This is a genomic window from Sinorhizobium fredii USDA 205 (assembly GCF_001461695.1).
In the GTDB taxonomy this organism is placed as follows: Bacteria; Pseudomonadota; Alphaproteobacteria; order Rhizobiales; family Rhizobiaceae; genus Sinorhizobium; species Sinorhizobium fredii.
Map to the genome: position 1 here is coordinate 114,162 of NZ_AUTC01000146.1, position 56,329 is coordinate 170,490.

Here is a 56,329-nt window from a genome sequence, read left to right on the forward strand (position 1 = left end):
AGATAGGCGACCACGTAGCACAGCATCAGGAACGGGATAATTCTCCAAAACACCTTGCCATAGGCGCGATCTTCCACCGACCGGTCTGAATAGACGCCGTCGATCGGCGCCGGGGTTTCCAGGGTCATGATTTCCTCCTCCAGTAATTTTCGTCGGGGCCTCCTTGCAAATTCCTCCGACGGAGCGGCGCAAAATGGCAGCGCTGCCACTTTCTGTAAGCCACTTTGGCAGCGCTGCCAAGTCGAAATTGGTAGCGCTGCCAAAAAAAATGAGGTATCTGGATTCGATGGCGATGCGCCGGCGGGGAGCGATGCGGCCGGCAGCCAGAGAGTCAGGTCGAACGTGGATTTCGATTTCAAGCAGCAGAGCGCGGTGACGCTTGCGGAGGTCGCCGAAGCCGCCGGTGTTGGCGAGAGCACGGTATCGCGCGTGCTCAGAAACGAGGGGTCGTTTTCGCGCAAGGCGAGGGAGCGGGTGCTGGAGGCGGTCGAGCGGCTCGGCTATGTGCCGAACCGGATCGCGGGAACGCTCGCTTCCGCCGGATCGCGCCTCGTCGCCTTCGTGATCCCTTCGCTCTCCAACATCGTCTTCCCCGACGTGCTGCGTGGGGCAAGCGGGGTTTTGGAGAAGAACAAGCATCAGGCCGTCTTTTCCGTGACCGATTATGATCCGCAGCGCGAGGAGGCGCTTGTCGCCGCGATGCTCGCCTGGCGGCCGACGGCGGTCATGCTTGCCGGCTTCGAACATACGGAAGGCACCCTGAAGATGTTGCGTGCCAGCGGTTGCCGGGTCGTGGAAGTGCTCGATGTCGATGGAGCAGCGGTCGATCTGGCCGTCGGCTTTTCCAATCGTGCGGCCGGGCGCGCAAGTGCCGAATTCCTCCTGAAGCGCGGCTATCGCCGGATCGGCTATGTCGGGCACGATCTCGATCGCGATACCCGCGCCGGCAAGCGCTTTGCCGGATTCCGCGAAACGCTCGCCGCTTCCGGCTATCCACTTCTCGATCGGGAGATCTGCTCCGGCGCGTCGTCGGTGGAGAGTGGGCGACTGGGCCTGGAGCGACTGCTCGCCAGATATGCCGATCTCGACGCGGTCTATTTTTCGAACGACGACATGGCGCTCGGGGGTTACTTTCACTGCCTGTCACGCGGGATTTCGATCACCGCGCAACTGGCGATCTTCGGTTACAACGGCCTCGATATCGGCCGGGTAACGCCGCAGCCGCTGTCGACCATTCGCACCCCTCGCGTTGCGACGGGGCAATTGGCGGCGGAGCTTGTCGTCACCAACGCGCCGCCCCAGGTGGTCGATCTCGGCTTCGAACTGGTCGAAGGCGCAACCGCCTGAACTGAAAGGATTTGCCAATGTCCGAGAGTGGCCTGCGCGAGGAAATCTGTCGCTACGGACGATCGCTGTTCGAGCGCGGGCTGACGCCGGGCTCCTCCGGCAACATCTCGCTCAGGCTCGACGACGGCGGCTGGCTGGTGACGCCCACCAACGCATCGCTCGGCTTTCTCGACCCCGCCCGCATCTCGCGGCTCGACTCCGCGGGCAGGCTCGTCTCCGGCGACAAGCCGACGAAGGAGATCCCGCTGCACGCCGCCCTCTACGAGTCGCGCGGCAGCGCCCGTGCCATCGTCCATCTCCATTCGACCCACGCGGTGGCGCTCACCATGCTGCCCGAGATCGATCCGCGCGCCGCGCTGCCGCCGATGACGCCCTACTACCTCATGCGGGCCGGCGAGACCGCACTGGTGCCCTACTACCGCCCCGGCGATCCGGCGGTCGCCGATGCGATCCGCGGCCTCGCCGGCAAATATTCCTCCGTGCTGCTTGCCAATCATGGGCCGGTCGTCGCCGGCGACAGCCTCGAAGCGGCTGTCTTCGCCACGGAGGAACTGGAGGAGACGGCCAGGCTCTACCTGCTCCTGCGCAACCTCAATCCGCGCTATCTCACCCCGGACCAGGTGAGCGATCTCGTCCAAACCTTTGGCCTCGATCTGCCGTCGCACCACGACCATGATGGGCACGACCACGGCTGAGCCCGCTATTTCGCGACAGCTGGATTCTTGAAATTCGTTTTTTGGAACATCCCCTTACACCTGGATGGGGCGCGCTTCTTCTGCCCCACATCCGCGACTTTTAGTGCGCCGCACAAACCCTGCGTGCATTTTTGATGCGGTGCGGCGACGATGTGGGCTTGACCAGACGCTCTCTCAAGGCCTCTATTCGTATGACTGATCTGCTGGACCAACCAGTAGATCAGTGGAGGGGTGGCGCCGATGACTGGCAGTCCGATACTCACGCAGATGCCGAAGGTGGGGCGCAGCCTCGACCGCCGGACGGCGCGCGAGGTGATTGCCGACAAATTGATGGTACTGGTGGCGACGAATATGCTCCGGCCAGGTGACGAACTCCCCGGCGAAAGGGAACTCGCCAACGTCCTCCATGTCAGCCGCGAGACGGTGCGCGGTGCCATTCAGACGCTTGCGGCGCGCGGCATCATCGAGGTGTCGCAGGGAAGCCGAAGCCGTGTTGCGGATGTCGATCTAAGCGACGTCACGGTGACGATCGCCTCGCCGAATGCCATCGACAGCTATGATCTCGAGGACGTTCACGCCGCACGACTGCACATCGAGCTGAAAGTGGTGGGCGATGCCGCCGATAAGATCGACACGGATGCGCTTAAGAAGCTCGAAAGCCTGCTCGAGGCGCAGAAGCTCTGCGGTGACGACGCGATGCGCTTCCTGATCTGCGACCGCGAATTCCACGTGGCGATCTACCGGGCCTGCGGCAATCCGCTGCTCTCGGACTTCGTCACGGACCTCTATACTTACATGATGGACTACCGGCGCAGCGCCATGTCGCGCGCCGGTGCGATCGAGGCGAGCTACAGGGACCACAGCGAGATCGTCGAGGCGCTGCGGCGCCACGACCGTGAAGCGGTCGTCGCGGCTTTTCACCAGCACCTGATGCGCATCTATCGGACAACGAAGGAATTGCTCGTCGACGGGAGCGGCAGGAAACAGAAACAGAAGGGCACGCGCAACCCGGAATGATCCGGGTGGGGCCGAACGGAGGAGGTTCGCCGCGAATGCATGTTATGATCATCGGTGCGGCCGGCATGATCGGCCGGAAACTCGTCGACAAACTGGCGGCCGAGCCGGACGCCCTTGCCTACGAGATCGCCAAGCTGACATTGGTGGACGTCATCGAGCCGCCGGTGCCTGCGGCGCTTTCGGCGATAAGCACTCTGGCGCTCGATCTCTCGTCGGAGGGCAGCGCGGAGCGGCTCGTCTCGTCGCGTCCGGACGTCATCTACCATCTCGCGGCGATCGTGTCGGGCGAGGCGGAGGCCGACTTCGACAAGGGCTACAGCGTCAATCTCGACGGCACACGGGCGCTCTTCGAGGCGATCCGTCGCGAGGGGCAGCGCGAGCGCTATGCCCCGCGCCTCATCTTCGCCTCCTCGATCGCCGTCTTCGGCCAGCCGTTCCCGGAAAAGATCGGTGACGAGTTCTTTGCGACGCCGCTGACGAGCTACGGCACGCAGAAAGCCATCTGCGAACTACTGCTTGCCGACTATTCGCGGCGCGGCTTCTTCGACGGCATCGGCATCCGCCTGCCGACCATCTGCATCCGACCGGGCAAGCCGAACAAGGCGGCGTCCGGCTTCTTCTCCAACATCCTGCGCGAGCCGCTGGCCGGCCAGGAGGCCATTCTGCCGGTCGATGAAAACGTCCGGCACTGGTTCGCAAGCCCGCGATCGGCCGTTGGCTTTTTCATCCACGCCGCGCGAATGGACACAGGCCGGATCGGCCCGCGGCGCAATCTGACCATGCCGGGATTGTCGGCGCTGGTCGGCGAAGAGGTCGAGGCGCTGAAGCGCATTGCTGGCCCGAAGGCCGTGGGCCTCATCCGCCGCGAACCGGACCCGGTGATCGGCGCGATCGTCGCCGGCTGGCCGACGAATTTCGACGCGCGCCGTGCTCGTGAACTGGGCTTCACGGCCGAAAGCAGCTTCGACGAGATCATCCGGATCCATATCGAGGACGAACTCGGAGGAAAAATCTGACATGGCGCAAGACAGAAGATCGGGCGAGGGAAAGATCGCGCTGGTGACGGGCGGAGGCTCCGGCATCGGCCGCGGGATCGCCAGGGCATTGAGTGCCGAGGGCTACGTCCTTGTCGTCACCGGCCGCCGTCCGGACGTGTTGCAGAGAGCGGCGGCGGAAATTTCCGCCGATACTGGCGGAGTCGTCAGGGCGATTGCCTGCGACGTCGGCGATCCGGGCCAGGTGGCCACGCTTTTCGATGCGATCCGGGCTGAGTTCGGGCGGCTCGACCTGCTTGTCAACAATGCTGGCTCCAACGTGCCCGCCGTGCCGCTCGAAGAGGTGACGTTCGAGCAGTGGAGCGGTATCCTGGCCGCGAACCTGACGGGCGCCTTCCTCTGCACCCAGCAGGCGTTCCGCTTGATGAAGGCGCAGGAACCGCGCGGCGGACGGATCGTCAACAATGGTTCGATCTCGGCAACGACGCCGCGGCCCAATTCCGCGCCCTACACGGCGACCAAGCACGCCATCAGCGGGCTGACGAAATCGACGGCGCTCGACGGACGGCCCTTCGATATTGCCTGCGGACAGATCGATATCGGTAATGCGGCAACCGATATGACGCAGAAGATGAGCAGCGGCGTGCTGCAGGCCAACGGCGAGACTGCGTCGGAGCCGACCATTCCGGTCGAGCATGTCGCCGGGGCCGTCGTCTACATGGCGAGCTTGCCGCTGGCAGCCAACGTGCTGACGATGACGGTGATGGCGACGAAAATGCCGCTGGTCGGCCGCGGATAGGATCGCAGCCTTTGCCCGTCCCCTAGAGGGATGGGGGCGGAGGCAGGAAGCAGTTCTGGGAGGAACGTAAATGGCAGGCGTGGATTTTGTCGATGTCCGGAAATCCTTCGGGGCTATTCCCATCATAAAGGGCGTGAACATCGAAATTGACGACGGCGAGTTCGTCATTCTCGTCGGTCCGTCCGGCTGCGGAAAATCGACCTTGCTCCGAATGCTGGCGGGTCTCGAGAACATTACCGCCGGAGAAATCCGCATCGGCGATCGCGTCGTCAACCGGCTGCCTCCGAAAGACCGTGATATCGCCATGGTGTTCCAGAACTATGCGCTCTATCCGCATATGACGGTCGCCGACAACATGGCCTTCTCGCTGATGCTCGCAAGCAGGCCGAAGGCGGACATCGACAAACGGGTCGGCGTGGCGGCGGATATCCTTGGCCTCTCGAAATTGCTCGATCGCTATCCGCGCCAGCTTTCCGGCGGCCAGCGCCAGCGCGTCGCGATGGGCCGGGCGATCGTGCGCGACCCGCAGGTGTTCCTGTTCGACGAACCGCTCTCGAACCTCGACGCCAAGCTGCGTGTCGCCATGCGCGCCGAGATCAAGGAGCTGCACCAGCGGTTGAAGACGACGACGGTCTATGTCACCCATGACCAGATCGAGGCGATGACGATGGCCGACAAGATCGTCGTCATGCATGACGGCATCGTCGAGCAGCTCGGCGCGCCGCTCGACCTCTACGACCATCCGGCCAATCTCTTCGTCGCCGGCTTCATAGGTTCGCCGGCCATGAACATGATCCGCGGGCGGCTTCACCCCGAAGACCCGACGGCCTTCATGACCGCGGACGGCACGGCGCTTCCCGTCGCCCGGCCTGCTGCGGCCGCCCGAGGCCGCGATCTCGTTTACGGTCTCAGGCCCGAATACATGTCGCTGGACCCGAACGGTCTGCCCGCCGAGGTCGTGGTGATCGAGCCGACCGGCTACGAAACGCAGATGATTGCCAGGCTCGGCGGCCACGACGTGACCTGTGTCTTTCGCGAGCGGGTGACTGCCAAGCCCGGCGAGACGATCCGCCTGGCGATCGACGGCGCGCATGTTCACCTGTTCGACGCCGAAACCGGGCGGCGATTGTTCGACTGATGCCCGAGCGGGCGGGGAAGGGGAGGAGCCTTCCTCGATATCGCGCGGGTGATGCCAGGCAATCGCCGGCATCGGGTCGCGGCATTCGCCAAGCGGGACGGCGAATGGCGGAAGAAATGCTCCCGCTGTTTCAAGGAGGAGTACCAATGCCGATAAAGAGACGTGATTTTCTCGCAGGTTCCGCGGCGCTCGCCGGTGTGGCTGGTCTTTCGCCGCTCGGAATCCGCCCATCCTTCGCGCAAGCCGCCGAGCCGAGCTACAAGCCGGAAGAAGGCGCAAGCCTCAGGCTGCTGAGATGGACGCCTTTTGTGAAAGGGGACGAGGACGCCTGGCTTGCCAATACCAAGAAGTTCACCGAGGCAACCGGCGTCGAGGTCCGCATCGACAAGGAAAGCTGGGAAGACATTCGCCCGAAGGCGGCTGTCGCCGCGAATGTCGGCTCCGGTCCGGACATGGTGATGTGCTGGTTCGATGATGCGCATCAATACCCGGACAAGCTCGTCGACGTCACCGAGCTCGCCAATTATCTCGGCAACAAATATGGCGGCTGGTACGACGGCGTGAAGGGCTACGCGACCCGCGACGACAAGTTCATCGCCATGCCGCTGACGGCGATCGGCAACGCCGTTTGCTACCGCGACAGCCACATGAAGGCGGCCGGCTTCAGCGAATTCCCCAAGGACACGGCGGGCTTCCTCGAGCTCTGCAAGGCGATGAAGGCCAAGGGCACGCCGGCCGGCTTCCCGCACGGCAAGGCGGTCGGCGACGGCAACAACTACGCGCACTGGCTGCTCTGGAGCCACGGCGGCAAGATGGTTGACGAAGGCGGCAAGGTTACCATCAACAGCCCCGAAACGCTGGCGGCGATCAACTACGCCAAGCAGCTCTATGAGACCTTCATTCCGGGCACGGAAAGCTGGCTCGACATCAACAACAACCGCGCCTTCCTCGCGGGTCAGGTTTCGCTGACGGCGAACGGCGTCTCGCTCTATTACGCGGCCAAGAAGGATGCGGCGCTCGCCGAACTGGCGGCGGATATCCGTACCACCAACTTCCCGATCGGCCCGGTCGGCCAGAGCGTCGAGCTTCACCAGACAAGCTCGATCCTGCTCTTCAGCCACAGCAAATATCCGGAAGCGGCCAAGGCCTACATCAAGTTCATGATGGAAGCCGACCAGATGAATGCCTGGATCCAGGGATCGAGCGCCTATTGCTGCCAGCCGCTGAAGGCCTTCGCCAACAACCCGGTCTGGACCGCCGACCCGATCCATGCGCCCTATGCCAAGGCTTCGGAGACCCTGCGGCCAAACGGCTATGCCGGTCCGCTCGGCTACGCTTCGGCAGGGGTCATGGCCGACTACGTGCTGGTCGACATGTTCGCGGCCGCAGTGACCGGCCAGATGACGCCCGAGGACGCCGTTGTCGAGGCTGAACGGCGGGCTAACCGCTACTACCGCGTCTGATTCCCCATGGCGGCCGATCGGCCGCCATGACCATCGACGAGGCCGGCGGTGAGGCCGCCGGCTCAACATCTGAACCCATTCCAGGCCGGAGAAATTCGATGTCGATCACGTCGTCCGGAAAGCCGCCATCTGCCATGGCATCGCTGATGCAGAACAACAATGTGCTCGGCCTGCTGTTCATGCTCCCGGCCGCTATTTTTCTCATCTGCTTCCTTACCTATCCGCTGGGGCTCGGCGTCTGGCTCGGCTTCACCGACACCCGCATCGGCCGCGACGGCATCTTCATCGGGCTTGAGAACTACGAGTTCCTGGCGCGCGACTCGGTCTTCTGGCTCTCGGTCTTCAACACGCTGCTCTATACCTTCGTGGCGTCGATCCTGAAATTCGCGCTCGGCCTGTGGCTGGCCCTGCTGCTCAACGAGAACCTGCCGTTCAAATCCTTCTTCCGCGCCATCGTGCTTCTGCCTTGGGTGGTGCCGACGGTGCTTTCGGCGCTCGCCTTCTGGTGGATCTACGATTCGCAGTTCTCAATCATTTCCTGGTCGCTGATGGAGCTAGGGGTCATCGACGGACCGATCAATTTCCTCGGTGACCCGACCAACGCGCGCGCCTCGGTGATTGCCGCCAATGTCTGGCGCGGCATTCCCTTCGTGGCGATTTCGCTGCTCGCCGGCCTGCAGACGATCCCGGCGTCGCTGCAGGAGGCTGCCTCGCTCGACGGCGCCACCAGCTGGCAGCGCTTCCGCTATGTCACGCTGCCGATGCTGACGCCGATCATTGCCGTCGTAATGACCTTCTCGGTGCTCTTCACCTTCACCGACTTCCAGCTCATCTACGTACTGACCAAGGGTGGGCCGGTGAACGCCACCCATCTGATGGCGACGCTTTCCTTTCAGCGCGGCATTCCGGGCGGCCAGCTCGGCGAGGGAGCGGCGATCGCCGTCGCCATGGTGCCCTTCCTGCTCGCCGCCATCATGTTCAGCTTCTTCGGTCTGCAGCGCCGTAAATGGCAGCAGGGCGGGCAGGACTGAGATCGGGAGGATAAGATGAACACGACCACAAAAATGCAAGACGAGGTCCTCACCGATACCGCCGAGGGCATGAGCTATCTCAACCGCCTGCCGCGCCGGATCGTCACCCTTTACCTGCCGATGGCGGTCTTCGTCTTCGTGCTGCTCTTTCCGTTCTACTGGATGGCGATCACGGCCGTGAAGCCGAATTCGCAGCTCACCGACTATAACAATTACAGCCCCTTCTGGGTGGTCGGCCCGACGCTCGATCACATCAAATATCTGCTCTTCGAGACCTCCTATCCGGGCTGGCTGTGGAACACGATGCTCGTCGCCCTCGGTTCGACGATCCTTTCGCTGGGGGCGTCGATCTTCGCGGCCTATGCGATCGAGCGGGTGCGCTTCACCGGCTCGCGGCCTGTCGGGCTGATGATCTTCCTTGCCTATCTGGTGCCGCCGTCGATCCTGTTCATCCCGCTCGCCTTCATCGTCTTCAAGTTCGGCATCTACGATTCCAAGCTGGCGCTGATCTTCACCTATCCGACCTTCCTCATTCCCTTCTGCACCTGGTTGCTGATGGGCTACTTTCGCTCCATCCCGTTCGAGCTGGAGGAAAGCGCGCTGGTCGACGGGGCGACGCGCTGGCAGATCCTCGTCAGGATCATTTTGCCGCTCGCCGTGCCGGGACTGATATCGGCCGGCATCTTCGCCTTCACGCTGTCCTGGAACGAGTTCATCTATGCGCTGACATTCATCCAGTCGTCGGAGAACAAGACGGTGCCGGTCGGCGTGCTGACGGAGCTGGTGCGCGGCGACGTGTTCGAATGGGGCGCGCTGATGGCCGGCGCGCTGTTCGGCTCGCTACCGGTGGTCATCCTCTATTCGTTTTTCGTCGACTACTACGTCTCTTCGATGACCGGTGCGGTCAAGGAGTGATGCTCATCGTCTCCCCGCGATCACAACCACGAGGAAGGCGGCAAGTACGCCGAGCGGTCCCAAGGCAGCTGGCTCTCGCATCGCCCAAAGGGTCAGGCCGCTGTAGAGGGACCAGGCTACCGGAATCGGCATAAGCAGCCACAGTCTCCTCTGCCCCAGCAGCAGCATGGCGCCGAATGTCGTCGCAACCGTGGGATCGGGCATCATGCCGAAGGTTTCGGCCGAGACAGGGGAACGGCCTGCGAGCCAGGCAATAAACGGGTAGGCGAGCAGACCGAACATCGAAAGGCCAATACCGCCATAGTGGCGCAGGCTGCCTGCAGGCGCGGGATCGCCTGCCATTGGGCCGACGAGAACCAGCAATGCCGCCTGGATCCAGAAGGCCGCCGCCGCGTAAGGCATCGCCCAGTTGATCCCGGCATAGCGCATCCACAGGAACTGCCAGGCGCAGAGGACCCATGCCAGGGCGAGTATCGGGGGGACTGCGAGCCGGAGGCGGTCGACCCGTACGGCTGCCGGAACGAGCACGGCAAGCGCGACGGCGATGAGCACGATCTGAAGGGGCCAGAAGTCCTGGTTGTACCGTTCGATCAGCCGGAAATAGACGCGCGGTGAGAACAACAGCAGATCTTGAAGCGTATAGGTCGCCCAGTCGGACATCAGATGCAGTCCGCATCAGATTGAGGCGCACTCACAGCGCTTCCACATAGTCGACCATGCGCCGACGTGTTGACTCGTCGGGCATAACGCCCCTTGCCGCGCCGAGGTTCTCCCGGACATGCTCAACGCGGGTGGTGGCGGGGATCGCACAGGTCACTTCCGGATGCGAGATGATGAATTTCAGCAGGAACTGCGCCCAGTTGCTGGCGCCCGTCTCGGCAAGCCAGTCCGGCAACGGCGCATCCTCGAACTGTCGGATGAGGTCGCCCTGCCGGAACGGGCGGTTGGCGATGACCGCGATGCCCTTCTCCCGCGCCAGCGGCAGGATGCGGTCCTCAGCCTCTCGATCGAGGATATTGTAGGTGAGCTGCACGAAATCGATCGGTTGCTCCGCCATGACGCGCTCGATCTCGCGATGACGGCGCCCTTCGGAGGTGGTGATGCCGACATAGCGCAACTGTCCGGCCGCCTTCATGTCGAGGAGAGCGGGCAAATGCTCCTCCCAGGAGACGAGATTGTGGACCTGCATGAGATCGAATTTACCGACGCCCCAATGGTCACGCGAGGCTTTGATCTGGGCGGCTCCACTTGCGGGGTCAGAGATCCAGACTTTCTCCGCCGAAAACAGTCGTTCGGGATAGCCGAGCTTGCGAAGGCCGTAGCCGATCGTCGGCTGGGAGGAGCCGTACATCGGCGAGGAGTCGATCATGCGGCCGCCGCCTTCGAAGAAGGTGGCGATCACGGCGGCGCATTCGTCCTTCAGGAGGGGATCGTCCCCGACGTTGAAGGTGATCCAGGTGCCGAGGCCGATCGCAGGCAAGGGCTCTCCGGTTTTCGGAATGGTCTTGGTGATCATGTCGCCAGCCTGCCCCGCCGCCGGCCGCAGCATGAGCGGCAGCGATAGGCCAAGGCCAAGCGTCTGAACGACTGTGCGCCGCGTGATGGTCATCGGTCGCTCCCTTCCGCTCGAAGCTTCCTTGTTTCCGGCAGCGACATAATACCCCCCGCGGGGCCGCTCTGCAGCCCCGAAGCGGTGAATGTGCGGGATCGAACCGCGGTCAGCCCGCACCGTCGAAGGCGCGTTCAAGCGTCGCAATGTCGAGCTTCACCATTTTGAGCATGGCTTCTGCTGCCCGCTTGGCCCGGTCGCGGTCGGGACTTGAGATCATCTCGCCCAGGACGCGCGGCGCGATCTGCCACGAGAGACCCCAGCGGTCCTTCAACCAGCCGCATTGTTCCGCTTCGCCGCCATTGGCGAGGAACGCGTCCCATATGCGGTCGATCTCCTCCTGGCTGCCGCATTGCACCTGAATCGAGAAGGCGTGGTTGAAGGGATCAAGAGGCCCGGCCTCCAGCGCGATGAAATTCTGGTCGTCCAGAGTGAATTCGATGACCTTGACGCTGCCCGGCGGGCCGCTCGGTGTTTCCGCGGGCACGGTTGTCTCGCCGGCCACCGCCGAGTTCGGAATAACCGAGACGTAGAAGTCGACGGCTCGGCGCGCCTGCTCTGCGAACCAGAGATGAGAGACGATCTTGGGCATTGCACGAACTCCTCTGACATGTCCAATGTCATGAAGACGTGCCGCACCGCTCCGATCCGACAGGTCGGCTCGAAAAAACCGCGCTTGGAGATGAAGTCGCTGCTCGCGAACTGCCGACCATGCACCGGGCTCTGGAGGACGGTCCCGTCACCAGGGCCGCCAGCCGCTCGACCAGTAGCGTTCCTTCAATTCGCTCAAACGATCCTCGATGTCGGAGATGACATCCTCGGTGCGCGAAGAGCGCCGCGTGGACCAGTATGGACGGCTGGTGCTTGCCAGGATCAGGCCGACGAGACCGACCAGGGCGAGGGCCGTCCAGGCGGGATGTTCGCGCGCCATTTCTCCGGCGCGGCGCCCGGTGTCCTTGACAGAAGAGACGACGGCCCTGCCCGAGGGAACGCCGAGGTCGGCGAGCGTGTCTTTCAGCGCATTGACCTGATCACGAAGCCACCGGACTTCCTCCTCCATCGTCTTCTGGTTCGGAACGCCGACCGTGCCTGTCTTGGTGTCGACGACGCCGCGCGGGATAGCGGAACCGATTGATTTTTCCTGTGCCATTGCTGATCCTCCATTTCTGAACCGGTGAGGTGGTCCCCGGGAGGAAAACGGCGGTGGGCCGTTGGAGTTCCTTCGTTTTGAGCAGGCGGCATGATGCCGGAGCTTGGTGGTGCCGACAGTTCAATGTTGATATCGCCGGTTGCGAAGTGATCTTTTGCCAGATAGTTCTCGCGTTAAGCAATTTGCCTTGTGAAATGTGCCACCCGGTTTACGCTTGATCTATCGGAGGCGTGGATGCGGGATATTGGAGTGGATGGTGGATCGACCATGAAAAACCGACAGGCTGTGGAAGAGGCAGAAGCGCATCCGACCGGCTCCGCAAAAGGAACGCGGCAGCGCCGGCGCTCATTGGCCATGGGTTTGCTGCGCGCCCGCGAGGCGGTGATGAGCCATTTCCGGCCGATCCTCGCCGCTCACGACGTCACAGAGCAGCAATGGCGGGTCATCCGCGTTCTCGCCGAGGAGGGGATGCTCGACGCGACCGAGGTGGCGGACAAGGCCTCCATCCTGGCCCCGAGCCTCACGCGCATGATCCGCTCGCTCGAGGAGCGCGGCTTCATCACCAAGCACAAGGACAAGGCGGATGGCCGGCGGGTGCTGCTGCAGGTGACGCCGGCGGGCCAGGCGGTGATCGAGGACGTCATGCCCGAGAGCCTCAGGGCCTATGGCGACATCGACGCCCGCTTCGGGGCGGAACGGGTCGAGCAACTCATCGACATGCTCGAGGAGCTGGCGAGCCTCAAACTCGAAGGCGGTTCAGGCGGCGAGGAGTAAGGCCCTCAATAGACCCTGCCACTCGCTGCGCCGCTGGCGGGGCCTGCCTTCTCGAAGTCACGGAGCAATTGGCTCGTCGCATTGGCGAGCAGGGTCACGTCGTTGCCGATCGCCACGAAGGTCGCGCCGAGTTCGAGATAGCGCTTGGCGAGCGCCAAGTCGCCGGTCAGGATGCCGGCCGCCTTGCCGTGGGATCGGATGCGGAGCAGCGCCGCCTCCACCGCCGCCTGCACCTCCGGCGCACCGGGCTTTCCGAGGAAACCCATGTCGGCGGCAAGATCGGCCGGGCCGATGAAGACGCCGTCGACGCCTTCGGTGGAGGCGATAGCGTCGAGAGCGGCGAGCCCCGCCCGACTTTCGACCTGCAGCAACAGGCAGATCTCGTCATTGGCGGTCTGCAGATAGTCGGGAATGCGGTTGAACTTGGAGGCGCGGGCAAGTGCGGCGCCGACGCCGCGCACACCGTGCGGCGGATAGCGCACGGCTTTCACCATGGCTTCGGCCAGCTCTCGGCTGTCGACCATCGGTACCAGAAGCGTCTGGGCGCCGATATCGAGCAATTGCTTGACGATATAGGTTTCACCGATTGGCGGACGGATGACGGCATGGCTCGCCGTGCCCTTCATCGCCTGCAGCTGCGCAACCAGGAGCGGGATGTCGTTCGGCGCGTGCTCGGCATCGATCAGCAGCCAGTCGTAGCCGGCTTCCGCGCAGATCTCGACCGTGTAGGGATTGGCGAGCGCCTGCCAAAGGCCGATCTGGGCGCGGCCATCCTTGAGGGCCTGTTTGAAGAGGTTTCTGGGAGCTGGCATGAGAACGTCCTCAGGCAAAATAGAGGCTGACCGAACCGTAGGGTCCGAAGTCGGCGACGATCGTGTCGCCATGCCGCGCCTCGATCGGCCGGATGAAGGAACCGGCAAGCACGATCTGGCCGGCCTCGATGCCGTCGCCATACTGCGCAAGCCGATTGGCGAGCCAGGCGACGCCGCGCGCCGGCTGGTTCAATACGCCGGCGCCAAGACCGGTTTCCTCGACCTCGGCATTGCGGCTGACGATCGCGCCCATCCAGCGCATGTCGATCTGATCGGGCCGAACGGCACGACCACCGGTGACAAGGCCGGCATTGGCGGCATTGTCGGAAATCGTGTCGAAGACGTTGCGCGCCTTCTTCGTCTCGGGATCGACGCGAAGGATGCGCGTGTCGACGATTTCCAGCGCCGGGGTGACGTAGTCGGTGGCGTTCAGCACGTCGAAGACGGTGGCGCCCGGTCCTTTCAACGGCGCCTTCATCACGAAGGCGATCTCCGCCTCGATGCGCGGCTGAATGAATCGGTCGGCCGGGACCGTCGCGCCGTCCTCGAAGACCATGTCGTCGAACAGCACCCCGGAATCGGGAATGTCGATGTTCAATGCATATTGCATCGCCTTGGAGGTGAGGCCGATCTTCCAGCCGATCACCTTGCGGCCGGAAGCGATCTTCTTCTTCACCCAGGCGCCCTGGATCGCATAGGCGTCGTCCATGTCGATCTCGGGGTACGTCAGCGACAGGAGCCCGGTCTGGATACGGGTGCGCTCGGCCTCGTCGAGGCTTTCGGCCGCCGTTTCGATCTGGTCTCTGGTCAGCATATTCACGCCTCGTCCGCGATGGTGTTTCTCAAAGTGCCGATGCCGTCCGCCTCGACCTCGACGACGTCGCCGGGTTTGAGCCAGATAGGCGGGTCGAACCGGGCGCCGGCGCCGGTCGGCGTGCCGGTGACGATGACATCGCCCGGAACCAGCGTGGTGAAGGTGGAGATGTAGTTGATGATCTTGCGAAGCGGGAAGATCATCCGGCTGGTTCGGTCGCTCTGGCGCACTTCGCCGTTGACCCGGGTTTCGAGCCTGATGTCGGCGAGTTGGGCCTCATCCGTGTAGGGAACAAGCCATGGGCCGATCGAGCCGGTCCGGTCGAAGTTCTTGCCCTGGGTGACGTTGAACTTGGCGTGGCGCACCCAGTCGCGGATCGTCCCCTCGTTCGAGAGCGACAGCGCCGCGATATGGTTCAGCGCCTGCGCCTCCGGAATGCGGCGGCCACCCTTGCCGATGACGATGACGATCTCGCCCTCGTAGTCGAGCTGCGGGCTCTCCGGCGGACGAATGAGCGGCTCATTGTGGCCGGTGAAGGAACGCGGGAAGCGGATGAACAGCGAGGGGTTGGACGGCGCGGCCTGTCCGTCCTTGTACTCCTCGTTGCGGTCGGGGAAGTTGACGCCGACGCAGATGATCTTTTCCGGCGTCGGGATCGGAATTTCGAAGCGGATCTCTTCGACCGGGAAGTCCGGTGACAACGACCCCCTCTCCGCTGCGAGCGCGGAAAGCGCGCCGGCTTCTATGACTTCTCTGAGCGACGGCCAGCGCGCACCGTGGCGGGCCGAAAGGTCGACCACGCCTTCTACCGTCAGAAGGCCGTAGCCTTGACGGTTCTTGTGGGAAAAGCTGACAAATTGCGGACGGGACATGGGGTCTACCTTCGGGCGGCGCCAAGGCTCTTGGCGATTTCGGTGATGACCTCGAAGGCCGTGTCGGCGTCCGGCTTGGTCATATCGAACTGCCCGGCCTGGAAACGGATCGCCACCCGCCCGTCGACACGGGTCTGGGTCAGGTAGATCCGTCCGTCGTCGTTGATGGCGTTGACGAGGGCGAGATTGTGGTCGTCGAGGTCGCCGCTGCCCATGTGACGGAATGAGAACAGCGAGAAGATCGGCTGTGTGACGATCTCGAACCCGTCCGCCTGGCCGAGCCGCTCGGCAAGCGTCTCCGCCCAGGCGACGTGGTTGCGGATCATGCCCTGCAGCCCTTCCAGTCCATGAAAGCGCAAAAGGAACCAAAGTTTCAGGGCGCGGAAACGTCGGCCAAGCGGCACCGTCCATTCGGAATAGTTGATGATGCCGTCCTTGCCGTGCGTCTTCAAGTATTCTGGCTTGATTGCCAGCGTGCGGACCAGATCGTCGGGACTCCGGATGAAATGCGCCGAGCAGTCGAACTGGGCGCCGAGCCACTTGTGCGGGTTAAAGACGACGGAATCGGCCTTCTCGACGCCGGCCCAGAGAGGACGGAACTCCTCGCAGATCATCGCCGAGCCGGCCCAGGCCGCATCCACATGCACGTAAAGACCATGGGCGTGGGCGACCCGCACGACGTCGGCGATATTGTCGCAGGCGCCGGTGCTCGTGCCGCCTGTGCAGGCGATGACGCCGGCCGGCACATAGCCGGCCGCCTTGTCGCGGAGGATTGCCGCTTCCAGCGCCGCACAGTCCATCGAACGGTATTCACCCTGGACCGGAATGCGCACCAGATTGTCTTCGCCGATGCCGGAGACCCAGATGGCGCGATCGATCGACGTGTGAACCTGGTCCGAGGAATAGACGCGCAGTCTCGGATTGGCGCTGAGCCCCGCCTTGTTGCCGTTCCAGGCGAGCGCGCGCTCGCGCATGACGAGGACCGCGGAAAGCGTCGCCGAGGAGGCCGAATCCTGAATGACACCCGCAAAGCCCTGCGGCAGGCCGATCGCCTGGCGCAGCCAGTCGAGGACTTTGGTTTCAAGCTCGGTTGCGGCAGGCGATGTCTGCCAGAGCATGCATTGAGCGGCGATCGCCGTCACCAGATATTCCGCGACGACGGAAACCGGCGCGGCATTCGCCGGAAAATAGGCGAAGAAACGCGGATGCTGCCAGTGCGTCATCCCTGGCACGATGATCCTCTCGAAATCGGCAAAGATCGCTTCAATGCTCTCGCCGGTCTGCGGCGGGCTGGCTGGTATCTCAGCGGCGATGTCGCCAGCCGCCGATTGCGCGCGCACGGGCCGGTCGCGCAGCGAAGCGCGGTATGCGGCGCCCCATTCTGCGGCCTTTCTCGACCATTCGGCGAACGTGGCTTCATCCATCTCTCGGTCTCCCTGAGGGTTTCGTGGTTGTTTAGGTGTCGATGCGCCGGGCGTGAATCATCCGCCCGGCGTCTGTCGTCAGCGTCCGATCGTCAGGGCGCGATGATCGGCTGCGCCTTCAGCACGGAATCCGTTACGGGCGTTTCGGCGAAGAGACTACCATGCTCGAACCAGGATTTCGGCGCCGGCGCCCCCCAGAGCGTCTGGCGCTGCGGGTCCTTGAGATCCCACTTGATCGGCTCGAGGTCCGGGTCGACTGTCTGGTAATCCGAGCAGTAGATCTCGATGCGATGGCCGTCCGGGTCGAGGATGTAGAGGAAGAAGGCGTTGGAGATGCCGTGGCGGCCAGGGCCGCGCTCGATATTCGACACCCATCCGGTGGTCGACATCAGGTCCAGGAGGTCGATGATGTTGAGCGGCGTCGGCACCCAGAAGGCGGTATGGTGCAGGCGCGGGCCGCGGCCGTTGGTGAAGGCGATGTCGTGGACACCGCCCTTGCGGTGCGTCCAGGCGGCCCAAAGACGGCCGGTTTCCTCGTCCTCGGTATATTCCGTCACCCGGAAACCGAGCTCGTTGTAGAACGCAACGCTCTCGTCGACATTCGGCGAGAAGCAGTTGAAGTGGTCGATGCGGAGCGGCTTCACGCCTCTGTAGAGCGCGTATTGCTGGTGGATCGGCGGCAGGCGGTCCATCTTCGAATAGAACTCGAGCGGGATGCCGTGCGGATCGCGGGTGCGGAAAGTGCGCGCCTGATAGGGACGCTCGACCCACTCGACAGGCAGGTCCCTGCCTTTGAAGAAATGCGCCGCCTTGTCGAGGTCCTCGTCGCCGAAAACCTTGAAGCCGAGGTTGCGAGCTTCCGCCTTTTCCGACTTCCTCAGCACGATGCAATGATGGCCGCGTTCCTCCATGGCGCGCAGGTAGATCGTGTCGGCGGTCTCGTCGGTGACCTGCAGTCCCAGCGTGTCGACATAGAAGGCGCGCGACTTGGCAAGGTCGGTGACACCCAGCTCGACATGGGAAAGCCGGACGATGTTGAAGGGCGGGTAGAGATTGGGATTGGGTATCGGCATCGGTCCTCCTCCGGCCCGCTCGCCAGTGGCCTGCGGGCATGCCTGTCATGGATGTTGTTCGTCAGCCGCCCAGTTTCTGGATGGCGTGCGGCTTGGTCGCAAAGGCGACGTTCTTCGTCTCCATGTAGAAGTCGAAGGACCAGTCGCCGCCGTCGCGGCCGATGCCGGAGTTCTTCACCCCGCCGAAGGGCGTCGGCAGGTGGCGGACATTTTCCGAGTTCACCCAGATCATCCCGGCCTCGAGATGATCGGTGAAGCGGAAGGCGCGGGTGACGTCAGAGGTCCAGACATAACCGGTCAGGCCGTACTGGACGTCGTTGGCGAGTGCCAGCGCCTCGTCCTCGTCCTTGAACGGGATGGCGGTCAGCACCGGACCGAAGATTTCTTCCTGGGCGATGCGCATGCCATTGTTGGCGCCGGTGAAGAGCGTCGGTGACACATAGCAGCCGCCGCCCGGGCCGTCGAATTTCGCGCCGCCGGCGGCAACCTGGGCCCCCTCGGACCGGCCGATGGCGATATATTCGAGCACCTTCTTCTCGTGCACCGGATGGATCAGCGGGCCGACGACCGTTTCCGGATCGAGCGGATGGCCGACCTTGATGCGGCTCGCCTTCTCCGCAACGAGCGCGGTGAATTCTTCGTAGACCTCTTCTTCGACCAGCAGGCGCGAGGATGAGGTGCAACGTTCACCGTTCAGCGAATAGATCATGAAGACGGCGGCGTCCGCCGCGCGCTCGAAATCGGCATCGGCGAAGACGATGACCGGGTTCTTGCCGCCGAGCTCGAAATGCACGCGCTTCAGCGTCTCCGCACCCTGGCGCATGATCATCGAGCCGGTGCGGCTTTCGCCGACGAAGCCGATCGCCTTGATCAGCGGATGCTCGGTAAGCGCCTTGCCGGCGTCCTCGCCGAAGCCGTTGACGAGGTTCCAGACGCCCTTCGGCAGGCCGGCTTCCTCGGCGATCTCGACTAAGAGACGCGCCGTCAGCGGCGAGAACTCCGCCGGCTTGTGGACGATGGTGCAGCCGGCCGCGAGCGCCGGGGCGATCTTCCAGGTCGACAGCATGAAGGGCGTGTTCCAGGGCGTGATGACGCCGACCGGGCCGATCGGCACCCGGGTCGTGAGGTTGACCTGGCCCTCGGCGCGCAGCGACTTGCCGTCGCGGGCTTCCGGGGCGCGATCGGCGAAAAAGCGGAAGTTTTCCGCGCCGCGCAGCGCCGCCTTGGCCATGAATTTCAGCGACTGCCCTGTATCGATGCATTCGACGAAGGCGATTTCCTCGGCGCGGGCGACGATCGCGTCGGCGACCTTATGCAGGAGCTTCTTGCGCGCCTCGCCCGGCATCGCCGCCCACTCGGGAAAAGCGGCCTTTGCTGCCCGGGCGGCGCGGTCGATATCCTCGGCCTTGCCGCGCACGACCGTTGCGAGCGGCTTCAGATCGACCGGTGAGATGGTCTCGTAAGTCGAGCCGTCGGCGGCCGCGACATCCTCCCCGCCGATGCGGTTGAGGACACCCTGCTTCTTGAACCGGGCGAGGTAGTCCTCCGCTTTGGCGATGTTTTCCTGCAATTTGGACATGGTCTGATCCCTGGTGTTTCTTTTGGCCCTGCTGCCGGAGTTGCTATCGGCCGCGAAGCCGCGGATGGATCGCGTTCTTCTTCCAGCTCAGGTCCGGATCGATCTCGCGGATTTCGAGTGAGAGCGCGAAATGCGGGGTCTCGAACAAAGGCGCGAGCGTCTCGCTCGCCGCCGCAAAGATCGCCTCGCCGGCGCGCTTTTTCTCTTCCGGAGAGCGGCCGATGCCGATGCGGAAGTTCAGGTCGACGAAGGCATTTTCGGGAAGCTGGTCGGCAATCGCATAGTCTTCACAGCGCACCGCCCGGACGCGCACGGCGCCGACTTCGAAGAGCCCGGTCGACAGCACCGCCTTCATGAGGCCATCGCAGAGCGCGCCGATATCGGCCCGCCCGTCGAGATTGGCGGAATATTCCACAGTGAGATGCGGCATCGATCCTCCCGGGCGCCGTCCTATTTGATTAACATGTTAAATATATGTGCGGATGTCAAGCGGCATTTTGAGGGCCGCGAGTTTGGCGGCAGCTGTCAGCCGCCAAAGCTGCCGGCCTGGGTCGGCACATGCACGTAGTTGCGGTCGAAATAGAGCAGCGCGTGTCCGTCCTTGCGGGTGCGGATTTCGACCACCTCGCCGATGAAGATGTTGTGCGTGCCGATCAGGCGCGCCTCGACCATGCGGCAGTCGAAGGAAACGATCGCATCGGCGAGCGCCTGGTTGCCGGACCGTAGGTCGAACCACTCGGCGGCCGCGTAGCGGGCCTCCATGTCCGTCTGCTGGCCGGCAAAATAGGCGGCGAGCTCCTTGTGCTCGCCGGTCAGCACGTTGACGCAGAATCGGCGGTTTTCGACAAAAAGGGCCGTCTGGGCCGAACGGCTGTTCATGCAGACGAGCAGCGTCGGCGGCTCGTCGGTCACCGAGCACATGGCAGTGGCGGTGAACCCGCCGCGCCCGGCGGGTCCGTTGGTGGTGATGACGTTGACGGGGGCGCAGACCCGCGCCATCGCGTCGCGGAATTCGGTTTTGGAGACGGCGGCTTCCATGACTGCCCCCTCACTCGGCCGCGTTGCGGATTGCGGAGGCGTCGTCGCGCGGCGGCAGCCAGGTGTCGCCCGTCCAGCCGTTCTCGTCGTAATCGGCCATGCACTGGTCGACGAGCGCTTCCATCTCCTTGAGCCGCCCGCCGCGCTCGGCCCCCTTCAGAACCTGCAACCGAACCTCTTCCGGCGCGCCGGCATAGTTCAGTTCGTAGAGCGCGTGGCGGCCGCCGAATTCGGTGCCAGTCGCATCCCAGAGCAGCTTCATGATCTTGATCCGCTCGATATGGCCCATGTCGTTCGAGCCGCGGACATATTGCGCCAGATAGCGATCGATCTCCGGATTGGCAAAGTCCTTCGCCGAGGAGGGCAGATAGATGAGGCCGGATGCGACGACCTTGCGGACCGTTTCGATGACGCGCGGATAGGCTTCCGACATGAAGGTGCGGTAGGAAAGCGCCGCTTCGAGATTCGGCAGGACGGCGCCGTTGGCCCAGGGAATGGGATTATGAGCCATCGCATTCGAAAAGCTCCAGAACATGTGCCGCAACGCGATCACTTCGCCGAGTGCCGCCTGATTGCCGCGGAAGGCGTCGCCGCCGGTGGCCCGCAGGGCCTTGGCAAGCAGTCCGGCGAGGAAATCGAGCTTCACGGCAAAACGCGTGCAGCCCTGGAAGCAGTAGCCGTGCATGAAGCCCGAGGCCGGGTGGAAGGAGAGGATCTTGGCCGCATCGCGCAGTACCAGCACGTCCTCCCAGGGCACGAAGACATTGTCGAGCACGAGGATCGCGTCGTTCTCGTCGAAGCGCGACGACAGCGGATAATCGAAGGGATGGCCGGCGCTATTGGCGGTCTGCTCGTAGGAGACGCGGCAGAACATCTTTATGCCCGGCGCATTCATCGGGACGATGAACATCACCGAGAGCGAGGGGTCCTCGGTGACCGTCGCCGAGCTCTGGGCGAGAAAATTGTAGTGCGTCAGCGCCGACGAGGTCGCGACCACCTTGGCGCCCGAGACATAGATGCCGGCGTCGGTTTCCTTGGTGATGTGGACGAATACGTCCTTGACCGCGTCGGCCGGCTTGTGGCGGTCGATGGGCGGATTGACGATAGCATGGTTCATGAAGAGCACGGATTCCTGCGCGCGGCTGTGCCAGGCAAGCGCGTTCTCCTTGAACGGGCCGTACCAGTCGGCATTCGCGCCGAGCGTGTTCATCAGCGCCGCCTTGTAGTCGGCGGTGCGGCCCATCCAGCCATAGGACATGCGCGCCCAGTCGGCGATCGCACCCTGCTGTGCGGCGAGCTCGGCGGAGGATTTCGCAACGCGGAAATACTTGTGGGTGTAGCCGCCCGATCCGGTATCGGTCGGCGTGGTCAGGCGGGCCTTCGTCTTCTCGTCGTGCAGCGCGTCATACATCCGGGCGATCGAACGAGCGGAGTTGCGCATCGACGGATGGGCCGTGACGTCGGCGATACGCTCGCCGTTGATATAGACCTCACGTCCGTCGCGCAGGCTCGCCAGATATTCGGCGCCGGTAAACGGACGGGTCTTGTCGGCGCGGTGATCTTCGGCTCGCATCTTGAAATTCCTCCCTTGAAATGTTGACAAAAGCTAAGACGGGAGGGGGCCGCAGACCATGGACAAAGAAGGCAATTCGCTGGTACTTTTTCCGGTATGACCACGAGAAATGATGTTCCTTCCTTCTTCGTCTATGGCGAGCCCAGCCGCGAGCTCGACGTCGGCTTCCTGCACGTCGAAACGGTGATGGAGCGAAAAAGCCTGCATCTTGGCCATGTTGCGCCGCATCAGCACCCGCTGATGGGGCAGATAACCTATTGGTTCGAGGGGGGAGGCACGTACCGGATCGAGGACGAGACTTGGAATTTTTCGGCTCCCGCCATCAGTTTCGTGCCCAGCAACGTGGTGCATGGTTTCGATGTCGGCGAGCAGTCGGACGCAATCGTCGTGTCGATATCGGACGATCTCCTGCGGGCAATGGCGGAGCAGGTGGACCTGGGACTCGATGTGCCGGTTCTGCTGACGGGAGAGAAGCCTGATAGCAACTGGGCGAGGATCGGCTCGCTTCTGGCGATGATTGCCGATGAGTACCGCGCCGGCGCGAGCGCCAGCGAGAAAGTGCTCGTCGGGCTGATATCCGTCGTGCTTTCGCTGATGGCCCGGCTCGGCGGAACCGGCGGTCTTGACGCGGCGTCGCCGACGGTCTCGCTGGGAATGGCACTCCGCCGCGCCATCGACCACCACTACAAGGAGGATTGGCCGGTCGGACGTTATGTGAGCCTGCTGGCGACGACGCCGCATCTGCTCGACAAGGCGGCCCGCGCAGTCTTCGGGCAAACGGTCAAGGAAATGCTGCTCGACCGCCGGCTTCTCGAAGCCAAGCGATTGTTGAAATTCACCATCCGCCCCGTCGAGGACATCGGTCGCGAGATTGGCTTCGACGATCCCGCCTATTTCTCGCGTTTCTTCCGCAAGCGCACCGGCGAAGCGCCGGCGGCATGGCGCAGGCGCCAGCTGGAGGCCAATGGCTGAAGGCACGGGGCAGCAAGCCGCCCCGGATTCAGCCACGGCGCTCTTGAAGAAAGGGTTCGGCGAGCTCGAGTGCTTCCCCTACGTATCGCGCCAACCGTTCCTGCGCGTCCGACGTGCCCGGGCGTGCGCCGATCCAGCCGACATAGGTGAGACTTCTGATCAGCAGGAAGAGCGGCAGTGTTTCGAGGGCTGCTTCCGGCAGCGGCCGGCGCCGGCGGTATCCGGCGATGAGGGACGCCTGGATCAGGTCGAAATGCGGTTCGCGGCGATTGCGGAGAAGCGTCGTGGCGATATCGAACATCCGCCAGCCATAGCCGGCATCGTCGAAATCGATTAGCTCGACATGATCATCTCCGAAAAGCACATTCTCGCGGACCAGATCCGCATGGATGAGGCCGTAGTCGAACCCGGAACGATCAGCCGCTCTCAATCTCTCTGCGAGGAGCGGCCGCAGCGCCGCAAGCTGCCGCGCGGCATCCGGTGTCAGTCCCGGACAATCCCAGAAGCGCCCCCAGAATGGACTTTCCCCGAGCAATCCGTCGAGGTCCCAAGCCGGGCGGGTGAAGGATGCCGGCGGCGTCCAGCGGTCGGAGATATTGTGAAGCTCTGCCATCGCCTCGCCGAGTTGGCCGAAAATCGCCGCGAGCAGTTCGGGCGGATGGCGGAGCGGCTCGCCGGAGCGGCCGAGTTCTTCGCCGTGCATCCAGCTGACGACGTCGGCATGCTGGCTCGCGAAAGCCGAAGTGGCCGGCAAGGTCACGAGGTTGCGGCCGTCAAGAGTTGGGACTGGGGCCGGGACGTGGAGCCCGCCGGCCTTCAGCGCCGCCATCCACTGGAGCTCGGAAGCCAGTGCGCGATCGTCGTGGTAACCGGGGCGATGCAGCCGAAGGGCGGCGGGCGCGCCATCGGCCAGGCGGATTCGAAACACCGCGTTCTCGCGGAATTTGAGGAGTTCAGGCGTCTGGTCGGTGAGACCCCAATGGCGAAGTGCCTGCTGCGCTCGTCCATGGAGAGCTGCCATCGGCAAAGCGGCGCTGTGCTCGTCCATCGCGCCGCTCACAGTTCCGTAGCCGTATTGCCAGGATAGGTGTGGTTCGTGGCGATTGCCCCGGTCCGGCCGGTTACCGCCTGGGCCATGCGCAGTGCAATGTCTTGAAGGTAGCGCGTGTGGGTATTGAGCGCCGAGACCTGCCGGGTGATCGCCTCTACGACGCGCGGGTGAGAATGGCCGACATGCGGCACGTTGTTGTAGCTATCGAGATAGCGCCTTCCGTCGGCATCCCGGAGCCAGACGCCTTCACCCCGGACGAGGTGCTCTGGGTCTTCATAGAAGAGCGACATGTTGCGGCCAAGCATTCGCTCGCGACGGGTGATGAGAGCGGCTTTGTCGGGCATCTCATCGGCTCCCGGTGGCGGCGAGGGCGGCATCGATGGCGTCGACGATGCGCCCGACGTCCTGCGTGGTGATGACGAGCGGCGGCGACAGGATGACATTCGACCCCGACGTACGCACGAGCACGCCGGCCTCGTAGGCGACATCCTGAACCGTCTGCAGGACGTCCTTGGAGGCCGGTGTCTTTTTCTCCCGATCGCTGACCAGTTCGAGCGCACACATCAGCCCCTTGCCGCGCACGTCACCGACAAGCTCGTGTTTGCCCTGCAGTTCCTCAAGACCCCGCAGCAACTCTTCGCCGCGCGCCGCGGCGTTGGCTGCAACATTCAGCCGCATGGTTTCCTTCAGCGTCGCAAGCGCCGCGGCCGCGCCGACCGGATGGCCGGAATAGGTATAGCCGTGACCGATCGTGCCGACACCGCTCTTGTTGCTTTCGAACACTTCGGCGACCTTGTCGGCGATCATCACCGCGCCGAAGGGATAATAGCCGTTGGTAATCGCCTTGGCGGTGGACATCAGGTCGGGCTTCACACCCCAGAGCCGCGACCCGGTCCAGGCACCCGTCCGGCCGAAGGCGGTGATGACCTCGTCGGCGATCAGCAGAATGCCGTGCCGGTCGCAGATCTCGCGCATCAGCGGCAGGAATGTTTCGTGTGGAACGATGACGCCGCCGGCGCCGAGCACCGGCTCGACGATCAGCGCCGCGATGGTGTCGGCGCCCTGGAAGGCGATCTCCTCCTCGAACAGGCGTCCGATCGCCGCGGCGATCTCAGCGCCGTCGCTGGTGCCGAACGGGTTGCGGTAGGTCCAGGGTGCCGGCAGGTGGAAAACACCCGGCAGCAGCGGCTCGTAGTTGCGGCGGAAATTCTGGTTGCCGTTGACCGAAGCGCCGCCGAAATGGGTGCCGTGATAGCCCTTTTTCAGGGCGACGAACTTTGTGCGCTCGGGTTGGCCGTTGATCTTGTGGTATTGCCGCGCCAGGCGCAGGCAGGTTTCGACCGAGTCCGAGCCGCCGGAGGTGAAGAAGGAGCGGGTCAGCCCGTCCTCCTTGAACCATTCCGCAAGCTCATAGGAGAGCTCGATCAGCGGCGCGTTGGTCGTCCCCCGGAATGTCGAATAATAGGGCAGCTCGTCCAGCTGGTCGCGAATCGCCTTCTTCACCGGGTCTGAGGAATAGCCGAGATTGACGTTCCACAGGCCGCCGACCGCATCCAGCACCTTCTTGCCGTGGATATCGACGATCTCGACGCCTTCGGCGGCATTGACGATGCGGGGCGGATGGGCCTGCATCTCTGCCGGATGCGCCATCGGGTGCCACAGGTGGCGGGCATTATTCTCGATCAGGAAATTGGTTTCTCGCATCGGTATTTCCTCTTTGTTCAGAGCCCAAGCATGGCAAGCGCGCGGGCATAGCCCTCGGCGGGCTGGGTGACGTCGAAATGCACATGAGGCAGGCGCACGGCCTCGGCGCCTTCGATGTTCTTCTTCTGGTCATCGACGAAGACGCAGGCCTCCCTCGGAAGAGCGAGCTCGGAAAGCACCAGTTCGTAGGCGCGCGGATCGGGCTTCAGGATCTTCGTGTAGGTTGCGTCGACGATGACGTCGAAGAGCTCGATCAAGGGAAAGCGCCGGCGAAACTCGACGCCATAGAAGAGGTCGAGTTCGTTCGAGAGGATGGCAAGCTTCAGCCCGGCGGCCTTCACCTGAAGGATTGCATCGCGGGCCTCGGGACGCAGTACCAGCTCCGGCTCGGCGCCGCGGGCGCGGCGCACGAAGGTCTGCATCTCGTTCCATTCCTCGCCGACCATCCGGCCGACCTCGCCTGTGCGGGCGAGCCAATAATCCCGTTCGGTGATCTCTCGGTTATGCATCGCCACCCAGAGCGGATCGCTCGATGGGTCGAATGGACCGCGCCAGGTGAGGGATCCCGGCGGTAGTCCCAGGGTACGCTCGGTAATGTCGTGGGTCTCAAACAGCGTGCGGGTCACCACACCGCCGAAGTCGAGAATGAGCGCGCGGTCGCCGGTCATGGCCTTCCTTCCGGGATGACGCCCTCGGCCACCCATGTGTCGAAGATTTCGAGCACTTTTTCGGAGAAGGCCGGGGCGTTGATATGCGCCTGCACTTCTTGAAGGGTTACGCCGGCTGGCAGAGCAATGCGAATTTCGTCCAGGAACGCCCCGAGCCCCGCAGGATCGTGGAGCGGCTCGTCGGGCCTGTCCCATTCCTGCAGGCCCTCGACCGGCAACAGGAAGGCGATCTTCGCTTTGGCGGTGGCGAGCTTCCGTCCCACAAGCCGGGCAATCTCGCGGCGGCCTTCCGGCGAACTGGTGACCGATCCGATCAACCGGTTATGGGCATGGTAGGGGCGGTCGGAAAGGAGGGCGGGCAGGTCCTGCCAGGCCTGCAGATCGACCATGTCGACGGCGCCGGGAGCGACGATCTGCGGAATGCCGGCGCGTCCGGCATTCTCCAGCCGATCGGGCCCGGAAGTGACGACGGTGCCGTAATGGTGGTTGCTGACCTCCTGGATGCAGAGGTCGAAAACCGCCGCAAAACCGTTCTGTGCCGCGATCGCCTCGAAGGCGCGCCCGCCCATGCCGGTCGCATGGAAGACCGCGACGTCATAGCCCCGCTTCTCGAGCTCCGGCTTGAGATGCTTCATATATTTGAGGCAGGAGGAGCCGAGCGAAGTCATGCCGATCAGCGGCCGTGCGCCGTCAGGTTTCGTGCCGTGTTTCGCCGCTCCGACGACTGCGCCGCAGGCCTGCGAAAGCACCGACCGGCAGATGCCGTTCAGGCCATAGAGGCCGCCCGCCCAGAGGATCATCATCAGATCCGGCGCGATGCGCTCCGGCGGGATCAGGTGGGAATAGGCGATCGTCGAGACGACGAACTTCGGTACGCCGAGCGGCAGCGCAGCGGCAACGTCGAGGGCTAGATCCGTGCCCATGGAGCCGCCCAGCATGATCACGCCGTCCATCTGTCCCGCATCGTGGAGGTTGCGCGTGAGAGTGGCTGCACCCTTCGCCATCAGGGCCATGGCACTGTTCTCGTCGCCGCTTGCGACGATTGCCTCGATGGATGTTCCGGCTGCCTCGGCGATGTCGTGTTTCGAGTAATCGGGTGCATAAGGCGGGTCACCCAGGATGCTGACATCGACCATGACCGGCAGCCCGCCCGCTTGGTCGATGACGGAGGCCATGAACTGCAGTTCGTCGCATTTGGTGTCACCGGTTCCGATGACGAGTATCCTTGGCAAAAGCGCCGCAGAGCCCATCAGCCTGTCCTCCTGATCTGTGCATTGGTTCCCGTGGGCCTTTCCGACCCATAGTATTTTTCTGAGATTGCGTTGGCCGCGGCGGCGACTTCAGCGCCGAAATCCATGAGCGCCGCCTGGTCGGCCCTGACCATCGGCGCCGCGATGGCGACGCAGCCGATCGGGTGGCCGCCGGGTGCGCGGATCGGCGCGGCCGTGCTCACGACGCCGGCCTCGATGCCCTGGTTGCCTATGGAAAAGCCGCGCGTCGCGGTTTCACGGAGGAGGCTGCGCACTGCCGCCGGGTCGGCGACCGTATGATCGGTGAATTTTTCAAGCGGCTTTGACAGCACGGCATCGATCTCACCCGCAGAGCAGAAGGCAAGATAGGCAAGCCCGGAGGCCGTCGCATGGAAAGGCAGCAGGGTGCCGACATCGACGTTGACGCGGTGGGCGCGCGGCGAATCTTCGACGTGGATGGTCGAAAGGCGGCCGCCGGAATATTCCGAGAGATGCACCGTTTCGGCCGATGTTTCGGCAAGCGCCTTGATGAAGGGAACGGCGACGCGCAGGAACGGGTAGCGCGCCTCGCGGATGCGCGCCAGGCGGACCGGCGCCGAGCCGATGCGATACTTGCGCGTCTCCGGATCCTGCTCGACGAAGCCGTGCCTTTCCAGTTCGACGAGAAAGCGGCGTGCCGTCGCCTTGTCGAGCGCGCAGCGGCGGGCAATGTCCGTCAGCCCGGCTTCCGTGTCGAGCCGCGATATGGTGTCCAGCAGTGAAAGCGCCTTGCCGATCGTGCTCATGGTTCCTCCTCTTGGGCTCGGCTGGTGCCGGTTTTCAGTTTCGGCCTGCGTTCATTCCATCCCAAGTCAGGTCCGCGAATCTCGTGCCGCAACCTCATAAGGCGGCACACAGATACTTAACATGCGAAATAACTTGACAGACGCCAGGTTTGTTTGCAAGTCTATATTTGAAGCATGGGTTCAAATAATGAACCATATGCACTGAAGGGCGTGCGATCAACAAAAAGCACCAAACGTCGCCCGTCAGTCCGGTGTCGTGGAGGACGCATGCGGGAAACCCGCGGCGTTGCGGATATTCACAAGATCAAGGGGAACGAACGCATATGACTACACAAAGCTCTCAGGGCGCAGGGGCGAACCAGCTGCGTAAGAACAGTCTCGGCGTCGGCGCCGTGACATTCCTCGTGGTCTCCGCGGCCGCGCCGCTGACGGCGGTGGCGGGCGGCGTGCCGCTTTCCATGCTGCTCGGCAATGGTGCGGGCATTCCGCTGACCTTCCTTCTGGTAACCGCGATCCTGCTGCTGTTTGCCGTCGGCTATGTCGCCATGGCGCGCCACATCCGCAATGCCGGCGCCTTTTATGCTTATACGGCGCAAGGTCTCGGCGGTCTGATGGGGGGCGCGGCCGCCCTGATCGCCATCCTCGCCTACAATGCCATGCAGATCGGCGTCTTCGGCCTGTTCGGCGCGGCGACCTCGGGGTTCTTCGCGGAGCAGTTGGGCCTCGCTCTTCCGTGGTGGGTGTGGACCTATATCGGCATCGCCATCGTCGCCGTCTTCGGTTACCGCCGCGTCGACCTTTCGGCCAAGGTGCTAACCGTGCTTGTCGTCCTCGAATATCTGGTGGTGCTGGTGATCGACGCTGCCATCTTCTTCAAGGGGGGTGATAGCGGCATCTCGGCGGCGCCCTTCACGCCGGCCGCCTTCTGGAGCGGCACGCCGGCCGTCGGCATCCTGTTCTGCTTCGCCGCCTTCATCGGCTTCGAGGCGACGACCATCTACAGTGAGGAAGCCCGCGAACCGCACAAGACCGTGCCGCGCGCCACCTATATTTCCGTGCTGATCATCGGCCTGTTCTACATGCTGACCTCCTGGCTGATGGTGAACGGCGCCGGCGTCGACAAGCTTGTTCCGGAACTGCAGGGCCTTGCCGATCCGACGACCTTCCTCTTCGGTCTTGCCGAGCGCTATGTCGGCCACGGCATCACCGTCGTGATGAGCCTTCTCTTCATCACCAGCCTGTTTGCCGGCGTGCTCGCTTTCCACAACGGCGTGGCGCGCTACATGTATGTGGCCGGCCGCGAGGGCCTGCTGCCGAAATCGGTCGGCGTCACCCATCCGGAGTTCCAGAGCCCGCATGTCGGCTCGATGATCCAGACCGTCATCGCCGTCCTCGTCGTGGCCCTCTTCGCCTTCACCGGCCAGGATCCGGTTCTGGCGCTGTTTTCCTGGCTCACCAATGTCGGCACTTTGGCAATCATCCTGCTCATGGCTTTCACCGCCTTCGCGATCGTCGCCTTCTTCGGCCGCAATCCGGGCCTTGAAAGCAATGCGCTGGCGACCAAGGTCCTTCCAGTCGTGACCGGCGTGATCCTCCTCGGCCTGGTTTACTACATCGCCGTCAACTTCGGCGCGATCGCCGGCGCCAACGGCGCGCTCGCCGTGCTGCTGCCGGGTCTCGTCGCGATTGCCGCGCTCATTGGCATCGTCGCCGCGGCGCGCCTGAAGTTTGCCGACGCGGTGGGTTTTGCGCGGTTGGGTGCCGGGCAGGAAGCCTAGTAGAACCGAATTATGATGGCGGGCGTCTCGCCCGCCACGTTTCCCCAAGGACGCCAGCCCATGCAGGACAAGATCGACCAACTCCGAACGCTGCCCGTCGCGCCCCAATCACTGTTCATCGGCGGCGCATGGCAGGAACCGATCGGCGACGCCGTCCTTGACGTCATCTCTCCGATCGACGGCTGCAAGCTGACGACCATCGCCGATGCCGGCGCGCAGGATGTCGACCTTGCCGTCGAAGCGGCGCGCGGCGCCTTCGAAAAGGGCACCTGGTCGAAGGCCGCCCCCGCCGAGCGCAAGAAAGTCCTCCTGAAGATCGCCGAACTGATCGACAAGAACGCTTTGGAACTCGCGGTCCTCGGCGTGCGCGACAACGGCACCGAGATCTCGATGGCGCTTAAGGCCGAGCCGGGCAGCGCCGCAGCCACCTTCCGCTATTATGCCGAGGCAATCGACAAGGTTTACGGCGAGATCGCCCCGACACCGCAGAATGTCGTGGGGCTCGTGCACCGCGAGCCGGTCGGCGTCGTCGCGGCGATCGTGCCGTGGAATTTCCCGATGATGATCGGCGCCTGGAAGATCGCACCGGCGCTTGCCGCGGGCAATTCGGTGGTGCTGAAGCCTGCCGAGGGCGCCTCCCTGACCCTGCTGAAGCTGGCGTCTCTTTGCGCCAAAGCGGGGCTTCCGGAAGGCGTGCTCAACGTCGTCACCGGCAGGGGCGCGACGACGGGGGAGGCGATCGGCCTGCATCGTGACATCGACGTGCTGGCCTTCACCGGTTCCGGCGGCGTCGGGCGTCGGCTGCTTGAATATTCGGCACGCTCCAACCTCAAGCGCCTCTATCTCGAACTCGGCGGCAAGTCGCCCAATATCGTCTTTGCGGATGCGCCGGATCTTGAGCAGGCGGCCAGGATCTCCGCCTACGGCATCTTCCGCAACTCCGGCCAGGTTTGCGTTGCCGGCTCGCGGCTGCTGGTCGAGAAATCGATCCATGAAGAGTTTTCAAGGAGAGTCGCCGCCATCGCCGCCGGCATGACGGTTGGAGACCCGTTGCAACTCGCCACCGAGGCCGGGGCGATTTCGAGTGAAGTGCAGCTCAGGAAGAACCTCGACTATGCGCAGCAGGCCATTGCCGAAGGCGCGACGCTGCGCACCGGCGGCAGCCGGACCCGCGAGGAGACCGGCGGCTTCTACATGCAGCCGACAGTCTTCGACGTCGAGGCCGGGATGACGCTCGCCAAGGAAGAGGTCTTTGGCCCCATCCTGTCGATCATTCCCTTCGAGGACGAAGCCGAGGCATTGCGTATCGCCAATGCCAGCGACTACGGCCTGGCTTCTGCCGTCTGGACCGCGAACCTCTCTCGCGCCCACCGCATGATCCGCGGAATCCGCGCCGGCGTCGTTCATGTCAACACCTATGGCGGTGCCGACAACACCGTGCCGCTTGGCGGCGTCAAACAATCCGGCAACGGCCATGACAAGTCGCTCCATGCGCTCGACAAGTACCTCGACCTGAAGACCGCCTGGATTCAGCTTTGAAGCCGCCAATCGCTGCATGAGGGCTGATCGGGCTGGGCAGCAGCGGAAAAGCGCTGCGACCTATCGATCACTCGCCTGGTAATCCGGTTCAATGTCGCCGCTTTCGCGGCCATTTTTGCGAGGCCAGCCCCTTTTCTTTGAACTTGTAGTTGACGTGGCAAATCCTGCGCGTTTTCTACCAAAATTGGTATGACCACTTGGCCACCAGCCGCGAGGCGATCCTTTGGCCCTGCAGCGAGGATATGATGTTCTCTGCCGTGGAATCGCGCCGCCTGTATCGGCAGGTGGCGGACCAGATGCGAGGCCTGATCGAGCGGGGCGAATTGGCTCCCGGCTCCCGGCTTCCGGCCGAGCGGGAGCTTGCGCAGAAGCTGGGCGTGTCCCGCCCGACGGTGCGGGAAGCGCTGATCGTGCTCGAGGTGGAAGGCTTCATCGACATCCGCATGGGGTCGGGCATCTATGTTACGGCGCGCAACGCGCCAGCGGCGGATGTGCCGCCGGAGGATTTCGAGGGGCCGTTCGAATTGCTGAGAGCGCGGGCGGTCGTCGAATGCGCGATCGCCGAGGAGGCGGCGCGGCTGGCGCGCCCCGAGCATATCGAAATCCTCGACGACAACCTGGCGCGGATGGCCGCCGCGCTCGAGGATCGGCGCCAGGCGCTGGCGATCGACCGCGAGTTCCACGTCCTCGTCTCGGGCATCATCGCCAATCAGACGCTGAACCGCTTTGTCGGCAGCATCCACGACATGCGCATGACGCCCTATTTCGAGAAGCTCGCCAGCTATTTCGAGAACACCGACACCTGGCGGGCCGCCATGGAGGAGCATCGCGCCATCCGCGACGCGATCGCCGCGGGCGATCCGGCCGCCGCACGGGCCGCGATGCGTGCCCATCTCAATCAATCTCAGCTTCGCCTGTCGGCCAGCTTCGGGGAGGAGTCGTCCGACAGCGCGATACCGGCCGCATGGAGGCGTGCCGAAAGTTAGTACAGCATGCAGTGACTTCACTTTGGGAGGAGAAAGAAGATGAAGGTCAGACTGTTAACGCTACTCGGTGCAACCGCAGCCATTCTGGGTTCTGCCCTGGCCGCACAGGCGCAGACCGCGCTCAAATGGGCGCATGTCTACGAGACCTCGGAGCCGTTCCATACCGAATCCGTCTGGGCCGCCGAGGAGATCGGCAAACGCACCGAGGGACGCTACAAGGTCGATGTCTTTCCGGCCTCGCAGCTCGGCAAGGAAGCGGATCTCAACCAGGGCCTGAAGCTCGGCACGGTCGATGTCATCATTTCCGGCTCGAGTTTCGCGGCGCGCGAATATGCGCCGATTGGCGTCACCTATTTCCCCTACACGTTCCGCGACCCCGCCCATCTGATTGCCTATACGAAGAGCGACGTCTTCAAACGTCTCGCGGCGGGCTATGAAGAGGCCTCGGGCAATCACATCACCGCGGTCACCTACTACGGCACGCGCCACACCACGTCGAACCGGCCGATCGCCAAATGCGCCGACATGCAGGGCCTCAAGATGCGTGTCCCCGACGTCCCGGCCTATCTCGCCATGCCGCGCGCCTGCGGCGCCAACACGACGCCGATCGCTTTTGCCGAGGTCTATCTCGCCTTGCAGAACGGCACGGTCGAGGCCCAGGAGAACCCGCTGACGACGATCGAGGCGAAGAAGTTCTTCGAGGTGCAGAAGCACATCGTGCTGACCGGCCATATCGTCGATCACCTGAACACGGTCGTTTCAAAGTCGCTGTGGTCGCAGCTCTCCGATGCCGACAAGCAGATCTTCACCGAGGTGATGCAGGAGGCCGCCGAGCGCGCCACCAAGATCATCGAGGAGCGTGAGAAGGCGCTCGTCTCGACCTTCAAGGAACGCGGCATTGACGTCGCCGAGGTCGACAAGGCCGATTTCGAGGCGACCGTCATGGACAAGGTGGCGCTCGAGGACTTCGGCTACAAGAAGGAAGACTGGGAGGCCATCCGCGCCGTCAAGTGAACCGCCCATGCCGGCTGGCCTGCCAGGGCGAGCCGGCATTCCGTTTCCCAAACCGTCGGATGAACGCCATGTCCCAGGAAGTCCACTTGCAGACGACGCCGGAGGAAATCGCCCATACCTTCGACGAGGCCCCGCCAACCGCGGATGTTTCCGCCTACGCGGTCGAGGATTGGGTGACGCTCGCCATCTTCTGGGTGATGACCGGATGCGTTTTCCTGCAGTTCTTCACCCGCTACGTACTCAACGATTCCTATGCCTGGACGGAGGAGATTGCAACCAACTGCCTGATCGGTGTGGTGTTCCTGGGCTCGGTCATGTGTGTGCGCGTCTCGCGGCACATCCAGGTCGACGTGCTCTATCACTATTTCCCGCGGCCGCTGGCGCGAGCGATGGCGATCTTCGTCGATCTCGTACGCATCGGCTTCTTTGCCTATGCCTGCTGGCTGATGTGGCGCTACGTGGCGATCGTCGCCCATGAACGCATGGTGACCGTCGACCTGCCGCGCAACATCGTCTTCTACAGCGTCATGGCCGGCTTCGTGCTGATGTTTGTCCGCTCGATCCAGGTCTTCATCGCCAATCAACGTCGCGGCTATTCGGTTCTCGAAAAGCCCGAAGAATTCCAGAAGGTCGAGGGCTGATCCATGCTCCTGCTCGTTGGTTCGTTTCTGGTGTTGATGGTGATCGGCGTGCCCGTCGCCATCTCCATGGCCGTGGCGTCTGTCCTCTATCTGGTGTTCTACAACGTCGCGCCCGACATCATCGCGGCGCAGCGGATGATCGCCGGCGTCGAGAGCTTTCCGCTCTTGGCGGTGCCGTTCTTCATCCTCGCGGGCAACCTGATGAACTCGGCCGGCGTCACCGGCCGCATCTATTCCTTCGCCGTCGCGCTCGTCGGCTGGATGAAGGGCGGGCTGGCGCAGGTCAACATCATCGGTTCGGTGATCTTTTCCGGCATGTCGGGCACGGCGCTTGCCGATGCCGCCGGCATCGGCACGATCGAGATCAAGGCGATGAAGGATCACGGCTATCCGGTGGAAACCGCCGTCGGCGTGACCGCCGCATCGGCGACGCTCGGGCCGATCTTCCCGCCGTCGCTGCCCTTCGTCATCTACGGCATGATGGCCAACGTGTCGATCGGCGCGCTGTTCATGGCCGGCATCGTGCCGGGCGTGGTGATGACGGTGCTGATGATGCTGACGGTCGCGGTTTTTGCCTATCGCCGCGGCTGGGGTTCCGACACGCCTTTCGAAATCAAGCGATTGCTTTCCGCTTCGCTGGAAGTGGTCGTCGTGCTTGCGGTACCGGTGGCCATCTATCTCCTGATGTCGGCCGGCCTGTCGATGAACATCGCGGTCGGCCTGGCGCTTCTCGCGCTCCTTGCGCTTGACTGGTATTTCGATTTCTCCGCGGTCATGGCGCTGATGACCCCTGTCATCCTGATCGGCGGTATGACGATGGGCTGGTTCACGCCGACGGAAGCTGCCGTGGCCGCCGTCCTCTGGTCGCTGTTCTTGGGCCTGGTGCGCTATCGGACGATGACGATGTCGACGCTGGCCCGGGCGACCTTCGACACGATCGAGACGACCGCTTCGGTGCTGTTCATCGTCACCGCCGCCTCGATCTTCGCCTGGCTGCTGACGGTCAGCCAGGCGGCGCAGCTGCTCTCGGGGGCGATCCTGACGATCACCGACAACAAATGGGTGTTCCTGATCCTGGTGAACCTCCTGATGCTGTTCGTCGGCTGCTTCCTGGACACCATCGCGGCGATCACCATCCTCGTGCCGATCCTCTTGCCGCTGACGGCCCAGTTCGGCATCGATCCGGTGCATTTCGGCCTGATCATGACTCTCAACCTGATGATCGGCCTGCTCCACCCGCCGCTTGGAATGGTGCTTTTCGTGCTGTCGCGCGTTGCCAAGCTCTCGGTCGAGCGGACGACCATGGCGATCCTGCCCTGGCTCCTGCCACTCTTCATCGCGCTCATCCTGATCACCTTCGTCCCGGCAATCACGCTGTGGCTGCCGGGCGCTGTCGGGCTGATCCGATGATGGCGGGGACAGTCAGGCAGGCGCGTGTCGCCCGGCTTTATGGCCGGCGCGACCTCCGGATGGAAATGGCGGAGGTTGCCGAGCCTGGCGAACGCGAAGTGCTCCTGAAGATGGCGGCGGGGGGCATTTGCGGTTCCGACCTCCACTACTACCAGGATGGCGGCTTCGGTCCCGTCCGGGTGCGGGAGCCGATCATTCCCGGCCATGAAGCCTCGGGCCGTGTCGCAGCGCTCGGCGCGGGCGTCTCCGGGCTTGCGATCGGCGCGCTCGTGGCGGTCAATCCGAGCCAGCCTTGCGGTAGCTGCCGCTTCTGCAGGGAAGGGCTCACAATCCATTGCCTGAACATGCAGTTCATGGGTAGCGCCATGCGCTTGCCCCATACGCAGGGCATGTTCCGTGACTGGCTCATCGTTCCGGCCAGCCAGTGTTTCGCGGCGGGCACCCTGGTCAGCGCTGGCGAGGCGGCGTGCGCGGAACCGCTGGCAGTCTGCCTCCATGCGGTTGGCCAGGCGGGCGACCTGACCGGCAAGCAGGTGCTCGTCACGGGGGCGGGGCCGATCGGTGCGCTCGTTGTCGCGGCCGCGCGCCACACGGGGGCAGAGACGATCGTGGTGACGGACCTCGCCGATGCGGCGCTCGATCGGGCCGAAGCCATGGGCGCGACGCGGGTGGTCAACGTCCGCCGTGACCCGGCAGGCCTCGCCGAGTATGAGACCGACAAGGGCCAATTCGATGTCGTCTTCGAATGCTCGGCCGCCGAGCCGGCGCTGCGCAGCGCCATCGCTGCGGTGAGGCCGCGTGGCCTGATCGTGCAGGTCGGCGTGACGGGCGACATCACCCTGCCGCTCAATGCCCTCGTCGGCAAGGAGTTGCGGTGGATCGGATCGCAACGGTTCGACGACGAATTCGCCCGTGCTGTCGAACTCATCGCCGAGCGCCGGATCGATGTCCGGCCGATCATTTCTCATGCGTTCCCGGTCGATCAGGCGGTTGAGGCCTTTGAGCAGGCCGGTGACCGCTCGCGAGCCTGCAAGGTGCAGCTGACATTCACGTCCTAGTTATAATGGAGCGGGATGCGGGCGGAAAACCGCCCACACTTTTCCTCATCCCGCTCGGAAGGAGTTGACATGCGACATACGTGGCGTTGGTTCGGACCGGTGGATCGGGTGAGCGTTCAGGACGCGGCGCAGGCCGGCGCGCACGGCATCGTCAGCGCGTTGCATCACATCGCGACGGGTGACGTCTGGCCGGTCGAGGAGATCGAGAAGCGGCAGCGGGAGGTCCGCGCGGGCGGCCTTGAGTGGGAGGTGGTTGAAAGCGTCCCGGTTTCGGAAAGCATCAAGACGCAGACCGGCCCCTGGCGCGAGCACGTCGCCAATTGGCAGGAGACGCTGCGCCGTCTGGCAGCAGCCGGCATCCGCACGGTCTGCTACAATTTCATGCCGGTGCTCGATTGGACGCGCACCGATCTGCGCTGGACCGCCCGCCACGGCGCCAAAGCCATGCGCTTCGACCGCATCGATTTCGTCGCCTTCGACCTCCATCTGCTGCAGCGGCCGGGCGCCGCCGAAGACTACGACACGGCAACGCGAGAGGCGGCGGAGCGTCGCTTTCGCGAGATGACCGAGGAGCGGCGCCTTGGCCTGTCGCGCAACATCGGCGCCGGGCTTCCGGGCTCCGCCGATGGCTACAGCTTGCAGCAGCTTCGGGAGCATTTGCAGACCTATGCCGGCATCGACCGCGAAAGGCTGCAACGTCACCTCGTCGATTTTCTCGCCGAAGTGACGCCGGTCGCCGAACGGGTCGGCATCAACATCTGCGCCCATCCCGACGATCCGCCATGGCCGCTGCTCGGCCTGCCGCGCATTCTCTCGTCCGCCGAGGACTATGCCTTCATGCTGCGAGAGGTCGATAGCCCGGCCAATGGCGTGACCTTCTGCACCGGCTCGCTCGGCGCCCGCGCCACCAACGACCTGCCGGCGATGGTCCGCCAGTTCGCGTCGCGCATCCATTTCATCCATCTCCGCAACGTTCGCCGTGAAGAGGACCGAACGCCGTGCTCGTTCTTTGAAGACGAGCATCTGGAGGGGGATACCGACATGGTGGCGGTGATCGCCGAACTGCTCACCGAGGAGAAGCGCCGCCGTGCTGCCGGACGGGCGGATCACCAGATCCCGATGCGGCCGGATCATGGCCAGGAGATTCTCGACGATCTCACCCGCGGCGCCCAGCCCGGCTATCCTGCGATCGGCCGGTTGAAAGGGCTTGCGGAACTGCGCGGCATCGAACGGGCCCTGTCGCACTCCACCTATGGACTGTCCTGATCAGGGAATAGCGGCCTGGCTCAGCGGCCGTCTGCCGAACAGCCGTTTGATGCCGCCGGCGAGGCTCTCCATGTAGAGGTAGATCACCGGCGTCATGAACAGCGTCAGCGGCTGCGAGACGAGCAGGCCGCCGACGACGGCAACGCCCAGCGGCTGACGCAGTTCGGCGCTGGCGCCGCTGCCGAGCGCGATCGGCAGCGTCCCCATGAGCGCGGCCAACGACGTCATCAGGATCGGCCTGAAGCGCATCAGGCATGCCCGGTGGATCGCCTCCGCGGCAGACATGCCGTTGCGCTGCAGCGACAGCGCCACATCGATCATCATGATCGCGTTCTTCTTGACGATGCCGATCAGCATCAACAACCCGATGACCGCGATGATCGACAGGTCGAAGCCGCCGAGGCTGATCGCCACAAGCGCCCCGGAGGCTGCCGACGGCAGGCCGGACAGGATCGTCAGCGGGTGAATGAAGCTCTCATAGAGAATGCCGAGCACGATATAGATCGTCAGGATCGCGCCGAGGATCAGCCAGGCCTGATTGGAGACCGCATCCTGGAAAAGCTGCGCGGTGCCGTAGAACCGGGTCGTGACGTCCGGCGGCATGCCGATCTCAGCTTTCAGGCGGCCGATTTCCTCGACGCTGTTGCCGAGCGCCACGCCGGTCGGCAGGTTGTAGGAGATGGTCACCGCCGGCAATTGTCCGAGCTGGTTGACCGTCAGCGGGCCTGGAACCGTATCGACGCGCGCGAAGGCGCCGAGCGGCACCAGCCGGTTGTCGGCGGTCGGCACCTGCAGTTCGGCAAGAGAGGCGGCAGACCAGCTCTTGGCCGGATCGACTTCCATGATGACCTCGTAGCTGTCGCCCGAGGTGTAGATGGTCGAGATCTGTTCCGAGCCGAAGCCGCCATAGAGAGATGAGCGCAGCACATCCGTCGAAATGCCGAGGGCTGCCGCCTTGTCGCGGTCGACGACGAGGCGCGCCTGCGGAGCATTGTTCTCGAGGTCAGTACTGACGTCGGTGAAAAAGGCGCGCTCCTGCCGCATCCCCTCGGTCAGCTTGTCCGCCCAGGCGTTCATAGTTGCCTGGTCGAGCCCTTGGACGACGAGCTGATACTGGCTGGCGGAACTGCGTGCACCGACGGAGAGGTTCTGCACCGGGGTGATGTAAGACCTGATGCCGGGAATATTGGCGAGCGCCGGACGCAGTTCGGAAAGAATCCGGGGGAGCGCCGGGCGCTCAGTCTTCGGCTTCAATTCGACGAAGAGCCTTCCGGAGTTCAGGGCGGACGATCCGGCGCCGCCCGAACCGATCGAGCTTGCCACGTGGGCGACATAGGGCGAGCGGGCGAACACGTCTTCGACCTTGGCCTGAAGGGCCGACATGGCGGCAAACGAAATATCCGTCCGCGCCTGCGTCGTCACCTGAAGCTGGCCGATATCCTCCTGCGGGAAGAAGCCCTTCGGCGTCGCGCTGACCTGATAGACGGTCACGCCGATGCTCGCCAGGAACAGGATGAGCACTGCGAAGCGAGCACGGATGCACAAGGTCAACAACCGCTCGTAGCCGCGCAGCAGCGCACCGAAACCACGCTCCAGCAGCGCGTCGAGGCCATGCCTGTCGTCCGGTTCGGCGGGTTTATGGGGCAGGCGGGCCGCCAGCATTGGCGTCAACGTGAGGGAGACGAAGGCGGAAGCAAGGATCGAGATGGTGACGACGATCGCGAACTCGTTGAAGATCTTGCCGATCACGCCGCCCATCAGCAGGACGGGAATGAAGACCGCGACCAGCGACAGCGAGATCGCGATGATGGTGAAGCCGATCTCGCCCGAGGCGGCGATCGCCGCCTCGAAGGCGCCCTGTCCCGTTTCCTCCATGTGCCGGACGACGTTCTCCAGCATGACGATGGCGTCGTCGACGACGAGGCCGACGGAGAGCGTCAGGGCCATCAGCGAGATGTTGTCGATCGAAAAGCCGAGCGCATACATGGCCGCGAAGGTGGCGATGATCGAGATCGGCACGGCGAGGGCAGGAATAAGCGTCGCCGAGAGGCGGCGCACGAAGACGAAGATCACCAGGATCACCAGTCCGATGGTCAGGCCGAGCGTGAACTCGACGTCGTCGACCGCACCCCGCACCGAGACGGAGCGGTCGTTGAGCGTTTCCAGGGACGCCCCGGCCGGCAGGGATTGACGGAACGTCGGCAGCATCGCCTTGACCTTGTCGACGACCGCCACCGTATTGGCATCGGGCTGCCGCTGGATGGCGAGGATGATCGCACGGGAGCCGTCATGCCAGCTCGCCGTCTGGGTGTTGGCGACAGAGGCGATCACCTTGGTGACGTCGCCCAGCCGGACCGCCTTGCCATCGACTGTCTTGATGATCAGCTTCGAAAAGGCGGCAGCATTCTGCAATTGAGTATCGGCAATGATCGTCATCTGCCGTCCGGTCGACTGCACCGTGCCTAGCGGCGAATTGTCGTTGGCCGCGGCAATGGCGCTCTGCAACTCAGCGAGCGAAATGCCGCGCGCGGCGAGCGCGTCGGGATCGAGCTCGATCCGCACGGCAAACTGCTGGCTGCCGAAGATCGAGACTTCCGCGACACCTTCGAGCGTCGAAAGCGACGGCGAGATCACCTGCTGGGCGAAGGCATCGAGCTTGGTGAGCGGCACCGTATCGCTCTTCAAGGCGAGAAGCAGCACCGGCGCATCGGCCGGATTGACCTTGCGGAAGCTCGGCGGGGAGGGCATGTCCTGCGGCAGGATACGCAGTGTGCGGGTAATCGCCGCCTGGACGTCGGCAGCCGCCGCATCGATATCGCGGTCGAGCGCGAACTGAATGGAGATCGACGTCGCGCCGAGCGAATTGTTCGTCGATATGCTGTCGATCCCTGCAATGGTGTTGAACTGCTTGATGAGCGGGGTTGCAACGGAGGTCGCCATCGTCTCGGGCGAGGCGCCGGGGAGTGTCGCCGAGACGTTGATCACTGGGAACTCGGTCCGCGGCAGCGCCGCAACGGGCAGCGCCGCGTAGGCAAAGAGGCCGGCGAAGACCAGCGCTAGCGACATCAGCAGCGTGGCGACCGGGCGGCGGATGCAGAATTCGGAAATCGACATGACCGTTTTCCATGACTTGCCGGCGAAGGCCTGACTTCGTCCGCGACATGCCGGCTACTGGACGACGCGCGCCTTGTCGCCGGCTTTGAGATGCAACTGCCCTTCCGTCACGACCCGGTCGCCGACCGCCAGCCCCGAACCGATCGCGGCGTCCTGCCCGTCATTGGCGGCGACGACGACCGGGCGCACTTCGACGGCGTCATCGGCGTTCAGCCGGTAGACGAAGTCGCCTTTCTGGCCGGCCTGGACGGCGACGGCGGGAATGACCGGGGTCTTGGCGAGGGTCGTTTCCTCGATGTCGACATCGACATACTGGCCCGGCCAGAGTTTCTGGCGGGCATTGTCGAACTTGGCGCGCATCAATACCGTCCCGGTCGCCGTATCGACGGCTGAATCGATGAAGTCGAGCACGCCCGTGCCGATGACCTGCTGGGTGCCGCTGAGGAGCGCCGTGACGCGGGGCGGGGCGCCGGAGTCGAGCCTAGCCTTGAAGGCCTGCAGATGGTCCTCGGGCAAGTGGAAGGCGACTTCGATCGGATTGATGGCGGTAATCGTGACGAGGCTCGTCTGTGAAGCGCTGCCGGAAGTGCCGACAAGATCGCCGACAGTCGCCTGGACGGCGCCGAGGCGGCCGCTGATCGGGGCGCGAATGCGCGTCAGGTCGATCGCGACCTTGTCCGCCTGCACGGTCGCCTGGTCGGCCGCGACGGTGGCCTTGGCGGACTGCTGCGCCGAGAGGGCGCTGTCATAGGCCTGCTGCGTGCCGGTACTGTCGTCGCGCAGCGTCTTGGCCCTGTCCAGCTCGATCGCCGCGTCGGCGAGCAGCGCCGTGTCCTTCGCCAGGATTGCCTCGTCGCGGCGGAGCTCCGCCTGCAGGGCGCGGTCGTCGAGGGAAAACAGCAGATCGCCCGCCTTGACCATCTCGCCGTCCTTGACGTGAATCCCAAAGATCTGGCTGGATATGCGAGCATTTACTTCGACCGTCTCCGGCGCCTGCACATTGGCGAAGGTGCTGATGACGACGGGGAAGTCCCGCTGCGTGACTTCAGCGATCTGGACCGCGGTCCCCTGCACGCCGGAACCGGGAGCCGCCTTGCTGGTGGATTTACCGGAGGGGTCCGTATGAGCGTCGGCGGTCGAATTGAACAGCCCGATGCCCGTAACCTTCGTCAGGAGCGGCGCGATGGCGATGCCGGCCAACGTGCAGACCACGGCAACGGTAGCAATGACGACCCGGCCAGACATCAGGCGCGCTCCTTGTCGCGGGGGTCGGGGGCCGCGCGGGCCACCGATAGCGCAACAAGCATCTAGAAGAAGCGGGGGTCGCGTCCAGTGTTATTTCAATAGGTTACGAAGATTTAATTCGGCCCGCGGATGAGTCCGAGAGTTCGGAGCCGGCCATGCCTTCGATCATTTGCTCGTCGGGGCGGTTGGCCTCGATCTCCAATTTGTGCACTGCGCGGCGCAGGTGCTGCCATTCCTTCTCGAAGCGTAGAAACGCCTCCGTCGACATGAATCTCGGCTGCATATCACCTCCTTGCGCTGCGTCAGGAAACACGCAAACGCATTTTAGTTCCCAGGCCATCTCGGCGGATCGTTGGCGCAGCGCCTCTGCAAAATCCGGGTCAAATAGGTGAACCGCGCAGCTGCTGATCGGTTATGCGGCGGGGTCCACCTATTGCCCCTCGAACTGGTGAGGCCGCCGTGCAGCGGACTGCGATTCGGCGGCCTCAGGCAGTGCGCCTCACGACGGATTCCACTCCTGGAGAGGCCACCCGTCAAGGTTTAGAACTTACTCAATTCGAGCTAGAAGTTACATCGGGAAGATGAAAGGTGCCCCGATGGCGCCGCTTGCTGCCAAGTCAGAGGGAGCAGACGGCGCTCTCGTTAGATGGATTGCAAGGTCCAGGACGTCGCCGCGAGAAGCAGGCCAACCGTCAGCACGATGGCAATGCCGTATCTCATCATCTTCATTCGGCGCGTGCGTTCGCCGGTCCAATCGTAGCTCATCATGCGCTCCGAGCGATATTGCGCTTGGCCGCAAAAATTGAACCGAATGTCTTAATAAAAAGGAAACCACGCCATGTTTAAGCGCTCTGCGGGCGCCGATGGAACCGGAGCGTTGAAGGGTTCGCAGATCGCCTCGGCTGTTTTTAAGTATAAAATTTATCAAAAACCCCGGTAATTTCTAATAAAATACAAATTGAGTGCCATAGCGATAGCTATTTCCGTCTCCCATCGTCGATATCCCGCTTTTGAATAATTTACCATCATCGGAGAAACCTTACGCAGGTTAACGCTTGCTCTGCCCATTCAGGCTATACATTCAGCGCGGTTGCGGGGCGTGAGAGCGATTTTCCTATGTGTGGTTTTGGCGGCTATTTTGGCTCGATACGGGACGGAAGGGCGATTCTCGAAAGCATGACGGCCGCGATTGCGCATCGGGGGCCGGACGAACAGGGCATTTTCACCGCGCCTGAGGCCGGGCTTGGCCATGTGCGGCTCTCCATCGTCGGCCTCGGCGACGGCCAGCAGCCGATGTCGGATGCGAGCGGCGAACTGACGATCGCCTTCAACGGCGAGATCTTCAATTATGTGGAACTGAGGGACGAGCTTCGCGCCAAGGGCCGCCGCTTCCGCACGTCGAGCGACACCGAGGTTATCCTCCACCTTTATGACGAGATGGGCGAGGATTGCGTCACGCTGCTCAACGGCGATTTTGCCTTCGCGATCTGGGATGCCCGTCGCCGCCGGATCATGCTGGCGCGCGACCGAATGGGGGTACGCCCGCTCTTCTATACGGCGCAGGGCGGCACGTTCTATTTCGCCTCCGAGGTCAAGGCGCTCCTTGAGGTGCCGGGCATCTCGGCGGAGATCGACCCGATCGCGCTCGACCAGATCTTCACGCTCTGGGCGCCGATCGCGCCCCGCACGCCCTTCCGCAACATCCTCGAGCTCGAGCCGGCCCACCTGATGGTCGTCGATCAGCGTGGCGTCACCACGAGACCCTACTGGCAGCTTCAATATCCCGACGGGGACCAGCCGCCGAGCTATGTGGACGAAAGAAGTGCCGCCGAGGAACTGCGCGCCCTCCTGACCGACGCGACCCGTATCCGCATGCGGGCCGACGTACCGGTCGGTGCCTATCTGTCCGGCGGCCTCGATTCCTCGATCGTCTCGGCGCTAGCGGCCGGCATGACGCCGCAGGGGTTGCGGACCTTCTCGGTCACCTTCGACAGCGCCGAACATGACGAAAGCGTCTTCCAGCTGGAAATGGCCGCAGCACTCGGCACGCAGCATAGCGCCATCGCCTGCCGCACCGGCGATATCGCCAAGGTTTTTCCGGACGTCATCCGCTTCACCGAGAGGCCGATCATCCGCACGGCGCCGGCGCCGCTCTTTCAATTGTCCGGGCTGGTGCGGGAGGCCGGGCTCAAGGTCGTGCTGACCGGCGAGGGCGCCGACGAGGTCTTCGCGGGCTACGATATCTTCAAGGAAGCCCGGGTGCGCCGTTTTTGCGGACGGCAACCCGGCTCGCGCATTCGGCCGCACCTCTTCCGCAAGCTCTATCCCTATCTGCCGGGTCTCAACCAGCAGTCGCCGGAATATCTTGCCGCCTTCTTCGGCGCCGGTGACGAGCCGCTCGACGACCCGCTCTTCTCGCATCGGCCGCGCCTCAAGGGCACGGCCGCGACGAAACTGTTCTTTTCCGGCGACCTGCGCGCTGAACTGAAGGACTACGATGCCGCTGCGGAGCTCATCGGCCGGCTCCCGCAGGATTTCCGCCGATGGCATCCGTTGCACCAGGCGCAATATCTCGAAAGCCGTTTCCTGCTGCCCGGCTACATCCTTTCGAGCCAGGGCGACCGCATGGCGATGGCCCACGGCGTCGAGGGCCGTTTCCCCTTCCTCGACCATCGGCTGGTCGAGTTCGCCGCCAAGCTTCCGCCGGAGATGAAGCTCAAGGGGCTTACGGAGAAGCACATCCTGCGCGAGGCGACGAAAGACCTCTTGCCGCCCGCCATCGGCAGGCGGGTGAAACAGCCCTATCGCGCCCCCGACAGCCACTCCTTCAGCGGCCCCGGCGAGTTCGATTACGTCCGCGGCGCATTGAGCGAGGATGCGGTCGCCGAGTGCGGCCTCTTCAATGCCAAGGCGGTCACGAAGCTCTACGAAAAATGCCGCTCGCGTCCGGCCTCGGGCTTCCGCGACAACGCTGCTTTCGTCGGCATTCTCTCGACGCAACTCTGGCTGCAGACATTTGCAGGCACGCGCATCCGCAAGGCGGAAGCTGCCTGAAACAGAAACAGGGAAAGGAAATCACATGACGCAGGCGATCAAGGAGAAGGTCAAGACCTTCATCATCGAGAACTTCCTCTTCGGCGACACCTCCTACGACCTCGCCGATACCGCCTCGCTGATCGAGAACGACATCATCGATTCGACCGGCGTTCTGGAACTCGTTGCCTTCATCGAGGAGCAGTTCGGTATCGTGATGGTGGATGCCGACATCGTTCCGGCGAATCTCGATTCGCTGGCGCGCATCTCGGCCTTCATCGAGGCAAAAGCCGTGCCGGTCACGGCGTAAACGGCGGCTAGGGGCGGGGCATCGCGGATATGAGGTTCGAGCAATTCCTTATCAGCAACGCCGCGGCTCACGGGGCAAAGACGGCGCTGGTCACCGATCGGAAGCGGCTGAGCTACGAGGAGCTGAATGATCTTTCGTCGCGGCTCGCGGCGGCACTCGCCGCAAGCGGCGTGAATACCAACGACCGCGTCCTGGTCTTCATGGACAATTGCTGGGAAGCGGCCGTGGCGATCTTCGCGATCCTCAAGGCCGGCGCAACCTTCAGCCCGATCAATGCCTCCACGAAGGCCGACAAGCTTGCCTATATCATTGCCGATTGCGAGGCTGCGGCGATCCTGACGCAGGCAAAACTGATGCCGATCGTCGCAGAGGCCCGGGCGCTTTCGTCCGCCAAGCCGATTTTCGTCGCCTCGACCGCGGCGCCGGGCGGCCGCACGCCGGAAGGGGCAATATCCTTCGAGGAGTGCCTGAAGGCCGAGCCGATGCGTGTCCTCCATGGCGGCATCGACGTCGATCTTGCCATGCTGATCTATACTTCCGGATCGACGGGCCGTCCCAAGGGCGTGATGATGACGCATCGCAATATCGATGCGGCGTCGGAGTCGATCACCACCTACCTGCGCAACACGCCCGACGACGTCATCCTCAACGTCCTGCCGCTGGCCTTCGACTATGGTCTCTATCAGCTGCTGATGGCGATCCGGCTCGGTGCCACCCTCGTCCTCGAGAAATCCTTCGCCTTCCCGCAGGCGATCTTCGAACGGATTCGCGCCGAAGGCGTCACCGGCTTCCCGCTGGTCCCGACGATGGCCGCGATGATCCTGCAGATGCGCGACCTCGAGCCTGGCTTCCTCCCGAGTCTTCGCTATATCTCCAATACGGCCGCGGCGCTGCCGCCGGCGCATATCGCGCGCTTGCGGGAGCTTTTCCCGTCCGCCCGGCTCTATTCCATGTACGGCCTGACGGAATGCAAGCGCTGCACCTATCTGCCGCCGGAGGAGCTTGACCGTCGACCCGGCTCGGTCGGCATCGCCATTCCCAACACCGAGGCCTTCGTGGTCGATGAAGACGGCAAGCGGGCGCCGCCGGGCGTGCCCGGCGAACTGGTGATCCGCGGTCCACATGTCATGCAAGGCTACTGGCGCAACGAGGCGGCCACCGAACGCATGCTGCGCCCCGGTCCCAACCGCTGGGAAAAGGTGCTTTACACGGGCGACCTCTTTCGCACCGACGATGAGGGGTTTCTCTATTTCGTCGGCCGCAAGGACGACATCATCAAGACGCGCGGCGAGAAGGTGGCGCCGAAGGAAGTCGAGACCGTCCTGCACGCCCATCCGGGGATCGCCGAGGCTGTCGTCATCGGCATTCCCGATCCGGTGCTTGGTCACGCGATCGGCGCCCTGGTGGTCCTCTCCGACCCGACGCTCAGCGAAAAGGACATCATCCGCCACTGCGCCCGTCATCTCGAGGACTTCATGGTGCCGAAAATCGTCGAATTCCGCGCCGAGCTCCCGAAGACGGACACAGGCAAGGTGAGCCGCAGGCTGGCGGCCGAATCATTGGAGGCCGCAGAATGAACATCCGCCCGGATCAGGAGAGCTTCACCTTCTCCGCCGATGCCTTGAAGATCGACGAGGCTGCTGAGACGGACCGCCTCGTTGCGGGCTTGCGGGCCCAATTGCGCGGCATGCGCAAGCGCGGGCTCGTCCTCGGCCTTTCGGGAGGCATCGATTCGAGCGTCTCGGTGGCGCTCGCCGTGCGCGCTGTTGGAGCCAAGAACGTCTTCTGCCTGTTCATGCCGGAGCATGACTCGGATCCGGAAAGCCTGTGGCTCGGCCGGCTGGTGGCCGATACTTTCGGCGTCGAGGCGATCGTCGAGGACATCGGGCCGACGCTTGCCGCCATGGGCTGCTATGCGCGCCGCGACGCCTTCATCCGCGAACTCGTGCCGGACTATGGACCGGGCTGGGCATCGAAGATCGTCATCGCCAATGCGCTCGCGGGCGATGGCTACAACATCTCCTCGCTGGTGGTTCAGGATCCCGGCGGTCAACGGACGAAGTTGCGCATGCCGCCGTCCGTCTATCTTGGCATCGTCGCCGCAACCAACATGAAGCAGCGCACCCGCAAGCAGCTCGAATATTATCACGCCGACCGGCTGAACTTCGCGGTCATCGGGACGCCGAACCGGCTCGAATACGACCAGGGCTTCTTCGTCAAGAACGGCGACGGCGCGGCCGACGTCAAGCCGATCGCCCATCTCTACAAGTCGCAGGTCTATGCGCTCGCCGCCTATCTCGGCGTTCCCGAGGAGATTCGCCGCCGGCCGCCGACCACCGATACCTATTCGCTCGAGCAGACGCAGGAGGAGTTCTATTTCTCGCTCCCGTATGACCGGATGGACCTGTGTCTCTACGGCCTCAACAATGGCTTGAGCGCCGAAGAGGTGGGGCGCGCCGCTGACCTTTCGGCGGCGCAGGTCGAGCGCGTCTGGGCGGACATCGCCGCCAAGCGCAAGGCGACTCGCTATCTGCACCTCGGGCCGCAGCTCGTCCAGCCGGTCGCGGAAATCGGCGACTGAGTCGAATGTCAGCTGCCGCTCGGCACTCTCCTCCGTAGCCGCCCAATGTTCCGCCAGCCAGCTCGCTGACAAGGCGGCGCGTTTGACCTACTGCATGATTCCTTAAATCGGAATCGATTTAAGGACAAAATCATGCAGCATTTTAAAGTGCTACAGCGACCTTAGCGCGTCCGCTTCGGACGCGCGGCGCTGTAGGCGTCTTTCCTTTATTTCAGTTTGTTAGCTGCAGTGGCCAAACCGATGCGCGAGCTCGGCGCGCCTCAGTCAGTGCCATTCCCGGCGATATTTTTCGACCAGTCTGTGCCGCGTCTCCAGCCCCAGGCAGGGTGGCGAAATTAACCATTTGTTAACCGTGACTCGCCTACATCTAGGCAACGAAAAATTAACGTAGATGACCAAAGTGCTAACAGACACCCGCTCGATCCGCATCAAGGGCCGCTCGTTCCTGGCACTGGTGCTTTCACCGGAGCCGCCGCTCGACGCCTGGCTCACTCGCCTCGATGATTTGGCCTCGCGTTCCGCGGGGTTTTTCCTGGGGCGACCGGTCGTTCTCGATGTCGCAGACCTCGAAATCGACCGGGCTGGACTCAAGAAGCTGATCGACGAGCTTGGCCAGCGCAACGTTAGAATCATGGGCATCGAAGGCGGCCGTCCGTCGCTCTTCGAGCCGGGGATGCCCCCGGCCATGAAGGGCGGGCGTCCGGCTCCGGACATCGAAATTCCGGCCGAACCGACCGTCGAACCAGTTGGCGCCGCATCGGCCAAGGCTTCGGCATCGAGCGTGCTGGTGGAGCCGCAAGCGGCGCGGGCGATCTCTTCGATCGTGATTCGCGAGCCTGTGCGCTCCGGCCAATCGGTGATCTTTCCCGAGGGCGACGTCACGGTCGTCGGATCGGTCGCGTCGGGCGCGGAAATTATCGCCGGCGGATCGGTCCATATTTACGGAACGCTGCGGGGGCGGGTGCTGGCAGGCTCGGTCGGCAACGCCTCGGCGCGCATCTTCTGCCGCCGGCTCGAAGCGGAGCTGCTCGCCATCGATGGCGTGTACAAGACGGCGGAAGATATGGCCCCCAACCTTCGCGGACAGGCAGTCCAGCTCTGGTTGGAAGGCATTCGATCATGGCAGAAAGACTTAACTGAGCCGGCGGCCGGCCAGCATACAGGAGCGGGAAGATGGCGAAAGTAATCGTTGTTACATCGGGTAAAGGTGGCGTTGGCAAGACGACATCGACCGCCGCGCTTGGCGCGGCGCTGGCGCAGAGGAATGAGAAGACGGTCGTTGTCGATTTCGACGTCGGGCTGCGCAACCTCGACCTCGTGATGGGCGCCGAGCGGCGGGTCGTCTATGATCTGGTCAACGTCATCCAGGGCGATGCCAAGCTGCCTCAGGCGCTGATCCGCGACAAGCGCCTGGATACGCTCTTTCTGCTGCCGGCCTCACAGACTCGGGACAAGGACTGCCTGACCGCCGAGGGTGTCGAGCGGGTGATGGCCGAACTCAGGAAGCACTTCGACTGGATCATCTGCGACAGCCCGGCCGGTATCGAGCGCGGCGCGACGCTTGCCATGCGGCACGCCGACATTGCCGTCATCGTCACCAATCCGGAGGTCTCGTCGGTGCGTGACTCGGATCGCATCATCGGCCTTCTCGATGCCAAGACCGAACGCGCCGAACGTGGCGAGCGGGTGGAAAAGCATCTGCTCCTCACCCGCTATGACCCGGTCCGCGCCGAGCGCGGCGATATGCTGAAGGTCGACGATGTCCTCGAAATCCTGTCGATCCCGCTGGTCGGCATCGTACCCGAAAGCACGGACGTGCTGCGCGCTTCCAACCTCGGCGCGCCGGTTACCCTCGCCGACAGCCGCAGCGCTCCGGCGCTTGCCTATCTCGACGCCGCCCGGCGGATTGCCGGCGAAACGGTGCCGATGACCATTCCGGGCGAGAAGCGCGGGCTTCTCGGCAAACTGTTCGGACGGAGGGCAGCATGAGCATATTCCGGTTCTTCAGCAAACAGACATCGGCGCCGACGGCGCGCGAGCGCCTTCAGGTGCTGCTCGCCCACGAGCGGGCTTCCGTCGGGCATTCGGATCTCGTGGCGGTGCTCCGGGAAGAGATTCTCGCCGTCATCGCCAAGCACATCCAGGTCGACGGCGACAAGGTGAGCGTCAAGATGGACCGCGGCGAAAACGTTTCGACGCTGGAAGTTGACATCGAGATTCCGCTCAATGCGAGGGTCCGGGCGGCCTAGTGCATGTTTCCTTAAATCGTAGGCGATTTAAGGATAAAAACATGCACCGATTCAAAGTGCTACAGCGTCCTTAGTGCGTCTGAAAAGACGCGCGGCGCTGTAGGAAGGCCGACTTCCCTGGCTACTTATCAAAGGAGCCGCCGATCAGGCGGCTCCATTGCTCTCCGGCAAGGCCATTCACGAAACCCTGCGCGTGGCGGAACGCGTCGGCGAGCTCTTCGTCGCGGGAATGCACGACGGTCGAGGCCGCGTGGACGAAGCCGATGCGGCGACCCATCATCGCTTCGAGCAGGGCCGGCTGGGTGCGCCCGCGCAGCGCCGCCGCGCCGCGGGCGGCGGCGTGATCGATCAGGCAGTCGAGGACCGGACCGGCCTGGCCAGGCATAGCGAGCAACTGCAGGACACGCGCGGTTCCACCCCGTTTCATATGGTAGAAGAACGCCCCGAGCGGTGCGCCGGTGCGAGTCTTGACGGCAGCGAGGACGGGCTCGCCGAATTCGGGCTTATCGATTGCGTCCTGGAGAATATGCTCGAACTGGCCGTCCGCCCAGGCGGGCTGCACGGCGAATTGCCGGGTCAGGGGTGCGAAGAGCTCGGCAAATGACCCGGCATCGATGTCGGCGATTTGGAGCGCTGCGGGCAGACTGGCCTCTTTGGGCACGGCCGACCAGCGCAGATCGCCGCGTCGCATTTTGCCGCGATGGCGCTCGTCGAAAGCATCAGCCAGCGGGCGAAGGACGCGAGCCGGACCGATCCGGTGCGAGACAAGGTCGAGCGCAAAGCGGGCCGGGCGAAGGACACGGACCCAGTCGAGGCTGTACTGCGGCAGGACGATGCCACGCAGCCGCGTCCACATGTGCGTCGAGACCTCGCTCGCCGTCTCGCTGAAGGAAAGGTCCTGCGGACCGGCCAGGAAGGCCTTCAGAAGCCGGGCGCCGGCCATCGGGTCGCTCTCACGGCCCTCGACCATCAGCGAGCCGCAGATGGCGGCCCGCAGGTGCCGGCCGTTGTAGCGCATCGGCAGCGCGTTGACCCCGACGAAACCGGAAATGCGACCGCTGTCGTTGACGTGGACGAGCGGTGCGACCTCCGGGTCATGGCCGGGCGCCTCAAGGTACAGGCGGCGGAGATAGTCGACGAGCGCGGGCGGCGGAGCCCCGTCGCCGTTGCGGAAGATCTTTTGAAACAGGCCGGCAATGGCCGGGATGTCGGCATCCACGAGCGGACGGATGTCGCTCATCTCATCTGCCCTCGTCGCTGGACGCACCCATCTTGCGCACGATGGCGACGCGCGGCTTGCCCTGCGTGTCATGCGCGAAGCCCACTGTCTCGTAGGCTTTGGCGCGGCTGAGGAGAGCTGCGGCCTGCCGGTCCTGCCCTTCGCCGAATTCGAACAGAAGCCAACCGCCCGGTTTCAGGAAGGCGACGGCATCGCGGATCAGCCGCTGGTGGATGGAAATGCCGTAGGGACCGCCGTCGAAGGCTTCTCGCGGCTCGTTCTCGAGGAGATGGGCGCTGTCGCCTGCGAGGCGGGACGTCGAGATGTAGGGTGGATTGCAGACGATCATGTCGGCGCGACCTTCGAGGCCGTTCCCGTCGAGCGCCGCGAAGAGGTCGCCCTGCCGGATCAGGACGCGCTCCTGCAGCGAGAGGCGCTCGGCGTTGCGGCGGGCGAGCGCAACGGTGCTGTCGGTCAAGTCCGCGCCCCAGACCCGTGCAAGCGGCACGGCGGCGGCGATGCCAAGCGCGAGGTTGCCAGAGCCGCAGCACATGTCGATGACCGTCACAGGCCCCGTTTGGTCGCGAAGACGTGCAACGGCGTTTCGGCCGAGCAGTTCCGTCTCCTCCCGCGGCACGAGGACATCGGCCGCGAGTTCGAGTTCGATGTCCATGAAGGAAACGAGGCGAGGCGAAGGGCTGTTCGCCAGGCTGACGTCGGGAAGATTGTCGCCCTGCAGCACGAACGCTCCTTCGGCTATGGGATGGTTTTCGGTCCCGCGGACACTAGCGCACTCGGGTAAACGGAAGCTGAAATACAATTGATGGGCGTATGTTAACCGCCCAATCATCTCTGCACATTAGTCTGCGCCCCGGGGATCGACGGGAGGCTGCGGCAAGGCATGACCTTTCGGATACCGAATCCCGTTGCGTAAACGACAAGGCAGATCGGATGTCTTCGGAAGGCTTAACGGAATCGCGCGGCTACAAGCCTTTGCTGCCGATGATCCTGTCCTATGTCGCATCCGGCGGCAGCCTCGTGCTCGGTTCCGCGGCGCAGCTTCTCACCTTCGCGATCCTCGCACGTTTTCTTGGCGTCGAAGAGTTCAGCGTCTTCGTCGCCATCACGGCGGTCGCCAGCATTGCCGTCCATCTCTGTGGATTGGGTGCCATGGAATGCCTGGTGCGGCGGGTCGCGAGGGATCGCACGATCTATGCGGAGATGCTCGGCCACAACATCCTGCTCACGGCGGCAAGCGGGCTCGCCCTCGTGCTGGCCGGCGCCGTCGCGCTGCCGTTCTTTTTTGCGCTTTCGCCGGACCCGATCGCCAATTTCGCGGTGATTGCGTTGATGCTGATCACCAACATCGTCCTGGTCCGCATCATTGTTCTCGCCGAACAGATCTTCATCGCCCATTCCGATTTCGCCTCCGCAAACAAGGTCGTCGTCGGCTTCGCCGTGGCGCGTACCGTTGCGGCGGCGCTCGCATGCCTGGTCTTCGGCGTCTCGACAGTGGCATCCTGGGCCGTCTGGCAGTTCATCTGCCACGTGCTGGTGGCCCTGGCCTGTCTCTGGGCCATTAAGGGCCTCGGCGCGCCGCGCTACCGTATCGTGCGGGAGGAATTGCCGCAGGGCCTCTATTTTAGCATTCCGTTCATTCTGCGCGCCCTGAGGCAGAACGCCGACCTGCTCGTCCTGAGCCTCGTCACCACGGCCGAGATCGTTTCGAGCTACAGCGTCGCACGGCGGATGCTCGAGAGTAGTTTCCTGTCTGTCGAGGCACTCAACCGCCTCATCTATCCCGGCTCGGCGCGGATGACGACGGCCGGCCTGCACCACGCCTTGCAACGGGTGCTCCGCGTGCTTGGCGCGGCGACCGGCATCAGCCTTGCCGCGGCGCTGACGGTCTTCGTGCTGGCGCCGGTCCTGCCCTATTTGTTCGGCCACGAATATGTCTCTCTCGTCGGCTTTGTACGCGGCCTCGCATGGGTCGTCGTGCCGCTCGCCATCTGGTCGGTGGCGGTGGAAGCCCTGGGCGCCTCGGGCTACCATGCGGCGCGGGCCACCGTGATGGGGCTCGGAAGCATCGCCGGGGCCGGGCTTGCCGCCGCGGCGAGTTGGCACGCCCCGCCGGCCGGCACCTTCGTCTCCTTCTATGTCATCGAGATCGCCATGGTGGTCGCCACATGGAGCGTTTTCCTGCGCTTCGTGCGCCGCGACCGGGAGCGGGCAGCACGCGAGTTTCCGGCGGGAACGGTGCATGGGCATTGAGTTGCGGAAGATTGTGTCTCATCCGACGGGCCTTGTGGAGCCGCCATGCCCGGCCGGCACGCGCCCGATGGCTCGCGCCGATATTCCGGCGATCGGAAGATTGTTCAACAAGGTGTTTCGCAGACGCGACCGCGCGGCCGGGGAGGATCTTTGCCGTTATATCGACACCGTCTTCTTCGGTGCCCCTTCCCATGCCCCCGAGCAGGGCAGCGTCGTGCACGAGAACGGCAATCGCGACATCGACAGCGCCATCCTTTCGGTGCCGATGCAATTCGACGTCAATGGCCGCCGAATCGTGGCGCGTCTTCTTTGTGCCTTCATGGTCGATGGCAAGACGGGCGCGGCCGGCGCGGCGCGCCTCGCCCGCAGCGTGCGGGCGGTTCGCCAGGACCTGTGTTTTTCCGATAGCTCCTCGCCGGTAAGTGCCGACCACTGCGTTGCCGGCGGGGGCATCATCCTACCGATCCAGAGTCTCGAATGGCTGCGCTTCTTCCGGCCGCTGGCTGCGGCAGCCGTTCTTGCCCGCCGGCGCATCCCGATCCTCGGAGCGCGTCCTGTCGTTGGTACACTGGGGTTGATCGATCGCGCGCTGCGATGGTGGAGCTCCTCATCGAAACCGACCGCAGCGGCGGGATGCCAGGCGAAGACAGCAAGCCTGGATGAGTTCCTGCGTTGTGCTGCGCCGATGCTCGAGCGTTTCTCGATCCGTCCCAGTTGGTCGGAGTCCGAGTTCGACTGGCTCGTCAACGTCGCCTCGATGAACCGGAGCCTCGGGGCACTGCAGTGCAGGAAGGTTGTTGTCGAGGATGGTCGCACGATCGGCGCTTTCCTGTTCTTCGGAAGGCCCAACGGCATGGCCAGCGTCCTCAACGTGCTTTGCGAAGACGGCCGCGAAGCTGACGTCACCACGGCAATGTTCGCTTGCCTCGACGCGGAAGGCTATGCCGTCGCCACCGGCATGGCGCAGCCGTTCCTGATGAATGCGATTTCGCGCCAGCGGTGGTTGTGCTTCCGCCACCGAGGCTATTTCTGCATGGTCACCCGCCACGCCGACATCAAGGAAGCGGCGCTCGGCGGCGACATCTATATCGGCGGCCTCGCGTCGGAAAGCTGGAGCCGGTTGTTGACCGATTTCTAAACCTGCAAAGGTTGCCGGCCGCCGGAAAGTCTTAACGGAATATTCACCCTGCGCTCGTAATTCTTAACGGCAGATGCGGCAACGCAGGGCACTGCTCTTCGGTGGCTTCAAGAGCATGCGTGGGGAAAGACGGATGTATCGGCGGAGCGAGCCCTTAGAGCAAGGATTGCGCCTGGAGACGCGCTACCCGCGGCGCGCCGCGGGCGGCTCGCTGCTGGACCTCGTCCCGGCGATGGACAACGAAACGGCGCTTCTGCCGCAAGAAAGCGAAATTCCTGACCAGAAACAGCCGGATGTCGCGCCGGCCGTGCCAGTGGTCCAGCCCGGCCAACCGACCGTCGGGACGTATTTTCCGCAGCTTCACAATCTCGGCAACGTCGGCGTCGATGACGTCATCCTCTGGCTGCGTCAAGGGACAAGATGGATCGTCCTTGCGCTCGTTGTTTGCGTCGCCGCCGCGTTTGTCTATGCAGTGACGGCGACGCCGCGCTACACCGTCTACACCGATCTCGTCGTGGACCCCTCCAATCTCAACGTCGTCAGCGACGACGTCTTTACCAGCAATCCGCAGCGCGATGCGCAACTGCTGGAGGTCGAAAGCAAGCTCAGGATCCTGACGTCGCGAAACGTTCTGAAGCGCGTCATCGACAAGCTTGACCTGACGAACGATCGGGAATTCGTCAAACCGTCACCCCTGGCGTCCTTGATCGCGTTGTTCTCATCAGGAGACAGCAAGGCCGACAGGGAACTGGCTGCCATTCGCGCCTTGTCGGAAAGGGTCGAGGCGCGGCGCGAGGAGCGCTCCTTCGTCGTTGTTCTCGAGGTCTGGAGCGAGGAGCCGGAAAAGGCCATCGCCCTCTCCGAGGCGATCGTCGACGCCTTCGAAGCGGAACTCTTTCAATCGGCGGCTGAAAGCGCCGGCCGGGTGG

At 63.8% G+C, this 56,329-nt stretch carries 54 protein-coding genes and 1 pseudogene (2 of these 55 only partly in view); 29 read left to right on the forward strand and 26 right to left on the reverse strand.

Annotated features, from left to right (window positions below):
* Positions 1-128, reverse strand: the 5' portion of a protein-coding gene (locus N181_RS18855; RefSeq protein ID WP_037392242.1) for an MFS transporter. Its footprint begins 1,189 nt before the window's first position; the window shows 128 of its 1,317 coding nt (coding positions 1-128); it begins with the start codon at positions 126-128; the stop codon falls past the left edge of the window.
* A gap of 214 nt (positions 129-342) precedes the next feature.
* Between N181_RS18855 and N181_RS18860 the strand changes: the two genes are divergently transcribed.
* The 9 genes from N181_RS18860 to N181_RS18900 all read left to right on the forward strand — a co-directional run bounded on the left by N181_RS18860 (position 343) and on the right by N181_RS18900 (position 9,400).
* The gene (locus N181_RS18860; protein WP_060563657.1) at positions 343-1,347 is read left to right on the forward strand and encodes a LacI family DNA-binding transcriptional regulator; all 1,005 of its coding nucleotides are present in this window, start codon (positions 343-345) and stop codon (positions 1,345-1,347) included.
* A 17-nt stretch (positions 1,348-1,364) separates the two neighbouring features.
* Positions 1,365-2,042: a 3-oxo-tetronate 4-phosphate decarboxylase gene (gene otnC, locus N181_RS18865; protein WP_037428559.1), complete on the forward strand. Its 678-nt coding sequence runs from the start codon at positions 1,365-1,367 to the stop codon at positions 2,040-2,042.
* Positions 2,043-2,282: 240 nt separating this feature from the next.
* Entirely contained in the window at positions 2,283-3,059 is a 777-nt protein-coding gene (locus N181_RS18870) for a FadR/GntR family transcriptional regulator (protein WP_037392250.1), read from the forward strand.
* A gap of 35 nt (positions 3,060-3,094) precedes the next feature.
* Complete coding sequence (gene denD, locus N181_RS18875) at positions 3,095-4,075, forward strand: D-erythronate dehydrogenase (protein ID WP_037428561.1); 981 nt, start codon at positions 3,095-3,097, stop codon at positions 4,073-4,075.
* Position 4,076: 1 nt separating this feature from the next.
* On the forward strand, positions 4,077-4,853 hold the full coding sequence (locus N181_RS18880) for an SDR family oxidoreductase (protein WP_037392253.1): 777 nt from the start codon (positions 4,077-4,079) through the stop codon (positions 4,851-4,853).
* 70 nt (positions 4,854-4,923) lie between these two features.
* A complete protein-coding gene (locus N181_RS18885) occupies positions 4,924-5,991 on the forward strand; it encodes an ABC transporter ATP-binding protein (RefSeq protein WP_014331330.1) in 1,068 nt (355 codons plus the stop codon).
* 146 nt (positions 5,992-6,137) lie between these two features.
* Entirely contained in the window at positions 6,138-7,454 is a 1,317-nt protein-coding gene (locus N181_RS18890) for an ABC transporter substrate-binding protein (RefSeq protein WP_037392256.1), read from the forward strand.
* A 98-nt stretch (positions 7,455-7,552) separates the two neighbouring features.
* The gene (locus N181_RS18895) at positions 7,553-8,485 is read left to right on the forward strand and encodes a carbohydrate ABC transporter permease (RefSeq protein WP_014331332.1); all 933 of its coding nucleotides are present in this window, start codon (positions 7,553-7,555) and stop codon (positions 8,483-8,485) included.
* 15 nt (positions 8,486-8,500) lie between these two features.
* Positions 8,501-9,400, forward strand: a complete 900-nt coding sequence (locus N181_RS18900; protein WP_014331333.1) for a carbohydrate ABC transporter permease — start codon at positions 8,501-8,503, stop codon at positions 9,398-9,400.
* Positions 9,401-9,403: 3 nt separating this feature from the next.
* Here N181_RS18900 and N181_RS18905 read toward each other — a convergent pair whose 3' ends face one another.
* The 4 genes from N181_RS18905 to N181_RS18920 form a co-directional block, all read right to left on the reverse strand.
* Positions 9,404-10,060 (reverse strand): DUF6064 family protein, encoded by a 657-nt coding sequence (locus N181_RS18905; protein ID WP_037428567.1) that lies wholly within the window; start codon positions 10,058-10,060, stop codon positions 9,404-9,406.
* Between the two features lie 31 nt (positions 10,061-10,091).
* Positions 10,092-11,009, reverse strand: a complete 918-nt coding sequence (locus tag N181_RS18910) for an aldo/keto reductase (protein WP_037428570.1) — start codon at positions 11,007-11,009, stop codon at positions 10,092-10,094.
* Positions 11,010-11,118: 109 nt separating this feature from the next.
* Positions 11,119-11,601, reverse strand: a complete 483-nt coding sequence (locus N181_RS18915; protein ID WP_037392267.1) for a VOC family protein — start codon at positions 11,599-11,601, stop codon at positions 11,119-11,121.
* A gap of 147 nt (positions 11,602-11,748) precedes the next feature.
* Complete coding sequence (locus tag N181_RS18920; RefSeq protein WP_037392269.1) at positions 11,749-12,159, reverse strand: hypothetical protein; 411 nt, start codon at positions 12,157-12,159, stop codon at positions 11,749-11,751.
* Between the two features lie 354 nt (positions 12,160-12,513).
* Between N181_RS18920 and hpaR the strand changes: the two genes are divergently transcribed.
* Positions 12,514-12,933, forward strand: coding sequence for a homoprotocatechuate degradation operon regulator HpaR (hpaR, locus tag N181_RS18925; RefSeq protein ID WP_167331226.1), 420 nt, complete (start codon positions 12,514-12,516; stop codon positions 12,931-12,933).
* A 5-nt stretch (positions 12,934-12,938) separates the two neighbouring features.
* On the opposite strand, the gene hpaI is transcribed toward hpaR, so the two are convergent.
* The 9 genes from hpaI to N181_RS18970 all read right to left on the reverse strand — a co-directional run bounded on the left by hpaI (position 12,939) and on the right by N181_RS18970 (position 22,118).
* A complete protein-coding gene (gene hpaI, locus N181_RS18930) occupies positions 12,939-13,745 on the reverse strand; it encodes a 4-hydroxy-2-oxoheptanedioate aldolase (RefSeq protein WP_037392271.1) in 807 nt (268 codons plus the stop codon).
* 10 nt (positions 13,746-13,755) lie between these two features.
* Positions 13,756-14,559 (reverse strand): 2-oxo-hept-4-ene-1,7-dioate hydratase, encoded by an 804-nt coding sequence (hpaH, locus tag N181_RS18935; protein ID WP_060563658.1) that lies wholly within the window; start codon positions 14,557-14,559, stop codon positions 13,756-13,758.
* Between the two features lie 2 nt (positions 14,560-14,561).
* On the reverse strand, positions 14,562-15,431 hold the full coding sequence (locus tag N181_RS18940) for a fumarylacetoacetate hydrolase family protein (RefSeq protein WP_037428576.1): 870 nt from the start codon (positions 15,429-15,431) through the stop codon (positions 14,562-14,564).
* A 5-nt stretch (positions 15,432-15,436) separates the two neighbouring features.
* Positions 15,437-16,855, reverse strand: a complete 1,419-nt coding sequence (locus N181_RS18945) for a pyridoxal phosphate-dependent decarboxylase family protein (protein WP_037428579.1) — start codon at positions 16,853-16,855, stop codon at positions 15,437-15,439.
* A gap of 92 nt (positions 16,856-16,947) precedes the next feature.
* Positions 16,948-17,928, reverse strand: coding sequence for a 3,4-dihydroxyphenylacetate 2,3-dioxygenase (gene hpaD / locus N181_RS18950; RefSeq protein ID WP_037392282.1), 981 nt, complete (start codon positions 17,926-17,928; stop codon positions 16,948-16,950).
* 61 nt (positions 17,929-17,989) lie between these two features.
* The gene (hpaE, locus tag N181_RS18955; RefSeq protein WP_037428580.1) at positions 17,990-19,507 is read right to left on the reverse strand and encodes a 5-carboxymethyl-2-hydroxymuconate semialdehyde dehydrogenase; all 1,518 of its coding nucleotides are present in this window, start codon (positions 19,505-19,507) and stop codon (positions 17,990-17,992) included.
* Between the two features lie 43 nt (positions 19,508-19,550).
* Positions 19,551-19,937, reverse strand: coding sequence for a 5-carboxymethyl-2-hydroxymuconate Delta-isomerase (locus N181_RS18960; RefSeq protein ID WP_037392286.1), 387 nt, complete (start codon positions 19,935-19,937; stop codon positions 19,551-19,553).
* Positions 19,938-20,032: 95 nt separating this feature from the next.
* Positions 20,033-20,545 (reverse strand): flavin reductase, encoded by a 513-nt coding sequence (locus N181_RS18965; protein WP_037392287.1) that lies wholly within the window; start codon positions 20,543-20,545, stop codon positions 20,033-20,035.
* A gap of 10 nt (positions 20,546-20,555) precedes the next feature.
* A complete protein-coding gene (locus tag N181_RS18970) occupies positions 20,556-22,118 on the reverse strand; it encodes a 4-hydroxyphenylacetate 3-hydroxylase N-terminal domain-containing protein (protein WP_037428587.1) in 1,563 nt (520 codons plus the stop codon).
* A gap of 96 nt (positions 22,119-22,214) precedes the next feature.
* Between N181_RS18970 and N181_RS18975 the strand changes: the two genes are divergently transcribed.
* On the forward strand, positions 22,215-23,090 hold the full coding sequence (locus N181_RS18975; RefSeq protein WP_037428589.1) for a helix-turn-helix domain-containing protein: 876 nt from the start codon (positions 22,215-22,217) through the stop codon (positions 23,088-23,090).
* Between the two features lie 28 nt (positions 23,091-23,118).
* On the opposite strand, the gene N181_RS18980 is transcribed toward N181_RS18975, so the two are convergent.
* The 6 genes and pseudogenes from N181_RS18980 to N181_RS19005 form a co-directional block, all read right to left on the reverse strand.
* A complete protein-coding gene (locus N181_RS18980; protein WP_037392294.1) occupies positions 23,119-24,138 on the reverse strand; it encodes a phosphotransferase enzyme family protein in 1,020 nt (339 codons plus the stop codon).
* 23 nt (positions 24,139-24,161) lie between these two features.
* Positions 24,162-24,485: pseudogene (locus N181_RS18985) on the reverse strand (aminotransferase class III-fold pyridoxal phosphate-dependent enzyme); the annotation flags it as partial.
* Position 24,486: 1 nt separating this feature from the next.
* The gene (locus tag N181_RS18990) at positions 24,487-25,845 is read right to left on the reverse strand and encodes an aspartate aminotransferase family protein (RefSeq protein ID WP_037392296.1); all 1,359 of its coding nucleotides are present in this window, start codon (positions 25,843-25,845) and stop codon (positions 24,487-24,489) included.
* 17 nt (positions 25,846-25,862) lie between these two features.
* Positions 25,863-26,513 carry an HAD-IA family hydrolase gene (locus N181_RS18995; RefSeq protein ID WP_037428592.1) on the reverse strand — a complete coding sequence of 217 codons (651 nt, stop codon included), beginning with the start codon at positions 26,511-26,513 and terminating at the stop codon, positions 25,863-25,865.
* Entirely contained in the window at positions 26,510-27,763 is a 1,254-nt protein-coding gene (locus N181_RS19000; protein WP_037392300.1) for a Tm-1-like ATP-binding domain-containing protein, read from the reverse strand. Before N181_RS19000 ends, N181_RS18995 begins: the two co-directional genes overlap by 4 nt.
* Entirely contained in the window at positions 27,763-28,548 is a 786-nt protein-coding gene (locus tag N181_RS19005; RefSeq protein WP_037392302.1) for an IclR family transcriptional regulator, read from the reverse strand. Before N181_RS19005 ends, N181_RS19000 begins: the two co-directional genes overlap by 1 nt.
* 323 nt (positions 28,549-28,871) lie before the next feature.
* Here N181_RS19005 and N181_RS19010 point away from each other — a divergent pair, with 323 nt between their 5' ends.
* The 8 genes from N181_RS19010 (at position 28,872) to uxuA (ending at position 38,240) form a co-directional block, all read left to right on the forward strand.
* The gene (locus N181_RS19010) at positions 28,872-30,326 is read left to right on the forward strand and encodes an APC family permease (RefSeq protein ID WP_037392306.1); all 1,455 of its coding nucleotides are present in this window, start codon (positions 28,872-28,874) and stop codon (positions 30,324-30,326) included.
* A gap of 60 nt (positions 30,327-30,386) precedes the next feature.
* On the forward strand, positions 30,387-31,865 hold the full coding sequence (locus N181_RS19015; RefSeq protein ID WP_037392319.1) for an aldehyde dehydrogenase: 1,479 nt from the start codon (positions 30,387-30,389) through the stop codon (positions 31,863-31,865).
* Between the two features lie 242 nt (positions 31,866-32,107).
* On the forward strand, positions 32,108-32,851 hold the full coding sequence (locus N181_RS19020; protein ID WP_370036345.1) for a FadR/GntR family transcriptional regulator: 744 nt from the start codon (positions 32,108-32,110) through the stop codon (positions 32,849-32,851).
* Positions 32,852-32,890: 39 nt separating this feature from the next.
* Entirely contained in the window at positions 32,891-33,865 is a 975-nt protein-coding gene (locus tag N181_RS19025; RefSeq protein ID WP_037428597.1) for a sialic acid TRAP transporter substrate-binding protein SiaP, read from the forward strand.
* A 68-nt stretch (positions 33,866-33,933) separates the two neighbouring features.
* Positions 33,934-34,506, forward strand: coding sequence for a TRAP transporter small permease (locus N181_RS19030; protein ID WP_037392310.1), 573 nt, complete (start codon positions 33,934-33,936; stop codon positions 34,504-34,506).
* A 3-nt stretch (positions 34,507-34,509) separates the two neighbouring features.
* On the forward strand, positions 34,510-35,916 hold the full coding sequence (locus N181_RS19035) for a TRAP transporter large permease (RefSeq protein WP_037392312.1): 1,407 nt from the start codon (positions 34,510-34,512) through the stop codon (positions 35,914-35,916).
* Complete coding sequence (locus tag N181_RS19040) at positions 35,913-36,974, forward strand: L-idonate 5-dehydrogenase (protein ID WP_370036342.1); 1,062 nt, start codon at positions 35,913-35,915, stop codon at positions 36,972-36,974. Before N181_RS19035 ends, N181_RS19040 begins: the two co-directional genes overlap by 4 nt.
* A gap of 69 nt (positions 36,975-37,043) precedes the next feature.
* The gene (uxuA, locus tag N181_RS19045) at positions 37,044-38,240 is read left to right on the forward strand and encodes a mannonate dehydratase (RefSeq protein ID WP_037428599.1); all 1,197 of its coding nucleotides are present in this window, start codon (positions 37,044-37,046) and stop codon (positions 38,238-38,240) included.
* Here the strand turns inward: uxuA and N181_RS19050 are convergent, their stop codons facing one another.
* The 4 genes from N181_RS19050 to N181_RS35230 all read right to left on the reverse strand — a co-directional run bounded on the left by N181_RS19050 (position 38,241) and on the right by N181_RS35230 (position 43,364).
* Positions 38,241-41,354, reverse strand: coding sequence for an efflux RND transporter permease subunit (locus N181_RS19050; RefSeq protein WP_060563659.1), 3,114 nt, complete (start codon positions 41,352-41,354; stop codon positions 38,241-38,243).
* 54 nt (positions 41,355-41,408) lie between these two features.
* The gene (locus N181_RS19055) at positions 41,409-42,599 is read right to left on the reverse strand and encodes an efflux RND transporter periplasmic adaptor subunit (protein ID WP_037428607.1); all 1,191 of its coding nucleotides are present in this window, start codon (positions 42,597-42,599) and stop codon (positions 41,409-41,411) included.
* A gap of 103 nt (positions 42,600-42,702) precedes the next feature.
* A complete protein-coding gene (locus N181_RS19060) occupies positions 42,703-42,882 on the reverse strand; it encodes a hypothetical protein (protein WP_037428610.1) in 180 nt (59 codons plus the stop codon).
* A 359-nt stretch (positions 42,883-43,241) separates the two neighbouring features.
* Complete coding sequence (locus N181_RS35230) at positions 43,242-43,364, reverse strand: hypothetical protein (protein WP_014331414.1); 123 nt, start codon at positions 43,362-43,364, stop codon at positions 43,242-43,244.
* Between the two features lie 351 nt (positions 43,365-43,715).
* On the opposite strand from N181_RS35230, the gene asnB reads away from it, so the two are divergent.
* The 7 genes from asnB (at position 43,716) to minE (ending at position 50,772) form a co-directional block, all read left to right on the forward strand.
* Complete coding sequence (asnB, locus tag N181_RS19065; protein WP_037428613.1) at positions 43,716-45,653, forward strand: asparagine synthase (glutamine-hydrolyzing); 1,938 nt, start codon at positions 43,716-43,718, stop codon at positions 45,651-45,653.
* 25 nt (positions 45,654-45,678) lie between these two features.
* Positions 45,679-45,942 (forward strand): acyl carrier protein, encoded by a 264-nt coding sequence (locus N181_RS19070; protein ID WP_037428616.1) that lies wholly within the window; start codon positions 45,679-45,681, stop codon positions 45,940-45,942.
* A 29-nt stretch (positions 45,943-45,971) separates the two neighbouring features.
* Entirely contained in the window at positions 45,972-47,519 is a 1,548-nt protein-coding gene (locus N181_RS19075) for a class I adenylate-forming enzyme family protein (RefSeq protein WP_037428618.1), read from the forward strand.
* Entirely contained in the window at positions 47,516-48,523 is a 1,008-nt protein-coding gene (nadE, locus tag N181_RS19080; protein WP_037428619.1) for an NAD(+) synthase, read from the forward strand. Before N181_RS19075 ends, nadE begins: the two co-directional genes overlap by 4 nt.
* A 391-nt stretch (positions 48,524-48,914) precedes the next feature.
* Positions 48,915-49,709 (forward strand): septum site-determining protein MinC, encoded by a 795-nt coding sequence (gene minC / locus N181_RS19085; protein ID WP_425353312.1) that lies wholly within the window; start codon positions 48,915-48,917, stop codon positions 49,707-49,709.
* Positions 49,697-50,512, forward strand: coding sequence for a septum site-determining protein MinD (gene minD / locus N181_RS19090; RefSeq protein WP_014331420.1), 816 nt, complete (start codon positions 49,697-49,699; stop codon positions 50,510-50,512). The genes minC and minD overlap by 13 nt, the downstream gene beginning before the upstream one ends.
* Positions 50,509-50,772 carry a cell division topological specificity factor MinE gene (minE, locus tag N181_RS19095; protein WP_014331421.1) on the forward strand — a complete coding sequence of 88 codons (264 nt, stop codon included), beginning with the start codon at positions 50,509-50,511 and terminating at the stop codon, positions 50,770-50,772. Before minD ends, minE begins: the two co-directional genes overlap by 4 nt.
* 121 nt (positions 50,773-50,893) lie before the next feature.
* Here the strand turns inward: minE and N181_RS19100 are convergent, their stop codons facing one another.
* Both N181_RS19100 and N181_RS19105 read right to left on the reverse strand, forming a co-directional pair.
* Positions 50,894-52,012 carry a hypothetical protein gene (locus N181_RS19100; RefSeq protein ID WP_037392347.1) on the reverse strand — a complete coding sequence of 373 codons (1,119 nt, stop codon included), beginning with the start codon at positions 52,010-52,012 and terminating at the stop codon, positions 50,894-50,896.
* A 1-nt stretch (position 52,013) separates the two neighbouring features.
* Positions 52,014-52,733: a N5-glutamine methyltransferase family protein gene (locus tag N181_RS19105; RefSeq protein WP_370036339.1), complete on the reverse strand. Its 720-nt coding sequence runs from the start codon at positions 52,731-52,733 to the stop codon at positions 52,014-52,016.
* 209 nt (positions 52,734-52,942) lie between these two features.
* On the opposite strand from N181_RS19105, the gene N181_RS19110 reads away from it, so the two are divergent.
* From N181_RS19110 to N181_RS19120, 3 genes are all read left to right on the forward strand, one after another.
* A complete protein-coding gene (locus N181_RS19110; protein ID WP_037428626.1) occupies positions 52,943-54,262 on the forward strand; it encodes a lipopolysaccharide biosynthesis protein in 1,320 nt (439 codons plus the stop codon).
* The gene (locus tag N181_RS19115) at positions 54,252-55,400 is read left to right on the forward strand and encodes a hypothetical protein (RefSeq protein ID WP_037428628.1); all 1,149 of its coding nucleotides are present in this window, start codon (positions 54,252-54,254) and stop codon (positions 55,398-55,400) included. Before N181_RS19110 ends, N181_RS19115 begins: the two co-directional genes overlap by 11 nt.
* Positions 55,401-55,533: 133 nt before the next feature.
* Positions 55,534-56,329 carry the beginning of a GumC family protein gene (locus N181_RS19120; protein ID WP_037392360.1) on the forward strand. 797 nt of this gene lie beyond the right edge of the window, so the window shows 796 of its 1,593 coding nt (coding positions 1-796); the start codon lies at positions 55,534-55,536; its stop codon lies off the right edge, out of view.

What these genes read in the sequence shown, in the direction of transcription:
- otnC (WP_037428559.1), top strand. Translation starts at nt 1,365, where the DNA reads ATGTCCGAGAGTGGCCTGCGCGAGGAAATCTGTCGCTACGGACGATCG.
- N181_RS18870 (WP_037392250.1), top strand. Translation starts at nt 2,283, where the DNA reads ATGACTGGCAGTCCGATACTCACGCAGATGCCGAAGGTGGGGCGCAGC.
- denD (WP_037428561.1), top strand. Translation starts at nt 3,095, where the DNA reads ATGCATGTTATGATCATCGGTGCGGCCGGCATGATCGGCCGGAAACTC.
- N181_RS18880 (WP_037392253.1), top strand. Translation starts at nt 4,077, where the DNA reads ATGGCGCAAGACAGAAGATCGGGCGAGGGAAAGATCGCGCTGGTGACG.
- N181_RS18885 (WP_014331330.1), top strand. Translation starts at nt 4,924, where the DNA reads ATGGCAGGCGTGGATTTTGTCGATGTCCGGAAATCCTTCGGGGCTATT.
- N181_RS18890 (WP_037392256.1), top strand. Translation starts at nt 6,138, where the DNA reads ATGCCGATAAAGAGACGTGATTTTCTCGCAGGTTCCGCGGCGCTCGCC.
- N181_RS18895 (WP_014331332.1), top strand. Translation starts at nt 7,553, where the DNA reads ATGTCGATCACGTCGTCCGGAAAGCCGCCATCTGCCATGGCATCGCTG.
- N181_RS18900 (WP_014331333.1), top strand. Translation starts at nt 8,501, where the DNA reads ATGAACACGACCACAAAAATGCAAGACGAGGTCCTCACCGATACCGCC.
- N181_RS18905 (WP_037428567.1), bottom strand. Translation starts at nt 10,060, where the DNA reads ATGTCCGACTGGGCGACCTATACGCTTCAAGATCTGCTGTTGTTCTCA.
- N181_RS18910 (WP_037428570.1), bottom strand. Translation starts at nt 11,009, where the DNA reads ATGACCATCACGCGGCGCACAGTCGTTCAGACGCTTGGCCTTGGCCTA.
- N181_RS18915 (WP_037392267.1), bottom strand. Translation starts at nt 11,601, where the DNA reads ATGCCCAAGATCGTCTCTCATCTCTGGTTCGCAGAGCAGGCGCGCCGA.
- N181_RS18920 (WP_037392269.1), bottom strand. Translation starts at nt 12,159, where the DNA reads ATGGCACAGGAAAAATCAATCGGTTCCGCTATCCCGCGCGGCGTCGTC.
- hpaR (WP_167331226.1), top strand. Translation starts at nt 12,514, where the DNA reads ATGGGTTTGCTGCGCGCCCGCGAGGCGGTGATGAGCCATTTCCGGCCG.
- hpaI (WP_037392271.1), bottom strand. Translation starts at nt 13,745, where the DNA reads ATGCCAGCTCCCAGAAACCTCTTCAAACAGGCCCTCAAGGATGGCCGC.
- hpaH (WP_060563658.1), bottom strand. Translation starts at nt 14,559, where the DNA reads ATGCTGACCAGAGACCAGATCGAAACGGCGGCCGAAAGCCTCGACGAG.
- N181_RS18940 (WP_037428576.1), bottom strand. Translation starts at nt 15,431, where the DNA reads ATGTCCCGTCCGCAATTTGTCAGCTTTTCCCACAAGAACCGTCAAGGC.
- N181_RS18945 (WP_037428579.1), bottom strand. Translation starts at nt 16,855, where the DNA reads ATGGATGAAGCCACGTTCGCCGAATGGTCGAGAAAGGCCGCAGAATGG.
- hpaD (WP_037392282.1), bottom strand. Translation starts at nt 17,928, where the DNA reads ATGCCGATACCCAATCCCAATCTCTACCCGCCCTTCAACATCGTCCGG.
- hpaE (WP_037428580.1), bottom strand. Translation starts at nt 19,507, where the DNA reads ATGTCCAAATTGCAGGAAAACATCGCCAAAGCGGAGGACTACCTCGCC.
- N181_RS18960 (WP_037392286.1), bottom strand. Translation starts at nt 19,937, where the DNA reads ATGCCGCATCTCACTGTGGAATATTCCGCCAATCTCGACGGGCGGGCC.
- N181_RS18965 (WP_037392287.1), bottom strand. Translation starts at nt 20,545, where the DNA reads ATGGAAGCCGCCGTCTCCAAAACCGAATTCCGCGACGCGATGGCGCGG.
- N181_RS18970 (WP_037428587.1), bottom strand. Translation starts at nt 22,118, where the DNA reads ATGCGAGCCGAAGATCACCGCGCCGACAAGACCCGTCCGTTTACCGGC.
- N181_RS18975 (WP_037428589.1), top strand. Translation starts at nt 22,215, where the DNA reads ATGACCACGAGAAATGATGTTCCTTCCTTCTTCGTCTATGGCGAGCCC.
- N181_RS18980 (WP_037392294.1), bottom strand. Translation starts at nt 24,138, where the DNA reads ATGGACGAGCACAGCGCCGCTTTGCCGATGGCAGCTCTCCATGGACGA.
- N181_RS18990 (WP_037392296.1), bottom strand. Translation starts at nt 25,845, where the DNA reads ATGCGAGAAACCAATTTCCTGATCGAGAATAATGCCCGCCACCTGTGG.
- N181_RS18995 (WP_037428592.1), bottom strand. Translation starts at nt 26,513, where the DNA reads ATGACCGGCGACCGCGCGCTCATTCTCGACTTCGGCGGTGTGGTGACC.
- N181_RS19000 (WP_037392300.1), bottom strand. Translation starts at nt 27,763, where the DNA reads ATGGGCTCTGCGGCGCTTTTGCCAAGGATACTCGTCATCGGAACCGGT.
- N181_RS19005 (WP_037392302.1), bottom strand. Translation starts at nt 28,548, where the DNA reads ATGAGCACGATCGGCAAGGCGCTTTCACTGCTGGACACCATATCGCGG.
- N181_RS19010 (WP_037392306.1), top strand. Translation starts at nt 28,872, where the DNA reads ATGACTACACAAAGCTCTCAGGGCGCAGGGGCGAACCAGCTGCGTAAG.
- N181_RS19015 (WP_037392319.1), top strand. Translation starts at nt 30,387, where the DNA reads ATGCAGGACAAGATCGACCAACTCCGAACGCTGCCCGTCGCGCCCCAA.
- N181_RS19020 (WP_370036345.1), top strand. Translation starts at nt 32,108, where the DNA reads ATGATGTTCTCTGCCGTGGAATCGCGCCGCCTGTATCGGCAGGTGGCG.
- N181_RS19025 (WP_037428597.1), top strand. Translation starts at nt 32,891, where the DNA reads ATGAAGGTCAGACTGTTAACGCTACTCGGTGCAACCGCAGCCATTCTG.
- N181_RS19030 (WP_037392310.1), top strand. Translation starts at nt 33,934, where the DNA reads ATGTCCCAGGAAGTCCACTTGCAGACGACGCCGGAGGAAATCGCCCAT.
- N181_RS19035 (WP_037392312.1), top strand. Translation starts at nt 34,510, where the DNA reads ATGCTCCTGCTCGTTGGTTCGTTTCTGGTGTTGATGGTGATCGGCGTG.
- N181_RS19040 (WP_370036342.1), top strand. Translation starts at nt 35,913, where the DNA reads ATGATGGCGGGGACAGTCAGGCAGGCGCGTGTCGCCCGGCTTTATGGC.
- uxuA (WP_037428599.1), top strand. Translation starts at nt 37,044, where the DNA reads ATGCGACATACGTGGCGTTGGTTCGGACCGGTGGATCGGGTGAGCGTT.
- N181_RS19050 (WP_060563659.1), bottom strand. Translation starts at nt 41,354, where the DNA reads ATGTCGATTTCCGAATTCTGCATCCGCCGCCCGGTCGCCACGCTGCTG.
- N181_RS19055 (WP_037428607.1), bottom strand. Translation starts at nt 42,599, where the DNA reads ATGTCTGGCCGGGTCGTCATTGCTACCGTTGCCGTGGTCTGCACGTTG.
- N181_RS19060 (WP_037428610.1), bottom strand. Translation starts at nt 42,882, where the DNA reads ATGCAGCCGAGATTCATGTCGACGGAGGCGTTTCTACGCTTCGAGAAG.
- N181_RS35230 (WP_014331414.1), bottom strand. Translation starts at nt 43,364, where the DNA reads ATGAGCTACGATTGGACCGGCGAACGCACGCGCCGAATGAAGATGATG.
- asnB (WP_037428613.1), top strand. Translation starts at nt 43,716, where the DNA reads ATGTGTGGTTTTGGCGGCTATTTTGGCTCGATACGGGACGGAAGGGCG.
- N181_RS19070 (WP_037428616.1), top strand. Translation starts at nt 45,679, where the DNA reads ATGACGCAGGCGATCAAGGAGAAGGTCAAGACCTTCATCATCGAGAAC.
- N181_RS19075 (WP_037428618.1), top strand. Translation starts at nt 45,972, where the DNA reads ATGAGGTTCGAGCAATTCCTTATCAGCAACGCCGCGGCTCACGGGGCA.
- nadE (WP_037428619.1), top strand. Translation starts at nt 47,516, where the DNA reads ATGAACATCCGCCCGGATCAGGAGAGCTTCACCTTCTCCGCCGATGCC.
- minC (WP_425353312.1), top strand. Translation starts at nt 48,915, where the DNA reads ATGACCAAAGTGCTAACAGACACCCGCTCGATCCGCATCAAGGGCCGC.
- minD (WP_014331420.1), top strand. Translation starts at nt 49,697, where the DNA reads ATGGCGAAAGTAATCGTTGTTACATCGGGTAAAGGTGGCGTTGGCAAG.
- minE (WP_014331421.1), top strand. Translation starts at nt 50,509, where the DNA reads ATGAGCATATTCCGGTTCTTCAGCAAACAGACATCGGCGCCGACGGCG.
- N181_RS19100 (WP_037392347.1), bottom strand. Translation starts at nt 52,012, where the DNA reads ATGAGCGACATCCGTCCGCTCGTGGATGCCGACATCCCGGCCATTGCC.
- N181_RS19110 (WP_037428626.1), top strand. Translation starts at nt 52,943, where the DNA reads ATGTCTTCGGAAGGCTTAACGGAATCGCGCGGCTACAAGCCTTTGCTG.
- N181_RS19115 (WP_037428628.1), top strand. Translation starts at nt 54,252, where the DNA reads ATGGGCATTGAGTTGCGGAAGATTGTGTCTCATCCGACGGGCCTTGTG.